49 protein-coding genes and 3 tRNA genes (1 of these 52 only partly in view) are annotated in these 56,355 nt (G+C 67.8%); 23 read left to right on the forward strand and 29 right to left on the reverse strand.

Annotated elements, in window-relative coordinates; genetic code table 11:
- The first annotated feature begins 110 nt into the window (after positions 1–110).
- From SGR02S_RS05610 to SGR02S_RS05620, 3 genes are all read left to right on the forward strand, one after another.
- Positions 111–470, forward strand: a complete 360-nt coding sequence (locus tag SGR02S_RS05610) for a TadE/TadG family type IV pilus assembly protein (protein ID WP_082796979.1) — start codon at positions 111–113, stop codon at positions 468–470.
- Between the two features lie 2 nt (positions 471–472).
- The gene (locus tag SGR02S_RS05615; protein ID WP_067106547.1) at positions 473–2,101 is read left to right on the forward strand and encodes a TadG family pilus assembly protein; all 1,629 of its coding nucleotides are present in this window, start codon (positions 473–475) and stop codon (positions 2,099–2,101) included.
- Positions 2,102–2,216: 115 nt separating this feature from the next.
- The gene (locus SGR02S_RS05620) at positions 2,217–3,101 is read left to right on the forward strand and encodes a period circadian protein (protein WP_067106550.1); all 885 of its coding nucleotides are present in this window, start codon (positions 2,217–2,219) and stop codon (positions 3,099–3,101) included.
- On the opposite strand, the gene SGR02S_RS05625 is transcribed toward SGR02S_RS05620, so the two are convergent.
- Positions 3,098–4,177 (reverse strand): MBL fold metallo-hydrolase, encoded by a 1,080-nt coding sequence (locus SGR02S_RS05625; protein WP_255211398.1) that lies wholly within the window; start codon positions 4,175–4,177, stop codon positions 3,098–3,100. The two genes, SGR02S_RS05620 and SGR02S_RS05625, sit on opposite strands and share 4 nt — an antisense overlap.
- Before the next feature lie 170 nt (positions 4,178–4,347).
- Between SGR02S_RS05625 and SGR02S_RS05630 the strand changes: the two genes are divergently transcribed.
- Together SGR02S_RS05630 and SGR02S_RS05635 are read left to right on the forward strand one after the other, a co-directional pair.
- Positions 4,348–5,541, forward strand: a complete 1,194-nt coding sequence (locus SGR02S_RS05630) for an acyl-CoA dehydrogenase family protein (RefSeq protein ID WP_067106553.1) — start codon at positions 4,348–4,350, stop codon at positions 5,539–5,541.
- Between the two features lie 104 nt (positions 5,542–5,645).
- On the forward strand, positions 5,646–6,785 hold the full coding sequence (locus SGR02S_RS05635; RefSeq protein ID WP_067106555.1) for an acyl-CoA dehydrogenase family protein: 1,140 nt from the start codon (positions 5,646–5,648) through the stop codon (positions 6,783–6,785).
- 403 nt (positions 6,786–7,188) lie between these two features.
- On the opposite strand, the gene SGR02S_RS05640 is transcribed toward SGR02S_RS05635, so the two are convergent.
- The 4 genes from SGR02S_RS05640 to SGR02S_RS05655 form a co-directional block, all read right to left on the reverse strand.
- Complete coding sequence (locus tag SGR02S_RS05640; RefSeq protein ID WP_337180665.1) at positions 7,189–9,627, reverse strand: TonB-dependent receptor; 2,439 nt, start codon at positions 9,625–9,627, stop codon at positions 7,189–7,191.
- 59 nt (positions 9,628–9,686) lie between these two features.
- Complete coding sequence (locus tag SGR02S_RS05645; RefSeq protein WP_067106560.1) at positions 9,687–10,610, reverse strand: FecR family protein; 924 nt, start codon at positions 10,608–10,610, stop codon at positions 9,687–9,689.
- Positions 10,600–11,121, reverse strand: coding sequence for an RNA polymerase sigma factor (locus tag SGR02S_RS05650; RefSeq protein WP_067106638.1), 522 nt, complete (start codon positions 11,119–11,121; stop codon positions 10,600–10,602). Before SGR02S_RS05650 ends, SGR02S_RS05645 begins: the two co-directional genes overlap by 11 nt.
- Positions 11,122–11,391: 270 nt before the next feature.
- Positions 11,392–14,595 carry an autotransporter outer membrane beta-barrel domain-containing protein gene (locus SGR02S_RS05655; protein WP_067106562.1) on the reverse strand — a complete coding sequence of 1,068 codons (3,204 nt, stop codon included), beginning with the start codon at positions 14,593–14,595 and terminating at the stop codon, positions 11,392–11,394.
- Positions 14,596–15,314: 719 nt separating this feature from the next.
- Here SGR02S_RS05655 and SGR02S_RS05665 point away from each other — a divergent pair.
- On the forward strand, positions 15,315–16,382 hold the full coding sequence (locus SGR02S_RS05665) for a tellurite resistance/C4-dicarboxylate transporter family protein (RefSeq protein WP_067106566.1): 1,068 nt from the start codon (positions 15,315–15,317) through the stop codon (positions 16,380–16,382).
- 23 nt (positions 16,383–16,405) lie between these two features.
- On the opposite strand, the gene SGR02S_RS05670 is transcribed toward SGR02S_RS05665, so the two are convergent.
- Positions 16,406–16,495, reverse strand: a tRNA-Ser gene (locus SGR02S_RS05670).
- A 141-nt stretch (positions 16,496–16,636) separates the two neighbouring features.
- Here SGR02S_RS05670 and SGR02S_RS05675 point away from each other — a divergent pair.
- The 10 genes from SGR02S_RS05675 to mazG all read left to right on the forward strand — a co-directional run bounded on the left by SGR02S_RS05675 (position 16,637) and on the right by mazG (position 25,867).
- Entirely contained in the window at positions 16,637–17,704 is a 1,068-nt protein-coding gene (locus SGR02S_RS05675; RefSeq protein ID WP_067106568.1) for a lytic murein transglycosylase, read from the forward strand.
- Positions 17,688–18,632: a septal ring lytic transglycosylase RlpA family protein gene (locus SGR02S_RS05680; protein ID WP_067106570.1), complete on the forward strand. Its 945-nt coding sequence runs from the start codon at positions 17,688–17,690 to the stop codon at positions 18,630–18,632. Before SGR02S_RS05675 ends, SGR02S_RS05680 begins: the two co-directional genes overlap by 17 nt.
- A gap of 10 nt (positions 18,633–18,642) precedes the next feature.
- Positions 18,643–19,869, forward strand: coding sequence for a D-alanyl-D-alanine carboxypeptidase family protein (locus SGR02S_RS05685; protein ID WP_067106572.1), 1,227 nt, complete (start codon positions 18,643–18,645; stop codon positions 19,867–19,869).
- Positions 19,863–20,492 carry a dTMP kinase gene (gene tmk, locus SGR02S_RS05690; RefSeq protein WP_067106639.1) on the forward strand — a complete coding sequence of 210 codons (630 nt, stop codon included), beginning with the start codon at positions 19,863–19,865 and terminating at the stop codon, positions 20,490–20,492. Before SGR02S_RS05685 ends, tmk begins: the two co-directional genes overlap by 7 nt.
- Positions 20,492–21,460, forward strand: coding sequence for a DNA polymerase III subunit delta' (locus SGR02S_RS05695; protein ID WP_067106576.1), 969 nt, complete (start codon positions 20,492–20,494; stop codon positions 21,458–21,460). The genes tmk and SGR02S_RS05695 overlap by 1 nt, the downstream gene beginning before the upstream one ends.
- A gap of 258 nt (positions 21,461–21,718) precedes the next feature.
- Positions 21,719–23,293: a methionine--tRNA ligase gene (gene metG, locus SGR02S_RS05700; RefSeq protein ID WP_067106580.1), complete on the forward strand. Its 1,575-nt coding sequence runs from the start codon at positions 21,719–21,721 to the stop codon at positions 23,291–23,293.
- A complete protein-coding gene (locus tag SGR02S_RS05705) occupies positions 23,293–24,069 on the forward strand; it encodes a TatD family hydrolase (RefSeq protein ID WP_067106582.1) in 777 nt (258 codons plus the stop codon). Before metG ends, SGR02S_RS05705 begins: the two co-directional genes overlap by 1 nt.
- A 13-nt stretch (positions 24,070–24,082) precedes the next feature.
- Positions 24,083–24,847, forward strand: a complete 765-nt coding sequence (locus tag SGR02S_RS05710; protein WP_067106584.1) for an MBL fold metallo-hydrolase — start codon at positions 24,083–24,085, stop codon at positions 24,845–24,847.
- A complete protein-coding gene (locus tag SGR02S_RS19980; protein WP_067106587.1) occupies positions 24,844–25,023 on the forward strand; it encodes a hypothetical protein in 180 nt (59 codons plus the stop codon). The genes SGR02S_RS05710 and SGR02S_RS19980 overlap by 4 nt, the downstream gene beginning before the upstream one ends.
- A 61-nt stretch (positions 25,024–25,084) precedes the next feature.
- A complete protein-coding gene (gene mazG, locus SGR02S_RS05720) occupies positions 25,085–25,867 on the forward strand; it encodes a nucleoside triphosphate pyrophosphohydrolase (protein ID WP_067106589.1) in 783 nt (260 codons plus the stop codon).
- Here the strand turns inward: mazG and SGR02S_RS05725 are convergent.
- The 8 genes from SGR02S_RS05725 to dusB form a co-directional block, all read right to left on the reverse strand.
- Positions 25,845–26,327, reverse strand: a complete 483-nt coding sequence (locus SGR02S_RS05725; RefSeq protein ID WP_156482982.1) for a hypothetical protein — start codon at positions 26,325–26,327, stop codon at positions 25,845–25,847. The two genes, mazG and SGR02S_RS05725, sit on opposite strands and share 23 nt — an antisense overlap.
- Positions 26,324–27,655: a GTPase HflX gene (gene hflX / locus SGR02S_RS05730; RefSeq protein ID WP_067106593.1), complete on the reverse strand. Its 1,332-nt coding sequence runs from the start codon at positions 27,653–27,655 to the stop codon at positions 26,324–26,326. The genes SGR02S_RS05725 and hflX overlap by 4 nt, the downstream gene beginning before the upstream one ends.
- Positions 27,656–27,659: 4 nt before the next feature.
- On the reverse strand, positions 27,660–28,154 hold the full coding sequence (hfq, locus tag SGR02S_RS05735) for an RNA chaperone Hfq (protein WP_067106641.1): 495 nt from the start codon (positions 28,152–28,154) through the stop codon (positions 27,660–27,662).
- A 447-nt stretch (positions 28,155–28,601) separates the two neighbouring features.
- Complete coding sequence (gene ntrX, locus SGR02S_RS05740) at positions 28,602–29,981, reverse strand: nitrogen assimilation response regulator NtrX (RefSeq protein ID WP_067106596.1); 1,380 nt, start codon at positions 29,979–29,981, stop codon at positions 28,602–28,604.
- Positions 29,971–32,262 (reverse strand): sensor histidine kinase, encoded by a 2,292-nt coding sequence (locus SGR02S_RS05745; RefSeq protein ID WP_067106598.1) that lies wholly within the window; start codon positions 32,260–32,262, stop codon positions 29,971–29,973. Before SGR02S_RS05745 ends, ntrX begins: the two co-directional genes overlap by 11 nt.
- Before the next feature lie 116 nt (positions 32,263–32,378).
- Complete coding sequence (locus SGR02S_RS05750) at positions 32,379–33,809, reverse strand: sigma 54-interacting transcriptional regulator (protein WP_067106600.1); 1,431 nt, start codon at positions 33,807–33,809, stop codon at positions 32,379–32,381.
- A complete protein-coding gene (locus tag SGR02S_RS05755; protein WP_067106602.1) occupies positions 33,806–34,897 on the reverse strand; it encodes a two-component system sensor histidine kinase NtrB in 1,092 nt (363 codons plus the stop codon). Before SGR02S_RS05755 ends, SGR02S_RS05750 begins: the two co-directional genes overlap by 4 nt.
- Positions 34,894–35,892, reverse strand: a complete 999-nt coding sequence (dusB, locus tag SGR02S_RS05760) for a tRNA dihydrouridine synthase DusB (protein ID WP_067106604.1) — start codon at positions 35,890–35,892, stop codon at positions 34,894–34,896. The genes SGR02S_RS05755 and dusB overlap by 4 nt, the downstream gene beginning before the upstream one ends.
- A gap of 97 nt (positions 35,893–35,989) precedes the next feature.
- Between dusB and SGR02S_RS05765 the strand changes: the two genes are divergently transcribed.
- Together SGR02S_RS05765 and SGR02S_RS05770 are read left to right on the forward strand one after the other, a co-directional pair.
- Positions 35,990–37,168: a bifunctional 2-C-methyl-D-erythritol 4-phosphate cytidylyltransferase/2-C-methyl-D-erythritol 2,4-cyclodiphosphate synthase gene (locus SGR02S_RS05765; protein WP_067106606.1), complete on the forward strand. Its 1,179-nt coding sequence runs from the start codon at positions 35,990–35,992 to the stop codon at positions 37,166–37,168.
- Between the two features lie 2 nt (positions 37,169–37,170).
- Entirely contained in the window at positions 37,171–37,731 is a 561-nt protein-coding gene (locus tag SGR02S_RS05770) for a CinA family protein (RefSeq protein ID WP_067106607.1), read from the forward strand.
- Here SGR02S_RS05770 and SGR02S_RS05775 read toward each other — a convergent pair.
- Positions 37,671–38,153, reverse strand: coding sequence for a type II toxin-antitoxin system RatA family toxin (locus SGR02S_RS05775; RefSeq protein ID WP_067106609.1), 483 nt, complete (start codon positions 38,151–38,153; stop codon positions 37,671–37,673). The two genes, SGR02S_RS05770 and SGR02S_RS05775, sit on opposite strands and share 61 nt — an antisense overlap.
- Positions 38,154–38,155: 2 nt before the next feature.
- The gene (lipA, locus tag SGR02S_RS05780) at positions 38,156–39,091 is read right to left on the reverse strand and encodes a lipoyl synthase (protein WP_067106643.1); all 936 of its coding nucleotides are present in this window, start codon (positions 39,089–39,091) and stop codon (positions 38,156–38,158) included.
- 63 nt (positions 39,092–39,154) lie between these two features.
- On the opposite strand from lipA, the gene SGR02S_RS05785 reads away from it, so the two are divergent.
- Positions 39,155–39,811 carry a carbonic anhydrase gene (locus tag SGR02S_RS05785; RefSeq protein WP_067106611.1) on the forward strand — a complete coding sequence of 219 codons (657 nt, stop codon included), beginning with the start codon at positions 39,155–39,157 and terminating at the stop codon, positions 39,809–39,811.
- A gap of 205 nt (positions 39,812–40,016) precedes the next feature.
- Here the strand turns inward: SGR02S_RS05785 and SGR02S_RS05790 are convergent, their stop codons facing one another.
- On the reverse strand, positions 40,017–40,475 hold the full coding sequence (locus SGR02S_RS05790) for a PaaI family thioesterase (RefSeq protein ID WP_082796977.1): 459 nt from the start codon (positions 40,473–40,475) through the stop codon (positions 40,017–40,019).
- 22 nt (positions 40,476–40,497) lie between these two features.
- Entirely contained in the window at positions 40,498–42,177 is a 1,680-nt protein-coding gene (gene ettA / locus SGR02S_RS05795) for an energy-dependent translational throttle protein EttA (protein ID WP_067106613.1), read from the reverse strand.
- Positions 42,178–42,312: 135 nt separating this feature from the next.
- Between ettA and SGR02S_RS05800 the strand changes: the two genes are divergently transcribed.
- Together SGR02S_RS05800 and SGR02S_RS19530 are read left to right on the forward strand one after the other, a co-directional pair.
- Positions 42,313–43,716: a M28 family peptidase gene (locus tag SGR02S_RS05800; RefSeq protein WP_067106615.1), complete on the forward strand. Its 1,404-nt coding sequence runs from the start codon at positions 42,313–42,315 to the stop codon at positions 43,714–43,716.
- A gap of 147 nt (positions 43,717–43,863) precedes the next feature.
- Positions 43,864–44,145 carry a hypothetical protein gene (locus SGR02S_RS19530; RefSeq protein WP_076075329.1) on the forward strand — a complete coding sequence of 94 codons (282 nt, stop codon included), beginning with the start codon at positions 43,864–43,866 and terminating at the stop codon, positions 44,143–44,145.
- Positions 44,146–44,234: 89 nt separating this feature from the next.
- Here SGR02S_RS19530 and SGR02S_RS19985 read toward each other — a convergent pair whose 3' ends face one another.
- From SGR02S_RS19985 to SGR02S_RS05835, 7 genes are all read right to left on the reverse strand, one after another.
- Complete coding sequence (locus tag SGR02S_RS19985) at positions 44,235–44,387, reverse strand: peptide ABC transporter permease (protein WP_104959666.1); 153 nt, start codon at positions 44,385–44,387, stop codon at positions 44,235–44,237.
- 2 nt (positions 44,388–44,389) lie between these two features.
- The gene (locus tag SGR02S_RS05810) at positions 44,390–44,761 is read right to left on the reverse strand and encodes a PRC-barrel domain-containing protein (RefSeq protein WP_067106618.1); all 372 of its coding nucleotides are present in this window, start codon (positions 44,759–44,761) and stop codon (positions 44,390–44,392) included.
- A 182-nt stretch (positions 44,762–44,943) separates the two neighbouring features.
- Positions 44,944–45,020 (reverse strand) — tRNA-Pro (locus tag SGR02S_RS05815).
- 37 nt (positions 45,021–45,057) lie between these two features.
- Positions 45,058–46,533, reverse strand: a complete 1,476-nt coding sequence (locus SGR02S_RS05820; RefSeq protein WP_067106619.1) for a M20 family peptidase — start codon at positions 46,531–46,533, stop codon at positions 45,058–45,060.
- A gap of 63 nt (positions 46,534–46,596) precedes the next feature.
- A tRNA-Ile gene (locus SGR02S_RS05825) sits at positions 46,597–46,672 on the reverse strand.
- A 56-nt stretch (positions 46,673–46,728) separates the two neighbouring features.
- Positions 46,729–47,721, reverse strand: coding sequence for a polysaccharide deacetylase family protein (locus SGR02S_RS05830; protein ID WP_255211399.1), 993 nt, complete (start codon positions 47,719–47,721; stop codon positions 46,729–46,731).
- Between the two features lie 60 nt (positions 47,722–47,781).
- On the reverse strand, positions 47,782–49,461 hold the full coding sequence (locus SGR02S_RS05835; RefSeq protein WP_255211400.1) for a histidine kinase dimerization/phospho-acceptor domain-containing protein: 1,680 nt from the start codon (positions 49,459–49,461) through the stop codon (positions 47,782–47,784).
- A gap of 167 nt (positions 49,462–49,628) precedes the next feature.
- On the opposite strand from SGR02S_RS05835, the gene SGR02S_RS05840 reads away from it, so the two are divergent.
- Entirely contained in the window at positions 49,629–50,102 is a 474-nt protein-coding gene (locus SGR02S_RS05840) for an Lrp/AsnC family transcriptional regulator (protein WP_067106621.1), read from the forward strand.
- Positions 50,103–50,186: 84 nt separating this feature from the next.
- Here the strand turns inward: SGR02S_RS05840 and SGR02S_RS05845 are convergent, their stop codons facing one another.
- Both SGR02S_RS05845 and SGR02S_RS05850 read right to left on the reverse strand, forming a co-directional pair.
- Positions 50,187–51,467 (reverse strand): hypothetical protein, encoded by a 1,281-nt coding sequence (locus tag SGR02S_RS05845; protein ID WP_067106622.1) that lies wholly within the window; start codon positions 51,465–51,467, stop codon positions 50,187–50,189.
- Positions 51,468–51,636: 169 nt separating this feature from the next.
- The gene (locus tag SGR02S_RS05850; RefSeq protein WP_067106623.1) at positions 51,637–51,933 is read right to left on the reverse strand and encodes a hypothetical protein; all 297 of its coding nucleotides are present in this window, start codon (positions 51,931–51,933) and stop codon (positions 51,637–51,639) included.
- Between the two features lie 68 nt (positions 51,934–52,001).
- Between SGR02S_RS05850 and SGR02S_RS05855 the strand changes: the two genes are divergently transcribed.
- The gene (locus SGR02S_RS05855) at positions 52,002–54,374 is read left to right on the forward strand and encodes a hypothetical protein (protein ID WP_067106624.1); all 2,373 of its coding nucleotides are present in this window, start codon (positions 52,002–52,004) and stop codon (positions 54,372–54,374) included.
- A gap of 330 nt (positions 54,375–54,704) precedes the next feature.
- Here the strand turns inward: SGR02S_RS05855 and SGR02S_RS05860 are convergent, their stop codons facing one another.
- The gene (locus SGR02S_RS05860; RefSeq protein ID WP_067106626.1) at positions 54,705–54,965 is read right to left on the reverse strand and encodes a DUF1467 family protein; all 261 of its coding nucleotides are present in this window, start codon (positions 54,963–54,965) and stop codon (positions 54,705–54,707) included.
- Between the two features lie 16 nt (positions 54,966–54,981).
- Positions 54,982–56,355, reverse strand: the 3' portion of a protein-coding gene (locus SGR02S_RS05865; RefSeq protein ID WP_067106628.1) for a ribonuclease J. It continues 261 nt past the right edge of the window; only the last 1,374 of its 1,635 coding nucleotides appear in the window; its start codon lies beyond the right edge, outside the window — the gene reads right to left on this strand; the stop codon is at positions 54,982–54,984.

Consider the following 56,355-nt stretch of genomic DNA (forward strand, 5'->3'; position numbering starts at 1 on the left):
TCACCTGTCGAAAAGGGATAATTGCCGACCTGATCCGGGGTCGCAATGACGGGTCCATTCGATGTCATCATGCGCTTGCCCGATGCGACCGGGGCGCGGCGGTGATCGAAATGGCGCTCGTCCTGCCGCTGTTCATCGCGCTGCTGATGGGCGTGCTGGTCTATGGCCAATATTTCCTGCTCGCGCATTCGGTGCAGCAGGCCGCCAACGACGGCGCCCGCGCCGCGATCGTCGGGCTCGACGCGGCGGACCGGCGCGGCATCGCGGAGCGAGCGGTCGACCGCAGCCTTAGCGGCATCGCGGGTTTCTCCGCCCAGGCGCGCACGGTCGCCGTGACCGAAACCGCCGACGCGCTGACCGTCGCCGTCAGTTTCAGCGTGCCCGAAGACAGCTTCCTGCGTTCCTCGCTCGTCCCGTCGCCCGCCGGCCCGATCCGGTCGAGCGCGACCTTCGAACTGCCGGTGGATTGACCATGCTCCAGACATATCGCCTTTCCGCTTTACCTTGCGACCGGCGCGGCGGCGTCAGCGTCCTGACCGCCTTTGCGATGACGATGCTGATCGGCTCCGCCGCCTTCGCGGTCGATATCGGCTCGCTCTATCTCGACCGCCGCCAGCTTCAGGGGATTGCCGACGCCGCGGCGCTCGCCGCCGCCGCGCATCCGGGCACCGAGCGCGCGGCGGCCGAGCGGATCATCGCCGCGAACTGCGATTGCGGCATAGCGATCGCCGCGCTCCAGCCCGGACGTTATACGCCCGACTCCGCCGTCGCGGCGGAACAGCGCTTCGTCGCCGGGGGCGTATCGCCCAACGCCGTCCGCATCCGCCTGACGCGGCCGAGCCCGCTCTATTTCGGCGGTTTCCTGACCGGCCGGAGCCATAGCGTCGTCGCGGTCACCGCCACGGGCGCGCGGCGCGGCTATGCGGCCTTTTCGCTGGGCTCGCGCGTCGAGGCGCTGCGCGGCGGCGTTCCCAACGCGCTGCTCTCCGCGCTGACCGGAAGCCGCGTCGAACTGTCGCTGATGGACTATCAGGCGCTGGCGAGCGCCGATGTCGATCTGCTCGCCTTTTCCGAAGCGTTGCGGACCGAACTGCGCGCCGACGCGCTGACGTTCGGCGAGACGCTGGACATGCAGGCGACGTTGCCGCAGGTGCTGTCGGCGCTGGCGCGCGCGAGCGACGGGCAGGTCGCCGATACGCTGGAGGCGATTGCCGACAAGGCGCTGCCGCGCGCCCTGATCCCGTCGCGCGCGATCGACCTCGGCCCGCGCGCGTCGAGCATCCGCGCCGATGCCGCCGACCGGGTCGACGTGAACCTGATGAGCCTGATGCAGGCGATGCTGGCGCTCGGCAATGCCAACCGCCAACTCGAACTCGCGCTGGCCAGCGACCTGCCGGGCGGCTCGGCGATCGACGTCGCGCTGCTGATCGGCGAGCCGCCGGCGCAATCGCCGCTGATCGCGGTGACCGACGATCAGGACGTGGTCGTCCGCACGGCGCAGGTGCGGCTGAAGATCGTCAGCCGGATCGCGACGCCGCTGCTGACGAGCGTCGAACTGCCGATCGTCGCCGAACTGGGATCGGCGGTGGCGCGGATTTCGGACATGGATTGCGGCGGCAGCGATCAAGGCGTGACGCTGGCCGTCACAACCTCGCCCGCGACGTTCGCGATCGGGACGGTCAGCAACGGCGATTTCGCGAACATGCAGCGCCCGCTCGCGCCCCAGATGGCGCGCGTGCTGCGCCTGCCGCTCGCCAGCGTCGATGCCCGGGCGCAACTGACGCTCGCGGACCAATCCGAAAAATCGCTCGCCTTCTCGCGCGCCGAGATCGCGGCGGGCACGGTCAAGACGGTCGAGAGCAGCGGCGTTGCCGGCGGGGTGGCGCGCTCGCTGGCCCGCGACATGGATCTGCGGGTCAACCTGCTGGGCCTCGGGCTCAATGCCGGCGCGCTGACATCGCTGGTCGGCGAAACCGTGGGCGCCGCGGCGCCGGCGCTCGACGGGGTGATCGAGGGGCTGACGGGCGTGCTGGGCCTCCACCTGGGTGAGGCCGACGCGCGGGTCAACGCGCTGCGTTGCGGACGGACCCGGCTGGTGTGAGGACCGATCCGGCGCCGTTCCGGACGCGAATCCGCGTTTTTGCGTCGGGTTTCGAGCCAAATGCCGCACCGGCATGCCATAATGCGAGGGAAAGGCTCGATCCGGGGAGACGGATATGGAGACGGTCAGGGAACCGCAGCGCGTGCCCGCTGCCGAATTCATTCGCGGTTTCGCGAACTGGCGCCTGCAGGCGTCGCGCAAGCCGGTCATGGTCACGCATCACGGCAAGGATGCGCATGTGCTGATCTCGCTCGCCGACTATCGCCGCCTCGACGGCAAGGGGGAGGCGGAAGGGCGCGACGCGTTGGCGGCATCGCAGGCGGCGCTGATCGAGGCGATCCGCGACGCGGTGATCCTCGTCGACCGCACAGGCCGTGTCGCGGGGGTCAATCCGGCGGCCGCCGATCTGCTCGAACGGGCGGCGGCGGCGCTGATCGGCCGGCCCTTGCCCGACGTCCTGCCGGGGTTCGCGCGCTCGGTGCTGTTCGCGCATTTCCTGCGGATGCTCGACCATCGCGAGCGTTTCTCCGGCGAGGTGCCGGGGCTGATCGAGCCGCAGCGCTGGCTGCGCGTCGACCTCGTCCCGCTGCCGATCGGCGGGGCGATGGTGCTCCGCGACATCAGCGACGCGTGGGGGACGCGCGCCGAACAGGACGCCCGGCGCGCGCTCGCCGACGCGGTCGAGATCGACGGGACGATCGGGGTCGCCCGCGTCTCGGTGCGCGAGGCGATCGAGGCGGCCAACCCGGCGCTCGCCGCCATGATCGGCGCAAAACAGTCCGCAATCCCCCACCTCCGCTTCTCAGCGTTGCTCGCGGCCGGGCAGCGGCACGCTTTCATCGAGGCTTTCGAAGGCCTGTTCCGTAAAGGCGACCCCGTTCGCATCGCGTCGGAACTGGTGACGCGCGGCGGCGGCGTCGTGCCGGTCACGCTCGCCATGGTCGAGCGGCGATCGGCCTATGCGAGCGACGGCGCGATGATCCTGGCGGTGCGCCGCTAGAACCAGCTTCCCCAGTCGATCGCCCGGCTGCCGGCGGGCAGGGAGAAATATTGCCCGTCCTCGCCGACGATGATCGGGCCGTCGAAGCGACTGTCGGCGCCGTCGAGCAGCGCCGCGTTGAAATAGCGCGATGGCAGGGGCGGGACGATGTGGCTGAGGACGAGCATCCGGACGCCAGCGCGGCGTGCACTGTCGGCCGCCTGCGCGGGGCTGGCATGATAGTCGAGGATGTCGTGCATGATCCGGCCCGTCTGCGGCCGTCTCGCGGCCGTCAGGCGATCGGAGAGCGTCTGCACCATGGCCGGCTGGAGCGCCTCGTGGATCAGCAGGTCGGCACCCTTCGCCGCGGCTTCGAGCGAAGGCGACGGCGCGGTGTCGCCACTGATCACGACGCTGCGTCCCTTGTAGTCGAAGCGATAGCCGACCGCGGGCCGCACCGGGCGATGGTCGACGGGAAAGGCCGTGACCCGCAGCCCGTCCACCTGATGGACGACGGTCGGCGCGTCCGGCATCGCGAAGGGCATCGCGACGGCGCCCGCCGCCGCCGGCGGCGTGATCGTGGCGCCGTGGTGCGCGGTGCGATAGCCATTGTCGGCGGCATAAGCGGCGTTGAAGCCGGCGATCACCGCCTCGACGCCTTCGGGGCCGTGGACGGGGAGGGGGCTTTCGTTGCCGCTCGCGGTCCAGCGCAGCAGCATCATCGGCCCCATGCCGTCGATATGGTCGGAGTGAAAATGGGTGAGGAACAGGCCGCGAAGCCGGGGATTGGGCAGCCCCATCAACGAGATGTTGCGCGCGCCTCCTTCGCCCGCGTCGACCACGAACATCGCCTTGCCGGCGATCACAACGGTGCATGATCCGGCGCGGCGGCGATCGGGTAAGGGCGATCCAGTGCCGCATAAAGCGACATGCAGGCCGTCGGGCAGACCCGCCAGCCGATCGCGTCCGGCCGCCTGCTCGACCCCGCGCGCGAATAGCCACCGTCCGATCGGCCGCTGGAACAGAAAAGCCGCCGCTGCGGTCACACCTACGATCAGCAGCGCCCAAAGCGCCGCACGCCTGCCTCTTGTCATCATATCCCCACTTGTTTCCCCCTTCATGCGGCACGGAGGGCCGCTGGACAAGCCACGCCGTTTGGCGCAACCTGCGCCCTGTTCACAGCGGTGAAGGTTGCGAGCCGCAACTTGCCGTTTACGTAAAGGTGAGCACCCGTTAAAAGGGCCACTGCCCAAGGGAGAATCAGAAGATGGACATGGAGTTCAGCCCCGAAGACCTCGCCTTCCAGAAGGAAGTGCGCGACTTCATCGCCGAAAACTATCCCGCCGATCTGCGCGGCAAGCAGGACGAGGGCGATGAACTCACCAAGGAGGATTTCCTCGCCTGGCATCGGATTCTCTACAAGAAAGGCTGGGTGGCGCCCGCGTGGCCGGTCGAATATGGCGGCACCGGCTGGACGCCGACGCAGCGCTTCATCTTTTCCGAGGAAACCGCCCGTGCCGACTGCATCCGTCTGATGCCGTTTGGCCTCGCGATGGTCGGCCCGGTCATCTACACCTTCGGCACGCCGGAGCAGAAAGCGCGCTTCCTGCCGCGTATCCTATCGGGCGAGGACTGGTGGTGTCAGGGTTATTCGGAGCCGGGGTCGGGGTCCGACCTCGCTAGCCTGCGCACCGTGGCGGTGCGCGATGGCAACCAATATGTCGTCAACGGCCAGAAGACCTGGACGACGATGGCACAATATGCAGACTGGGGTTTCTTCCTCGTCCGCACCGACAAGGACGCCAAGCAGCAGGAGGGCATTTCCTTCCTGCTCATCGACATGAAGTCGCCCGGCATTACCGTGCGCCCAATCATCACGCTCGGCGGCGAGCATGAGGTGAACGAGGTGTTCCTCGAGGACGTCCGTGTTCCCGTCGACCAGCGCGTCTATGAAGAGAACAAGGGCTGGACCTGCGCCAAGTTTCTGCTCGCGCACGAGCGTACTGGCATCGCCGGGGTCGCATCGTCGAAGCGCGGCGTCGAGCGCGTCAAGGCCATCGCGCGTACCGAACTCGACGGCGATCAGCCGCTGCTTGCCAACCCATTCTTCAAACGCAAACTCGCCGAACTGGAGATCGACCTGACCGCGCTCGAATTCACCGAGTTGCGCGGACTTGCCGGTCCGAACGCCGGCAAGGGGCCGGGACCGGAGTCGAGCCTGCTCAAGATCAAGGGTTCGGAAATCCAGCAGCGCCTGACCGAACTGACGCTCGAAGCGGTCGGCCATTACGGCGCGCCCTATTTCCGAGGCTTCGGAGAAGGCGACAACGAGCATCCGATCGGGCCGGACTATGCGCATCGCGCTGCGCCGACCTATTTCAACATGCGCAAGACGACGATCTATGGCGGGTCGAACGAGATTCAGCGCAACATCATCGCGAAGATGGTTCTGGGATTGTGACCGCGGCGCCCTCGCTAGAGCGGGGGCAGCATTCGCCCCGTTTGGGCGCCGCAATGTGAACCTACAGCGGCCCCCGCCTTCGCGGGGGCGACGGGGATAAAAAAATGGATTTCACTTACACTGAAACGCAGGACATGATCCGCGACACGCTGTCGCGTTTTCTGGCCGACACCTACGGTTTCGAGACGCGCCAGAAGTTCATTGCCAGCGACGCGGGCCGCGACCCGGCGATCTGGACTGCGCTCGCTCAGGAACTCGGCATGCTCGGCGCCTCCTTTGCCGAGGAGCATGGCGGCCTGGGGGGCGGCGCGCTGGAAAATGCGATCATCATGGAAGAACTGGGCAAAGTCATCGCGATCGAGCCCTATCTTCCGACCGTCGTCATCGCGGGCGGCGCCCTGAAGGCGGTGGGCGGAGCACAGGCCAACGCGCTGATCCCCGAGATCATCGCGGGCAACGCCATCGTTGCCTTCGCCTATGCCGAGCCGCAGAGCCGCTATGACCTTGCGAACCTGAAGACCAGCGCCAAGAAGGATGGCGTAGGCTGGGTGTTGAACGGGCACAAGGGCGTCGTTTATGCTGCGCCGTGGGCCACGCACCTGCTCGTCACCGTGCGCACCGGCGGCGGCCAGCGCGGCCACGACGGCGTATCGCTGTTCCTGATCGACGCGAAGCTGCCCGGCATTGTCCGCCGCGACTATCCCACGGTCGACGGCAACCGTGCGTCCGAAATCTATTTCGAGAATGTCGCGATTCCCGGCGACGCGCTGCTCGGACAGGAAGGGGACGGCCTGCCGCTGATCGAGCAGATCATCGACGAAGCCACGGTCGCGGTATGCGCCGAGGCGACCGGCGTGATGCAGAAGTTGCACGAAGGCACGCTCGAATATACCCAGCAGCGCAAGCAGTTCGGCGTGCCGATCGCCAAGTTCCAGGTGCTCCAGCATCGCATGGTCGACATGTTCATGGAGGTCGAACAAGCCCGTTCGATGACGATCATGGGGACGCTGAAGCTCGATATGCCCGCGGCGGCGCGCATGGCGGCGGTGTCAGCGGCGAAGAACAAGGTTAGCCGCGGCGCGAAGTTTGTCGGGCAGAACGCAATCCAGACCCACGGCGGCATCGGTATCACGCAGGAACTGGCGATCGGCCATTATTTCAAGCGCGCGACGATGATCGAAGGCCAGTTCGGCAGCGCCGACTATCATATGGAGCGCTACGAGCGGCTCGTGCTGGCGGAGTAAGCAGCCAGGCCTGCTCTTCGGGCTTTTTATTTGGAATCGAATCGCTTCTCCTTCTTTGGGGGAGAGGCGATGCGGGCCGCCCGCCACGGGCCACGCTACGTATCCCCTGTTTGATCCCCCGCGCACGAAACGCCCGGCATGTTGCCACCGAGAAAGTCTTCCCGTTGACAGGAAGCCGGCCGTATTCACGCAGCGAAGGAGTCATACGCAGGGGCTGGCAGGCGGCGATACTGTAGGAAAGCGCTTGTCGGCTCGAACCGGAACGATAGGGCGAAGGTGCCGCTAGATTCCCGATAATTTTGGGCTGATCCGTTCCGTCATTATGTAACCCAGCGCAGTTGCCCGCGCTCTGGATAGTGCGGCTTCGCCGCCCGCAATGGGGAATTCGCCCAATGCATCAGTTCTAATAGGCGACATCCACCGCGATCCGCAGCGTGCGGGGGCGAAGCGGGGTCGCGTAGCCGGGCCCGTCCTCGACGAACGGCGTGCCGAGCGAAAAGCGATTGCCGCGGGCGTCGAAAAGGTTGGTGAGGGTCAGCGACAGCCCGCGCCTGGCGTTGCCGAACCGCATCGCGAGACCGGTGTCGACATAGTCGCCCTGACCCTCGCCCAGCACCGGACCGATACCGAGGCGCGACGGACCGACATAGTTGGCCCAGCCGCCAACGCGCAATTCCTCGTCGCCGACCGGCGCGACATAATGGACCGCGCCGCGCACCGCGTGGCTGGCGACATTGGGGATGCGGCCGAGTCGCGCCGGCGCCGCCATCGCGATCGGCGCGATCAGCGACGACAGTTCGTCGACCCGGCTGTGGTTGTAGACGGCGCCGAGTTCGAATGACAGCGCCGGACCCGGCTGCCAGGCGAGCGCGCCTGAAACGCTGGTAATCCGGCCGTTGCCGATATTGGCGGTGGTCGGAAAGCCGCTTGCGTCGATGAAATCAGCCTGGATGTCGCGCCAGCGGCTGTAGGATAGCGAGATATTGGCGTCGAAGGGGCTGGTCCCCCGTTCGCCGAAGCGCACGCCGGCTTCCCATGTCCGCACCTGGTCGTTGCGGAAGCGGCGGACGAAATGGCTGTCGATCGCGAGCCCGCCGGGGCGGAATCCCTCCTGATAGCGCGCATAGAGTGTCAGATTGGCGAAGGGCGAAGCGAGCAGAGAGGCAGAGGGCAGGAGATCGGTTTCGGTCCGTTGCGCGGTGATCGCGCGGCCCGCCATCGCGATGACGAAGGGCACGTCCTCGCCGCTGCCGCCCAGCCGGGCGTGCGACAAGCGCAGCCCGGCGGTCGCAACGAGGCGCGGAAGCAGTTCGAGCGTCGCTTCGCCATAGCCGGTGAACTCGGTGATCCGGTTGGTGACTCCGGTCAGCGGCGCGCGCAGCACCGTAGCGCCATATTCGCGGCGCTGCCGGGTCCGATTGTCGATGACACTCGCGCCGACGACCCAGCCGAGCCCGGCGTGAAAGGGGCGCGACAACCGGCTCTCGCTGACGAGCATGCGCGTTGCACTATATTGGTCGAGCACCTGCGAGGCGTTCTGCTCGCCGGTTGCGTCGAAGCGTTCGTAGAGGCGATGACGGATGAAGGCGTTATATTGGTCGAGCACCTGCGAGGGGTTCTGCTCGCTGGTCGCGTCGAAGCGCTCGTAGAGGCGATGACGGATGAAGGCGTTCGACGACTGGAAATGCAGCCCGTCCCAATCCTTGGCAATGACGATCGTGCCGAGCCCGTAGCGGGCCTTAGCATTTTGTTCGACGAGCGAATTGCGGGTGAGCGGTGGCGCGTCGCGGTCGGCATATTGCGCATCGTCGGAGACGATCGCCTGATAGACGCCGCCGAGGTTGATCGTCCACGCGTCGCCCGCATCGAAGCGGAAGGTCGCACGGCCGCCGCGCACATGGACGCGGTTGATGTCCTTCTGCCCGCGCAGCGGATTGTCGATATAGCCGCCGTCGGTGAGCATGTAGCCGACGAGGCGCAGCGCGTGGCCATCGTCCCCGACCGGCAGGTTGGCGATGGCGGCGATGTCGCCGCCCGGATCGCCATGCTGGGTGATCGAGGCGCCCGCGATCGCCTGCAGCTCCATGGCGCCTGGATTCGGCGCCTTCGGCACGACGCGGATGATGCCGCCGAGCGACCCCGCGCCATAGAGGGTGCCCTGAGGCCCCTCGAGCACCTCCACCGCGTCAACGTCGTACAGGCGCAGGTCGGGATCGGGCGCGTTGTAGCTGAGACGGATGTCGCCCAGATATTGCCCCACGGTCGCCTGCGTCGGCCCGGTAAAGCTCGAATCGGCGATGCCGCGGATGAACAGCTTGTTGCGCCCCGAGCCAAGGTGGGTCGAGGACACCGTCGCTACGCGCGAGAGGATCGAATCCATCCCGCGCTCGCCCCCGAACGCCAGATCGCCGCCATCGAGGATCGTGGCGACGCCCGCGAAACGCGAATAGGGGGTGTCGGCCTTGCTCGCCGTGACGATGATCTCGTCCTCGGGCCGGGCGACGAGATGATCGGGCACCTGCGCCCGCGGCGGCGGCGTTGTGCGCGGTGGCGAGGTTGACCGCCGTGCGATCCGCTGAACCAGCCGGCGCTCGATCCGCCAGCTCGTGTCGCTGACGCGCACGGCGCGCGCCTGCGTTCCGTCGAGCATCCGCCGGATCGCCGCATCGACGCTCATCCGCCCGCGCACCGGGCGGACGCGGCTTTTCCACAGTTCGGCGTCGGCGACGCTGATGCTGACCCCGGCCTGCCGGCTGAGCAGCGGAAGGGCCGCCGACAGATTGCCCTTCGGGACATCGAACATGCACTCCTCGGCCGCCTGCGCCGGCGCGACCAGCGCCAAGGCTGCGCCAGTGACAAGAAGGGGGTTAAACAGGAGGGGGGAGAGCCGGAACCGCATCGTCAGCGCGACAGCACCCAGCCATCGCCCTGCCGCTCGGCGCGCGTCCCCGACAGCGCAGCGAGGTCTGTTACGGTGCGGGCGGGGTGTTTTGCGAGGATCAATGCGCCGCGGAAGCGGGTGTCGGCGGCGTTGGGGGCGATCCGCAGGTCGATGCCCGCGGTGCGCCGCAGGTCTTCCGCCACGTCGGTCAGCGGCGTGTCGTTGTAGACGAGCAGCCCGGTGCGCCAGCCGCCGACGTTGGCGACGTCGATCGCGTGCGGCGCCGGTGCCGCGCGGTCGCCGTCGCGGGCCTCCAGCCCCTGTCCGGCGACGACGCGGACGTTCTCGCGCCGGGGGTTGTAGGCGACCGCACCCTCCGACACCGCCACCGCGGTGCGGCCGTTCGCGCGTACGACGTTGAAGGCGGTGCCGAGGTCGACGAGTTCGGCACCGCCCGCTTCGACGACGAAGGGTTCGTCCGCACGGTGGACGACATGGAACATCGCTTCGCCGCGTTCGAGCCGCGCGAACCGGGGGCGATCGTCGTCGAGGATGAGGAGGGAGGCGCCGTTGACCTCGATCCGCGATCCGTCGGTCAGCGCAAGGGTGCGATGCTCGCCCGCCGCGGTCTCGATACGGCTGGCGCCGTCGAACAGGCCGAGGCTCGAGAGGCTGATGGCCCCGACCAGCGCCGCTGCGACCGCGCCGCCGAACCACGCCCGCCGCGACGGGCCGCGCCGCACGGACGGCTCGGATCGCCGGGTGGGGGGCAGGGCGTCGAGATCGGCATCGAGGCCGGCAATGGCGTCATAGGCCGCGCCGTGCCCCGGATCGGCCGCGAGCCAGTCGGCAAACGCATCCCATTCGGCAAAGCCGGGATCGCGCTGGCGCACGACCCAGTCGATCGCCTGCGCCTCGATGGCGGTATCGCGATCAGGGCGCATCGAATTGCCTCCTTGCCGCCGCGAGCGCGGCATAGACCTTGCGCAGGTCGGCTTCGACCGTGCTGAGGCTCACCCCCATCTCGGCGGCTATATCGCGCTGCTGGACGCCGTCGACCCGGAAACGGCGAAAGATGTGCGCGGAGCGCTCGCCGGTCGCCGCGATCGTGCGTTCGACGATCGCAAGTTGCTCGCGCGAGATCAGCGCGCGCTCGGCCGACGGAGGCTCGGCCGCCGCCGTCTCGCTCCACGCCCGGTCGCGCAGCGCGCGTTGGCGCGCGGCGCGATAGCGGTCGAGCATCAGATTGTTGGCCGATCGCATCACATAGGACAACGGGTTCGCGATCGGCCCGGTCGGCCGTTCGGTCAACCGCATCCACAGGTCCTGAAACAGATCCTCCGCCTGGTCGCCCGCGCCGCGCAGTTCGAGGAAACGGACGACCTGCGCCCGGTGAGCGAGCAATACGCCCTCGATGCCGTGCGCGGCCTCGTCTCGATCGGTCGCCTGGGTCATGAAATACCTGGTTCGGAACGTCGCCTGCAGTGAGCCGGCGCCCACGCCGCCGGCCCGGTCCTCCGGTCCCCTGATGGCGCCGTGATATAGCGCCGCCCGCGACATCCGCAACCGTGACGCGGCGATGCCGGGCGGCATCGAGGTCGGGCGGGGAAGGGTGAGGGCGGTCATGGCTATTGTCCGATGGGCGTCTGGCGGTGGCCGGTTGGCAAGGGGGAAGCATGGGTGAGGAGGGGCGCTTCCCCCTTGCCGCGAGGCCGCCTCGGGGGGTTAGAGGCCGACCCGCAAGCTCGCGCGGAATGCCCAGCCGAAGTGGCTCTGCTGCTCCTCCGCCGACAGTTCGGCGCCAACCTGGAAGACCGAATTGCCGCCGATGCCGCGGATGCGGCCGATCCAGCCGCTGGTGCGCGCATCGGGGGTCAGGGTAAAGGGCGTGCCGTCCTTGAACGAAGCGACCGTCGTGCCGAGCGTCCCGCTGACGATCTCGCGCCGCCCGCCCTCGATCTCGAAACGCGTCCAGCCGTCATATTGGTCGGAACCGCCGAAATCGAGACCGAGCGCCACGGTGCCCGACACCGCCAGTTCGTCGCTGTCGCGGCCGCGGACGTTGAGGTCGAGCGCGTCGCCGCCGCCCGTTTCCTGATAGCCGTCCTCCTTCAGCTTGTAATAGTCGACCGCGACCGTCGGGCGGAAGGACAGGCCGCCGAGGCGCCCGTCGTGCGCGACCGAACCCGAAGCCGACCACAGCGTCGCGTCCCATTTGCCGCGCATCGTCTTTTCGATCGCCTTGCCGTCCACCTCGGTGCGGAAGACGCGCGTGCCCTTCAGGCTGACCGGGGCGCCCGACACGCGGGCGTTGGCCAGCCAGCCGTTCGAGCGCAGCCGCCAGTGGAGCGCGCCCTCCCATTGGCTGGAGCTGACCTCGTTGTCGTTGCTGCCGTTGCTGTCCTTGCCGCTGAGGAAGGCGACCGACCCGCCGAAATTGCCGACGCCGGTCTCGATCTCCGCCCCGAGCGAAATGCCCCAGCCCGAGACGTCGTAGCTCGCGGTGTTGCCGAGCCCCTTGGACGTGCCCCAGACTGCCTGGTTGACCCAATAGCCCCATTTCCCCTCGTCCTGATAGGGTGCGTTGGGGTCCTGAAGGTGGCGCGCCAGCGCGCGCGAGCCCGAAGTGAGCGTTTCGAACACCCCGCCTTCATGTTCGGGGAGCATCTGCTGCATCTGGCCGCGGAACTGTTCGCCATCGGTGATCCCGAGAAAGGCGCCCTCGATCGCCTCGTCGGCGGTGAGCGCCTCGAACACCGCGTCGAAGGCGCCCGCTTCGGAGCGGTTGAGGCCGAGTTCGGCCACGCTCTTGCGCGAGACATCGACGATGATCTGGGTCGCGGTCGAACTCAGCACGCCCTTGTAGAGGAAGGGAAGCAGCGTCGTTTCGGTGGTCAGCTTGTCGGCGCCGGTCAGCGACCCGGCGGTGACGACGATATGTTCGCCCTCGGCATTTTCGATGCTCGACAGCTTGAGCGCGAGCTTCGATCCTTCGCCGAAGCCGGCATTGCCCTGCACCGTCAGCGCGGTTCCGGCAGCGCCGTCGTCGAGCGTCACGCCGAGGACGCCGTTCCCCGCGACCGAAAGCGACGCAATGGTCGCGGCGCCGGTCACGTCGAACGTGCCGCCGTCGACGCTCACCGCCAGCCCCTGCGCATTGGAGAGACGGCCCGAGAACAGGGCTTTGCCGGCGATCGACAGCGTATCCGCGCCGCCGCCGAAATCGACGTCGCCCCGGAAACTCGATGTGCCCGCGAGCGTCATGCTGTCGTTGCCGCCGCCGAAGCTGGCGTTGCCGGTATAGGCCGCGTCGCCCGAGAGCTTGAGCTGGTTGTCGCCGGCGCCGAAAGAGGCGTTGCCCTTCACCGTGCCGTCGGCGACATCGAAGATGTCGCTGCCGGCGCCGAAGCGCAGGTCGCCGACGATGGAGGGCGCGGCGACGCCCGCCGCGACCTCGGTCTGCTTCACGGTCGCGCCGGCGCCGTTCGCCGACAGGTCGATCGCGACATTGCGACCCGAGCCCGCCGCGGCGCCGGTGGCGCTGATCGTGCCGCTGTTTTCGATCAGGTCGACGGCTCCCGACGCGTCGAAGATCGCGCGCGCGGTGCCGTCCTCGCCGCTCGCCTTCGCGCTGATCGTGCCGCTGTTGCGGACCAGCGCCACATCGGCGCCGCTGTCGATGCGCAGCGCGGTGGAGATGGCCGTCGCCGTGCCGCCGCCCGCGGCCTCGACCTTGCCGGCGACGCGGACCTCCGGAACCGTCGCGCCGGCACCGATCAGGATCGCGGTCGCCGAACTGTCCTTCGACAGCGCGCTGACCGTCCCGGCGACGCCCATGCCACCCGCGATGTCAACCGCGCCGCCCATGCCGCCGATCTGCAGGCCGAGCCCGTCGATACCTGCGTAGAGCCCGTTGCCCGTGACGGTGCCGTCGATGATCAGCCCGAAGCCGGTTCCGGTGCCCGCAACCGCGCCGATCGCGATATCCCGGCCCGTCGCGCCGATCCGCATCGCGGGCGCCGATCCATAGGAGCGGACCGCGGCGGAGCCTTCCTTCGCGTCCTCGATGCCGTCATTATCCTTGTCGGTGCCCGTTCCGCTGCCGTCCTTCGGCGGCACGGCGAGGATGATGCCGCCGGTCACATCGCCCTCAATCGACAGCGCCGGACCGCCAATCAGCAGATCGTCGGCATCGAGCTTCGACGGGTCGGCCGGCGGGGTCGTGGTGCGATAGCCGGTCGCCGTCAGGCTTCCCTGCACGACGAGCGCGCCGTCGATGTCGCCCGCCAATCGCGCCGCGGTGGCGTTCTGGCCCGTCGCGGCAATGGTCCCGGCCAGCCGGACATTGCCCGTCACATCCTGCAACCCGACGCCCAGCGCATTGTCGCCGAGCACGGTGACGGTACCGTCGTTGGTGAACTTGCCGGTCAGGGGGCCGCCGAGCCGGATGCCCGCCGAATCATTGCCCTCGATCGTGATCGCGCCCGAATTGACGATATCGCCCGTGAAGGCGCCGCCGGTCGCGATTCCCGTGCGGTTGCGGCCGACGGCGAAGGGTCCGTCGATGTCGCCATCATTGTCGATGTCGGTCGGTGCGTAGGATTCGTCGATGATGATCTTGCCCGTCGCCGCGTTGGTGATCGAACCCGTCGTTCCCGCGCCGGCGAAGATTCCGGTGGCGTCGTCGGCGTCGCCGATCGCGATCGTGCCTTCGTTCGCGACCTTGTGGTTGCTGTCGATGGTCACGGCGGTGCCGCCGGTCGGCTTGATCGAACCGTCCTTGCCGATCCGGATGTCGTCGGCTGCGCCGGCGTTGACCGTGGAGGTCCGCACCGGGGTCGTCGTGGCGGTGCCGATCGTCGTTTCGGCATGAACGGGCACCGCCGTCATGGCGGCAAGGCAGGTCGATGCCAGCAGGGTCTTGCGCATGGAAATCCTCTTTTGATCGCAGGGAATGTCCTCCCGGGACAATCGCAAGACGGAGCCGCCACGCCGCGGCCTTGAAACATATTTTCCGGACAGGCGTTTTCCGGGTGAAAGCCGGGGGAGGGCCGATCACGCGGAACAGTTCATCGCGTAATTCCAAGCATCTATCCCGACGACATGCCGAAGCCGGCAACCTTCCGGAACGATTCCGGAATGGCGCACGTTGCGCTCCTCGATCTGCATGGAACGGCAGATTGAGCGCGGGGAGGACCATTTTTTCTCTCCGCCGCGCAGTCAATTCAAGGAGAGATCATGCGTAAGAATGCGATTATGTCCGTCGTGGCGGCGAGTTTCCTCATTTCGCCGGTCGCCGTGTTCGCCCAGTCGACAGACACTCCGGCTCCGACGGAAGAACCCGCGCCGGCGCCGACCGAAGAACCGGCCCCCGCGCCGGCACCGCAGCCCACCGAAGAGCCGGCGCCCGCCCCGACGGACGAGCCCGCGCCCACTCCGACCGAAGAGCCGGCACCGGCTCCGGGCCCGCAGGCCTGATCCAACCGGATCGGAAAAGAAGAAGGGCGGCCGGCGCGATCCGGCCGCCCTTTTTCTGTCCCATACCCCCTCTATAGGCTGTCCGGGGGGCGGGCCGAGCGAACGGCGGACGACCTCGACCTTGAGCGGCCCCACATATTTGTCGGGGACATTTCCGAGGGGGAAGGGGCATGACGGGGGGAAGCGACAGATCCGATCCCATGGCGTCGCGAACGAGCCTCGCCGATCTGTCGCCGGCCTATTTCGGACTGGTCATGGCCACCGGCATCGTCTCTCTCGCGGCCTCGATGATGGCGCATCCGAACATCGCCCGCGCGCTGTTCTATCTCAATATCGTGCAATATGCCGTGCTGTGCCTGCTGTATGCGGCGCGGGCGTGGCGCTATCCGCGCCGGTTCTTCGGCGATATGGTCGAACATCTGACCGGGCCGGGCTATTTCACGGCGGTCGCCGGCACCTGCATTCTGGCGAGCCAGTTCCTCATTCTCGACGGCAATGTCGCGGCGGGCAAGGCGCTGTGGCTGTTCGCCGCCATCCTCTGGCTTTGCCTGACCTACACGATCTTCACCGCCCTGACGGTGCGGCACAACAAGCCGACGCTCGACAAGGGGATCAGCGGAAGCTGGCTTCTGGCGGTGGTGGCGACGCAGGCGATCTCCGTTTCCAGCGCGCTGCTCGCCGCGCGCATCGGCCAGCCCTACCGGCTCGAGTTCAACCTGCTGGCGCTGTCGATGTGGCTGTGGGGCGGCATGCTCTATATCTGGATGATGTCGCTGATCTTCTATCGCTATGTCTTCTTTCATTTTTCGCCGGGCGACCTCGCGCCGCCCTATTGGATCAACATGGGCGCGATGGCGATCTCGACGCTGGCCGGCTCGCTGCTCATCCTGAACGCGCCCCACGCGCCGTTTCTGACATCGCTGCTGCCGTTCCTGAAGGGGTTCACGGTGTTCTACTGGGCGACGGGAACCTGGTGGATCCCGATGCTGGTCCTGCTCAGCATCTGGCGCCACGGTTACGAGCGTTTCCCGCTGCGCTACGACCCGCTTTACTGGGGCGCGGTGTTTCCGCTCGGCATGTACGCGGCCAGCACATGGCAGATGAACCGCGCAATGGAGCTCGATTTCCTGTTCGCGCTGCCCCGCGCCTTCTTCTGGATCGCCCTGACCGCGTGGACGATCACATTCTACGGCATGCTGCGCGCGCTGATACGCGGGGCGCGGCCGAGCCGGGGCTGATCCTTCCGAGCGGGGTGCCATATTGGCGGACAGGGTGGGATTCGAACCCACGGTGAGCTTGCACCCACGGCGGTTTTCAAGACCGCTGCCTTAAACCACTCGGCCACCTGTCCTTTGCGGACGCCATAGCGTGCGGATGACGCGCGGCAAGCGAAACATCCCGCCACGGCCCGGCGCGGCTTTGACTCGGGTCGTCGCAGCATCGCGCGTTCAAGGCTGGTGCATCGGCGTCATTCCTTGCCTATGGGTAAGCGATGACACGCAGCAAGCAATTCGGATTCGGGCGCCTTTTCCGTTCTTCGGCCACGATATTGTCGGCTTGGCTGCTGGCCGCTTCGGCGCCGGTGCAGGCCCAGGCGAGCGGCGACGCGGGGTTCGATACCTATGTCCAGTCGCTGTGGCCCAAGGCGCAGGCGCGCGGCGTATCGCGAACGACCTTCGACAGCGTGACGGCGGGGCTGCGCTACAATGCGCGGGTGGTGGCGCTCGACCGCGACAATCTGGGCAGTCCGCCGACGCCCGATACGCCGATTCCGGCCTTCGCACCGTACAAGGCCAAGCATGTCGACGCCGCGCGGATCAACGGCGGGCGGCGCGTCCACGACCGGCTGCTGCCGCTGCTGTCGCGCATCGAGCAGCGCACGGGTGTTCCGACGAGCATCATGATCGCGATCTTCGGCCACGAAACCGCCTATGGCGCGGTGACGGGCAATTTCGACCTGCCCGAAGCGCTCGCGACGCTCGCCTATGAGGGGCGGCGGCGCAGCCTGTTCGAGCCCGAGTTCCTCGCGACGCTGGAAATGGTCGAGAAGGGCGTGCCGCGCAGCGTGCTGAAAGGAAGCTGGGCCGGCGCCTTCGGCTATCCGCAATTCCTGCCGTCGGTCTATCTGCAGGTCGCCGAGGACGGCGATGGCGACGGCGTCGCGCGCATCTGGTCGAGCGAAGCCGACGCGGTCGAATCGATCGGCGCCTATCTGCGCCGCGCCGGCTGGCGGCAGGGCGAGCCGTGGGGCGTCGCGGTGCGCGTTCCGGACGGCTTCGACCGCGTCCGCTTCGCGACGCGCCTCCAGCCGACGCGCTGTCCGCGAGTGTTCGCGCGCTACAGCCGCTGGCGCAGCATGGCCGAATGGCGCGCCGACGGGTTCCAGCCGATCGGCGGCCGCTGGCCCGACGGCGCGATCCAGGCGACGCTGCTCGAGCCCGACGGCCCGGGCAAGACCGCCTATTTGCTGACCGGCAATTATCGTGCGATACTCGACTATAATTGCTCCAACTTTTATGCGCTGTCTGTGGGGTTGCTGGCCGATGAGATCGATCGTTAGGGGCGGGGTACTGGCCGGAGCGGCGTTGCTGCTGTCGGCCTGTGGAGGTTTCGGCGGCGCGCGCGGCGGGTCCGCTCCGGTGCCCGCGACCGCCGACGGCCCGGCGATGCTGGGCGAACCCTATGCGATCGGCGGCGTCACCTACACCCCCGCCGATATCCCCGATTATGACGAGGTCGGCTACGCGGGCCTGTATGGCGATGAACGCGCCGGAAACCCCACCGCGAACGGCGAGACCTTCGAGCCCGCCGCGATCAGCGCGGCGCACAAGACGCTGCCGCTGCCGAGCTATGTCGAGGTCACCGCGCTCGATACCGGACGCACGATCCTGGTGCGCGTCAACGATCGCGGGCCGATGGCGAACGACCGGCTGATCGACCTGTCGCGCGGCGCGGCGCAGCAGCTCGGCCTGACCGACGGCGTGGCGGCGGTGCGCGTGCGGCGCACCAATCCGCCCGCCGCCGAAAGGGCGCAGCTTCGCGCGGGCCGGGCGGTGCCCGAGCGGCTGGCCACTCCCGATTCGCTGCTCGCCATCCTGCGCACCAAGCTGAAGGAGGTGCCGAAACCCAAGCCCGCCATAGTCGCGGCGCCGCAGCCGGCCGCCCCGATCGCGTCGGGCCACGCGAAGCCGGGCGACGACCGCTTCATCGTCGAGGGGCCCGCTGCAACGCCCGCGCCCAAGGCACCGGAAAAGCCCGCGGCGGCGCCGGCAGCGACCGGCGGCGGCTATGTCGTGCAGGTCGCGGCGTTCAGCACCGAAGCGCGCGCCGCCGCCGCGGCGAAGACTGTCGGCGGCACGGTAAGCCGGGCCGGCAAACTGTGGCGCGTGCGGATCGGCCCCTTCGCCAGCGACGGCGAGGCGCAGGGCGCGCTGGGCAAGGCGAAGGCCAAGGGGTTCCGCGACGCCGTCGTTATACGCGACCGCTGAGGCGCCTCGCATGATGTCGCAACGCTTCCCGATCGCCAAGGGCGGTGGCGCCGCGCTGGCCGCGACGCTGGCGCTGCTGCTGGCGCCGGCCGCGGCGCCCGCCGACGGCGGTCCGCCCGCGGCGCCGGTCAGCCGCCCGCTCTATGTGACGCAGGCGCCGATCGTGATGCTGAAGGACATGGATTCGGGCGCCATCCTGTTCGAGCGCGGCGCCGACAAGCGCTTTGCGCCGGCGTCGATGGCCAAGGTGATGACCGCCTATGTCGTGCTCGACCTGATCGAGAGCGGCAAACTGTCGCGCGACGCCGTCTTCACCGTCAGCGAGGCGACGTGGCGGAAATGGAACGGCGGCAACGGCGGATCGACGATGTTCCTGCGCGCGGGAGAGAAGGTTTCGGTCGACGAACTGCTGAAGGGGCTGATCACCGTTTCGGGCAATGACGCCGCGGCGGCGCTGGCGGTCGGCATCGACGGCAGCGAGGGAGCTTTCGTCAAGCGAATGAATGTAGTGGCGGCCAGGATTGGCATGACGTCGAGCCGATTCGGAACCCCGAGCGGCTGGCCCGACGGCGGTATCACCAAGGTCAGCGCGGCCGACCTGATCACGCTGGCCGACCGGCTGATCCGCGACCATCCCAAGGGCTATGCGCGCTATTTCGCGATCCCCAAACTCCAGCATGGCAAGGCGCCCGACGGCACGCCGATCGTCCAGCCGAACCGCAACCCGATCCTCGGACGCTTTGCCGGTGCCGACGGGCTCAAGACCGGACACACGGCCGAGGCGGGCTATTGCTTTCTCGGCTCCGCGAAACGGGACGGCCGGCGGCTGATCATGGTCGTCGCCGGCATGACCAGCGAAAAAGCACGCCGCGACGAGGCCGAACGGCTGATGAACTGGGGCTTCGGCGCGTGGGAAGGGCGCGAGATCGCCTCCGCCGGCGCTGCCGTCGGCCGTCTCGCCGTCGAGCGGGGGAGAGCCCCGGCGGTCGCCGCCGAAGCGGCGATCCCGGTGCGCATGACGGTGCCCAGGGGCTATCAGGGCGGATTTCGCGCGACGATGCGCGCCACGGCGCCGCTGACCGCGCCGGTCGCGCGCGGCGACCGGATCGCCGAGCTGGTCGTCGCGCCCGACGGCCTGCCGCCGCAAACCACCCCGCTGCTGGCCGCCGCCGACGTCGGCCGGGGCGGTTGGTGGGCGCGCATGCGCACCGGCCTCTATCGGCTGACCGGCTGGTGAGCGGGCGCTTCGTCACGCTGGAGGGCGGGGAGGGGGTCGGCAAGTCGACCCAGATCTGCGCACTTGCCGCCGCGCTCGCCGCGCGGGGACTCGAGACGCTCGTCACGCGCGAGCCGGGGGGCAGCCCCGGCGCCGAGGCGATCCGCGCGCTGCTGATGGAGGGTGCCGACGACCGCTGGGACGCGCGCAGCGAGGCACTGCTGTTCGCCGCCGCGCGCGCCGACCATGTCGCGCGCACGATCCGCCCGGCGCTCGCGCGCGGGGCGTGGGTGCTGTGCGACCGCTTCGTCGATTCGTCGCGCGCCTATCAGGGCGGCGGCGGCGGGATCACCGACGCCGATATCCTGATGCTCCACGGTTTCGGATCGCTGGGGCTATTGCCCGACCGGACCTTCCTGCTGACCGCGCGCGCCGAGGAGGTCAGGCGCCGCCTGGCGGTGCGCGATGCCGACGGCGCCGACCGCATGGGAAGCAAGCCGGACGATTATCAGGCGCGGCTCGTCCGCCGCTTCGCCGAAATGGCGGCCGCCGAGCCCGACCGCTGGCGCGTTATCGACGCCGAGGCACCAGCGGAGGCGGTCACCGCCGCGATCCTGGCCAGCCTTGCGGACTGGCTGCCGTGATGATCGGGCATCAGGAGGCCGAGAAGGCCATCATCGACGCGTGGAGCGCCGGGTGCCTGCATCATGCGTGGCTGCTCGCCGGGCCGCAGGGCATCGGCAAGGCGGCCTTCGCGTCGCGCGTCGCGCGCTTCCTTGCCACCCACGATGCCGGTGGAGAGGGTGGGGCGATCGCGCTCGACGACCCCGGCGACGGCGCGGCGGGGCGGCTGGTCGAGGCGGGCAATCATCCCGAGATCGTCCGGCTGGAACGCCAGCCCAAGGAGAAGGGCAAGGAGCTCGCGCGCAACATCACCATCGATCAGGTGCGCACGATGATCCGGCGCCTGTATCTGTCGCTGTCGCTCGGCCACTGGCGCGTGGTGATCATCGACGCGGTCGACGATCTCGAGACCGACGGCGCCAATGCGCTGCTCAAGACGTTGGAAGAGCCGCCGGCGCGGACGGTGTTTCTGCTGGTCAGCCATTCACCGGGCCGCTTGCTGCCGACGATCCGGTCGCGGTGCCGGACCCTGCGTTTTCAACCGCTTGACCCTGACGTCATGACGGCGTGGCTGCACGAATTGCGCCCGATGCTCGACCGCGCAGAGGCGCGCGCGATCGTCGCGGCGTCGGGCGGGGTGCCGGGCAAGGCGCTGGCGCTGATCGACAGCGACGTCGCCGCGATGGAGAAGAAGCTGCTCGCGATCGCGGCGGGCGGCGATCCCGACAACCGGCTGCGCGAGGCGCTGGCGCGCGAGGTCGGGGGGGCGAGCAATCGGGCGCGGCTGGAACTGGTGATCGACATCGTACCGGGTCTGCTCGCGCGGCTCGCCCGCGAACGCCCGGTGAGCGAGATCGCGCCGGTGCTCGCCGGTTGGGACCGCGTGCAGCGCACCGTCCGCGACGCGGTGCGCGGATCCTACGACGGGGCGATGGTCGGGTTCGAGATCGGCAATTGCCTGGCGGAACTGGCGCCGCGCGAGGGGTGAGGGGCCGGATTTGGATGCTGTCCGGCTAGAAACCGTTCCGCGGCGAAAGCCGGGGTCCACGCGGGACAGCGCTATACCATCTGGACCCCGACTTTCGTCGGGGAACGAACCTTAGGGTCAGGACCCTAATTTGCCTGAAGACAGATATGCCGGTTTGTTTCAGCACGACGATGATGAAAGGAGAGCTATCGATCCGCTTCCAGCCTTTGTGAAGGCCCGGCCCTTTCCCAACGGCGCCGCAGCCGCTAAGGCGCGCGCATGTCCGCAGAGAAAATCCCCTTCTACATCACCACCGCGATCAGCTATCCCAACGGTCGCCCGCATATCGGCCATGCCTATGAGGCGATCGCGACCGACGTCATGGCGCGGTTCCAGCGCGCACAGGGGCGCGACGTGCGGATGGTCACCGGCACCGACGAGCATGGGCTGAAGATGTTCCAGACGGCGCGCGATCAGGGCCGCGCGACGATCGATCTCGCCGATGAAATGTCCGGTTATTTCCGCGAGATGTACGCCAAACTGAATATCGGCTACGATCATTTCATGCGCACGTCGGACCCTGCGCACCACCGGGCGTCGCAAGCGATTTGGCGCGCGATGGAGGCGAACGGCGACCTTTATCTCGACCGCTACGAGGGCTGGTATTCGGTTCGCGACGAGGCCTTCTACGACGAGGATGAACTGACCGAAGGGGAAGGGGGCGTCCGCCTTTCGCCGCAGGGCACGCCGGTCGAGTGGACGGTCGAGGAAAGCTGGTTCTTCCGCCTGTCGGCCTATCAGGACCGGCTGCTCGCGCTGTATCGCGATCATCCCGATTTCATCCGTCCCGAAAGCCGGCGCAACGAGGTGCTGCGCTTCGTCGAGGGTGGGCTCAAGGATCTGTCGATCTCGCGCACCAGCTTCGACTGGGGGGTGCCGGTGCCGGATTCGCCGGGGCACGTCATGTATGTGTGGGTCGACGCGCTGACGACCTATCTGTCGGGGATCGGCTATCCCGACCGCGACGGCGAATTCGATCGCTTCTGGCCCGCCGACATTCACATGATCGGCAAGGATATCGTGCGTTTTCATACGGTTTACTGGCCGGCTTTCCTGATGAGCGCCGGTCTGCCGCTGCCGAAGCAGGTGTTCGGGCACGGCTTTCTGCTCAATCGCGGCGAGAAGATGTCGAAATCGCTCGGCAATGTCGTCGATCCGATGGACCTCGCCGAACGCTTCGGGGTCGATACGCTGCGCTATTATCTGCTGCGCGAGGTGAGCTTCGGCCACGACGGCAGCTATTCGGCCGAGGCGATCGTGCGCACCGCCAATGCCGACCTGGCGAACAGCTTCGGTAATCTGGCGCAACGCAGCTTGTCGATGATTTTCAAGAATCTGGACGGCGACGTTTCGTCGGATTATCAGGAGGCGCCCGAGGATGCGGCGCTGCTGGCCGACGTGCTGGCGATGGCGCGCGACCGGCTGCCGCGTGCGTTCGGCGATCTCGCTTTCTCGGTGGGCATCGAGGACTGGCTGCGCGCGGTCTTCGCGTGCAATCAATATGTCGACACGCAGGCGCCGTGGGCGCTGCGCAAGACCGATCCCGAGCGGATGCGCGCGGTGCTGATGACGCTGTTCCAGGCGGTGCGCGCGCTGGCGATCGCGATCCGTCCCGTGGTGCCTGCCTCGGCCGACCGGCTGCTCGACCAGATGGGCGTCGCCGCGCGCGACAGCGCGGCGCTCGCCGACGACGGCTGGTTCGCGGCGCTGGCGGCGAGCGGCTTCGCGGTCGGCCAGCCGGTGCCGATCTTCCCGCGCCTCGACCTGCCCGACGGGGAGGAGGCGGCCGCCTGATGCTCGTCGATTCGCATTGCCACCTCAATTACAAGGGACTTGCCGAACGGCAGGGCGAGGCGCTTGCCCGCGCGCGCGCGGGCGGCGTGACCGCGATGCTCAACATCGCGACGCGCGAGAGCGAATGGGACGCGGTGCTCGCGGTGGCCGAGGCGAACGCCGACGTCTGGGCGAGCGTCGGAATCCATCCGCACGATGCCGACGGCCATCCCGACGTCGACACCGCGAAGCTGGTCAAGCGCGCCGCGCATCCGCGCGTGATCGGCATCGGCGAGACGGGGCTCGACTATTATTACGACAAGAGCGACCGGGGGCGGCAGCGCGACAGTTTCCGCCGGCATATCCATGCCGCGCAGCAGAGCGGGCTGCCGATCATCGTCCATACGCGCGAGGCCGAGGCCGACACGCTGGCGCTGCTGGGCGAGGAGATGGGCAGGGCGCCCTATGCCGGCGTGATCCACTGCTTCACCGCGAGCGACGATTTTGCGCGCGGGGCGCTCGACCTCGGCCTCTATATCTCGATCTCGGGCATCGTGACCTTCCGCAACGCCGCCGACCTGCAGGCAACGGCGCGCTGGCTGCCGCAGGAGCGGCTGCTCGTCGAGACTGACGCCCCCTTCCTCGCCCCGGTCCCGCACCGCGGCAAGCCCGGCGAACCCGCTTTCGTCGCCGACACGCTGGCCTTTCTCGCCGAACTGCGCGGCGAGGACCGCGACGCGCTCGCGGCCGCGACCAGCGAAAATTTCTATCGCCTTTTCAACAAGGCGCAGCCATGACGTCGCACCGCATATGAAACTGCGGATTCTGGGTTGCGGAACGTCCTCGGGGGTACCGCGCATCGGCGGCGACTGGGGACGCTGCGACCCCGACAATGCGCGCAACTTGCGCAGCCGTGCCTCGATCCTCGTTTCGCTCGGTGGGTTCCGGCTGCTCGTCGACACCAGCCCCGACATGCGGCTCCAGCTGCTCGACGCGGGGGTGGGCGAGGTCGATGCGGTGATCTGGACGCACGAACATGCTGACCATTGCCACGGGCTCGACGATCTGCGGCAGATCATGCATCTGCGCGGCTCGGCGGTGCCGGCCTATGCGCGCGGCAATGTGCTCGACATATTGAAATGGCGCTTCACCTATGCCTTTGCCGGCAACGCCGGCTATCCGGCGTCGGTCGATCCGATCGATCTGGCCGATCATCAGGCGATCGGGCCGATCGAAGTGTCGGCAATCGACATGCCGCACGGGCCAATCAAGGCGACCGGGCTCATCTTCAGCGACGGTGCGCACAGGATCGGCTACGCCACTGATTTTTCGAGATTTACCGACGATATGGTCGATTTCTTCCAGGGCGTCGACCTGTTCGTCATCGATGCGCTGCGCCGCTATCCGCACCCGACGCATCCGCATCTGGCGATGACGCTCGAAGGACTGAGCAAGGTCGGCGATCCGCGCGCGATCATCACGCACATGGACAACACCATGGATTATGACGAACTGGCGGACGAATTGCCGCCGGGCGTCGAACCGGGCTATGACGGGTTGGAGGTGCAGCTATGACGATGGAAACCGGCGCCAACATCCTGTGGTTCGCGATGGCCTTCACGTTGGTGCTGAGCGCGCTGGTCGTGCGGCGGCTGCCGGCGGCCGACTGGATCAAGATGGGGCTCGCCTGGGTGGCGATCTTCGCGCTCGTGTTCCTGGCGATCCGAACCTATCAGCTCGCCGCGGGGTGAGGTCCACCTCCCTTCCCGTATCGAATGATATTTAACATAATATATATTATCGGATAAATATATGCCCCAGGATGCGACCGACTCCCTTCCATCCCCCATCGGCCGGCTGCTCGCGGTCATGCGGCGGTTGCGCGATCCCGACAGCGGATGCGAATGGGATCTGGCGCAGGATTTCGCGACGATCGCGCCCTATACGATCGAGGAAGCCTATGAGGTCGCCGACGCGATCGCCGGCGGCGATCCTGCCGCAATATGCGACGAACTCGGCGACCTGCTGCTTCAGGTCGTCTTTCACAGCCAGATCGCGGCCGACAAGGGCCTGTTTGATTTCGACGACGTCGCCACCGCGATCGCCGACAAGATGGAACGGCGCCATCCGCATATCTTCGGCGACGCCCGCACCGGCGAAGTCCGCCAGCAATGGGAGCAGATCAAGGCCGCCGAACGCGCCGCCGATGGACCCAAGGGCGCGCTCGACGGCGTCGCGCTGTCGCTGCCCGCGCTGCTGCGTGCGCAGAAATTGCAGGCGCGCGCCGCGCGCGTCGGCTTCGACTGGCCCGACGCCGAAGGGCCGCGCGCCAAGATCGCCGAGGAACTGGCCGAAGTCATGGCGGCCGACAGCGATGCCGCGCGCTTCGAGGAGGTCGGCGACCTGCTGTTCGCGGCAGTCAACTATGCCCGCCACCTGGGCATCGACGCCGAAGAGGCGCTGCGCGCTGCGAACGACAAGTTCGCCCGGCGCTTTGCAGCCGTCGAGGCGCGCGCCGGGCCGGACATGGGCGACCTGCCGCTCGACACGCTCGAGGCGCATTGGCAGGCGGTCAAGAAGGCTGAGCGGAGCTAAAGGCGGCGAGTTCGCTTTCAACCACCTTCCGCATATCTCCCCCGAGCTTGGGAAGCAGCGCGCGCAGGCGGCCCGCCACCATTCGCCTGCGATCAGGGGTGCTGTTCGGCAAAGAATCCCATATCGCCGCCCTCAGAAGGAGTTCCACTCTGGTTTCTCCCATCGGCAGGGCGTCGGCCGCCATTATGACCGCTTCAAACGAGCATGGCGGCAGGTAAACGGGCTGCGGCGGCGCACCGATGAGAAAATAGTCGCGAATAACGCGTTCCCGCATCGAGCCGGATGGTCCCGAGATCAAGTCATGAACAGCCTCCACGCAGGCAGGCTTCTCCTCGACGCTCTCATTCATGTTGCGAGTCGCGGCGTCGCCGTCGTGGACGGTCCGATCGTCACCGCAGCCTTGCAGGGTCAAGGCCGCGAGGCACAGCCCCGCACGGCGCAATCGGCGCGACGACTTCATGCCCCCCACAGCCGTTCGAAGCGCGCGCGGTCGGCGGGGTCGAGCCGCACGGTCAGCAGATGGCCGTCGCCCTGCGGTTCGTCGGCCAGCACTTCGCCGCGCGCGTGCAGCCATGCCATCGCCTCGCCCTGATCGAAGCGCAGGCGCACACGCAGCAGTTCGTGCCGCGCGGTCAGTTCGGCGGCCATCAGGACGCGCGCTGCCTCGACCCCCTCGCCCGTCGCCGCGGAGATCGGCGCGACGTCGGGGCGACGCGCTGCCATCGCCTCGATCTCGGCGCGACGCTCGGGATCGGCGGTGTCTATCTTGTTCCATATCTCGATCTGCGCGATCGGTCGGGCGCGGTCTTCGCCATCCCCTTCACCGCCGCCTGCTTCATTGACGCCCAGCGAATCGAGAATCGCGCGCACATCGGCATATTGCGCGTCGGTGTCGGGATGAACGATGTCGCGGACGTGGACGATCAGGTCGGCGGTCGTGACCTCCTCCAGCGTCGCGCGGAAGGCCGCGACGAGTTCGGTCGGGAGGTCGGAGACGAATCCCACCGTGTCGGACAGGATCGCCTTGTCGATTCCAGGCAGGCGGATTTCGCGCATCGTCGGGTCGAGCGTCGCGAAGAGCATGTCTTCCGCCATGACGTCACTGCCGGTCAGCCGGTTGAAAAAGGTCGACTTTCCGGCATTGGTGTAGCCGACCAGCGCGATCACCGGCCACGGCGCGCGCTGCCGCTTGGCGCGCTGGAGCTGGCGCGTGCGGCGCGCATCGTCGAGCTGGCGGCGGATGCGCGCCATCCGGTTGCGGATCATTCGGCGGTCGGCCTCGATCTGCGTTTCGCCGGGACCGCCGAGAAAGCCGAAACCGCCGCGCTGGCGTTCGAGGTGGGTCCAGCTGCGCACCAGCCGCCCGGCCTGATAGTCGAGGTGGGCGAGTTCGACCTGAAGCCGCCCCTCCGCCGTCGCGGCGCGTTCGCCGAAGATTTCGAGGATCAGCCCGGTACGATCGATCACCTTGGCGCCGAACTCGGTTTCGAGATTGCGTTGCTGGATCGCGGTCAGGGCCGCGTCGACGATGACGAGCTGCGCCGCGTTTTCGGCGATGCCGGGCTTGATCGCCTCGATCTGGCCGGCGCCGATCAGCGTCGCGGCGCGCGTCTGGCGCAGACGTAGCGGATGCACGGCCACCACATCGAGACCGATGGCCAGCGCGAGCCCTTTCGCTTCGGCAACGCGCGCGTCGAGGTCGCGCGAAAGCCCCTGCCCGTGCCATTCGGGCACGACCAGCACCGCCGCGGCACCGCGCGTCACCTCGCCCTGTGCGGCGTCGTCCATTGGATCAGTCGCCGGAGTCGCCTTCCCCGCTGTCGGCCAGATTGATCGGACCGTTCGGCTGCACCGTCGAGATCGCATGCTTGTAGACGAGCTGAACCTGCCGTTCGCGCTCGAGCAGCATGCAGAACAGGTCGAACGCAACGATATCGCCCTGCAGCATCACACCGTTGACGAGGAACATCGTCACCGATTCCTCGGACCGGCGCACCGCGTTCAGGAACACGTCCTGCAACGCCTTCCCCTTGCTGGGCGGCGCGTCGCGGACATTGTCGCCGAGCAGCGCCAGGTCGAAATCGTGCGACGGCATGATCGTCGAGATCGCATGCTTGTAGACAAGCTGCGACTGCCCGTCGCGGCGGAGCAGCAGCGAGAAATTGTCGAACCAGGTGATGATCCCCTGAAGCTTGACGCCCTTGACGAGGAACATCGTCACCGGGGTCTTGCTGCGGCGCAGGGCGTTTAGGAAAAGATCTTGAAGATTCTGGGTTTTATCGGACACATTGGCCTCCTGTTCTTGGCGGCAAAAGCCGCAGCGCGACACCGGCGGCGCCGGCAGCCTGCATCTTCGCAGGCGCAATATGGGGCAAAGCGCGGCACAGGTCCAGTGGACTCTATACTATGGAAAAGGCGGGATGTTCCCGCGAAGCGGGTCCGAAGCGCACGCTTGTCGCCGGAGCCCGCTCCGACCGGTGTCATTTCGAACCGGTCGGCGACGGTTCTCGGCGCGCGTTCGCCCACCCAGGGCGGCGTGCCATAAACCTGCACCGCCCCTTTTTCCATTCGTGTCGAGCGAAGTCGAGACGCCATCGGCCTTGCGCCATGCTGATGGGTGTCTCGACTTCGCTCGACACGAACGGGACGAGGGGTCAGATTTAAGGCTCGATGCTTTAGAAAGACTCGTCATTGCGAGCGGCAAAGCCGCGCGGCAATCCAAAGTCATCAGGGTCTAGCCGTCGCCGTCGGGATGCTCGGTGAGGCCCAGCAGCTTGAGTTTGCGGTGCAGCGCGGAGCGTTCCATGCCGATGAAGGTCGCGGTGCGCGAGATATTGCCCGAGAACCGGTTGATCTGGATGCGCAGATATTCGCGCTCGAAATTCTCGCGCGCTTCCTTGAGCGGGATCGCGGTGATCGATTCGGCGTGCGGCAGGATATCGGTGCCGCCCCGCATCAGCTCGGCCGGCAGCATGTCGGCGTCGATCCGCGCCAGCCGGTCGCTGGGCGCGAGGATCATCACGCGTTCGATCACGTTGCGCAGTTCGCGCACATTGCCCGGCCAGTCGTGCGCCTGGAGCGCCGCCATCGCCTCTGCGCTGATCTCCGGCGGCGGGACGCGGCGGTCGGCGGCGTAGCGCCGCACGAAATGATCGGACAGGCTGGCGATGTCGTCGCGCCGTTCCCGCAGCGGCGGGATATGCACCGGCACGACGTTGAGCCGATAATAGAGGTCCTCGCGAAACCGTCCCTCGGCGATCTCGATCTTCAGGTCGCGCGCCGACCCCGAAATGATGCGGACATCGACGCGGATCATCGTGCGTCCGCCGACGCGGTTGAAGCTCTGGTCGGTCAGCACGCGCAGGATCTTGCCCTGCGTGGTCAGCGGCATGTCGGCGACCTCGTCGAGGAACAGAGTGCCACCGTGCGCCTGTTCGAGCAGGCCGACACGGATCGAGCCATCGTCCGATTCGGTCCCGAAAAGCTCTGCCTCCACCGTCTCGGGGTCCATGCGTGCCGACGAAATCACGCGGAAGGGCGCGGTCTGCCGCCCGCTCCAGCCGTGCAGGACGCGCGCGGCAACCTCCTTCCCCACTCCCGGCGCGCCGGTGATGAGGACGCGGCTGCCGGTCCCCGCCACGCGCTTCAGCGTCGCACGGACATTGTTGATCGCGGCGCTGGTGCCGGTCAGTTCGTCGGCCGGGCCAGCCTTTTCGCGAAGCTGCTCATATTCGAACTTCAGCCGCTCGCTTTCGGTGGCGCGCGCGACAAGATGCAGCAGGCGCTCGGCCTCGAACGGCTTTTCGATGAAATCGAAGGCACCGCGGCGGATCGCCGCCACCGCGGTATCGAGCCCGCCATGGCCCGAAATCACGATGATCGGCAGCGTCGGGTCGAACGCCTTGATCGCCTCGACCAGCCCGAGCCCGTCGAGCCGTGATCCCTGGAGCCAGACGTCGATCAGCGCGAGCGACGGGCGGCGCTGGCGGACGGCTTCGAGCGCGGCGTCGCTGTCCGACGCGGTGCGCGCCTCATAGCCCTCGTCCTCCATGACCCCGGCCACCAGCTCGCAGATGTCGCGTTCGTCGTCGACGATCAAAATATCAAGCGCCATGATCTTCTCTATCCTGTCGGGTGCGGATGCGGCCCGGAACCGATTCCGCCTGTCCTGTCGATCCCCCTCCCCCTTTTCCGGCCAGCGGGCGCAGCCGGTCGGGATGCAGCGTCAGCGTGACGCAAGTCCCCTGTCCCGCCGGATTGTCGGTGAATTCCAGCTCGCCATAATGTTGTTCGACGATCTTCTTGACGATCGCGAGCCCCAGCCCGGTGCCGCCCCGCCGCGTCGTCATATAGGGTTCGGCGATGGCGTCGCGCGCCTCCGGCAGGCCGATGCCGTCATCGGCGACGGTAATGCGCACCGCTCCGTCGTCGGTCGTCTCAAGGCTCGCCTCGACCCGGCCCACCGCCGGTTCGGTCGAATCCTTGTATTTCTCTTCAATAGCTTCGACCGCGTTCTTGACGATATTCGTCAAGGCTTGCGACAGCAGGCGCCGGTCGCACACCAGCGGGTCTATCTCGCCCGGCGTACGGATGCGAAAGGCGATGTCGGGCTTGGCGACCTCGAACAGGAAGACGGCCTGGCGCAGGATGTCGCGGGGGTCCTCGACCCCAAATGTCGGCTTGGGCATGCGCGCGAAGCTGGAGAATTCGTCGACCATCCGGCGCATGTCGTGCACCTGCCGGATCACCGTGTCGGTCAGCTTGCGGAAGGTCGCGGTGTCGCCCTCGACCTTGTCGCCGAAACGGCGCTGGAGGCGTTCGGCGGCGAGCTGGATCGGGGTCAGCGGATTCTTGATCTCGTGCGCGATGCGCCGCGCGACGTCGGACCAGGCAGCGCGGCGCTGGTCGAGAAGCTGCTGGGTGATGTCTTCGAAGCTGAGGACGAAGCCATCGCCCTGCGCAACCGCCTTGGCGGCGAGCGTCGCGGGCTCGGCATCCTTGCGCGCAAGCTGGACGATCGCCTCATGCTCCTCGCTGTCGAGCAGGCGCGCGAGTTCGGGGGCCACCTCGGCGAGCGGGCGGCCGGTCAGCCCGTCGCCATCGGGTTCGATCAGCCGCTCCGCGGCCGCGTTGGCGAGCAGGATGCGGTGATCGGTATCGACCGAAATCACAGCCGACGACACGCCGCTCAGCACCGCTTCGATGAAGCTCCGCCGTGCCTCGAGCTGTTCGTTGACGTTGACAAGGGCGCTCGTCTGGCCTTCGAGCTGCTCGGTCATGCGGTTGAAGGCGCGGGTCAGCACCGCGATCTCGTCGTCGCGGCGCGGCGGCGAGACGCGGACCGACAGATCGCCGCCCGCCGCGGTGCGAGTGGCGCCGATCAGCGTGCCGAGCGGCCGGACGATGCGGTCGGCGACGACGATCGCCGCGATCACCGCCAGCGCGAGCAGCAGCAGCGATCCGAGATAGAGCGCGCCGTTGAACTGCAACTGCAACTGCTGCGATCGTTCGAACAGGTCGTTATAGTCGGCGAGGACGTTGCTGGCGCGGAGCGATTGCTGGAACCCGGGCACGTTGAAGTCGCGCGATGCGTAGAGATAGGCGCGCCGCGTCCCCGGCAATCGCGTCGCCGCCTCGATCCGGTCGGGCTGGCGGACGACGACGACGTCCTCGCCGGCGTCGAGCCGGGCAAGGATCGCCGGTGAAAGCCGGTTCTCCGCCTCGCGGTCGTCGGGATTGATCGCCGCCGCGGTGCGCGCGACATTGTCGACCCCGATCTCGATGATCGCCGATTCATTCAGGTTTCGGACGACGACCTGCTGGAAATAATAGTTGGAGAAACCGGGATCGTCGGTCGAAGCGCGCTGGAGAAAGGCGCCGAGGTCCTTCGCCATCGCGCCGGTGTTCGCCGCGACTTCGCGCTGGTTCTCCTGATAATAGCCTTCGGCAAGGCTGGCGGCATTTTCGAACATGCCGCGCGAGCGGTCGGAGAACCAGAAATCGACGCCATATTGGAACAGCAAAGAGGCGAAGATCACGACAAGCAGCGTCGGGACCGCCGCGATCAGGGAGAACAGCGCGACGAGGCGGACGTGGAGGCGACCGTTGCCGCCACCCATCGACCGCGTCGCGCGCGCCCGGGCGATGCGGCTGCCGACCAGCACGATCAGCGCCATCGCCGGCACAAGGTTGGCGACCATGATCGCCGCGACCAGCGCCGGGGTCAGCAGCCGCTCGCTCTGCGCGTCGCCGGTGACGAAGATATAGGTCGCGATCGCAACGCTGGCGATCACCGCCAGCGTGTAATATTCGGGCGCGGCAAAGCGCCAGATCCCCGAGCGAGCGGCCGCATCGTCCGAATCGATATCGAGGGCGAGGCGGGCCGGCTGCACCATATGTTGCGTCGATACGACAAAGCTGTTGCATAGAGAACACACAAACTGCGTTATTTTTGCCGACCGGCGCGCCCGCCGCCCGGTCCGGCGCGGGATTTTGTGGCTGCGGCGCCCGCTCAGGGATGCGTGGGGTCGATCGCGAGCTGGCCGAGCCGCTTGCGCAGCGTGTTGCGGTTGATGCCGAGGCGGCGCGCCGCCTCGAGCTGGTTGCCGCGTGCCGCGCGCAGCGTGCGGCGGAGCAGCGCGGCCTCGACGATCGCCAGCAGCCGCGCGTGCAGATCGCCCTCCGCGCCCGCATCGGCGAGCTGTTCGCGCGCCCAGTCGTCGACCGCGCGTGCGATCGATTCCGCCGTGCCCGCGTCCGCTTCCTCCCCGTCGTCGCGGAGCACCGACGTGACGTCGTGCGCGGTGACGACCGTGTCGCGCGACAGCACCGCGAGGCGCTGCACGACATTGCCGAGCTCGCGGACATTGCCCGGCCAGTCGTGGCGTTCGAGCAACTGCATCGCGGCGGGCGCGAACTGGCGGTCGGGCAGTCCGGCATGACGCCCCGCCTCGACGAAATGGCGGACGAGCGCGGCGATGTCGCTGCGCCGTTCGCGCAGCGGCGGCAGGGTCACCGGGATGACATTGAGCCGGTAGAACAAATCCTCGCGGAACCGTCCGTCGGCGACGAGCGCGCGCATGTCGCGGTGGGTCGCGGCGACGACGCGCACATCGGCCCGAAGCGCCTGGCTGCCGCCGACAGTTGAATATTCGCTCGTCTGGAGGACGCGCAACAGCCGCGTCTGCGCCTCGATCGGCATGTCGCCGATCTCGTCGAGGAACAACGTGCCGCCCGCCGCTTGCTCGAACCGCCCGGCGCTGCGGCTGGTCGCGCCGGTGAAGGCGCCCTTTTCGTGGCCGAACAGATCGGCCTCGATCAGCTCGCGCGGGATCGCCGCCATGTTGATCGCGACGAACGGGCCCTTGCGCCGCAGCCCGGTGGCATGGATCGCGCGCGCGACGACCTCCTTGCCGGTCCCGGATTCGCCGAGGATCAGCACGGCGAGGTCGTTGGTCGCGAGCCGCGCGATGGTGCGATAGACCGCCTGCATCGCCGGGGCGCGGCCGACGAGGCCGTGGCTGTCGTCGGTCGCCGGCTCGACGCGCTCGCTGGGCAGCACGCGCCGCTGGAGCGCGGCGCGCACGCTGGCGGTCAGTTCGTCGAGATCGAAAGGCTTGGGCAGATAGTCGTAGCTGCCGATCCCCGTCGCGCGCACCGCAGTGTCGAGCGTGTTGCGCGCCGACAGCACGATCACCGGCGTCAGCGGGTCGACCCCGGCGCCGGGCAGCGAATCGATGCCGTCGCCATCGGGCAGCACCACGTCGGTGATGATGAGGTCGGGGCGGTTCTCGGCCAGCCATGCGTTGCGCTCGGCGATGCCGGTCACCGATGCGAAATGGGCGCACTCCCCGGCCAGCGTCTCGCGCACGATCAACGCGATCGCCGGATCGTCCTCGACCAGCAGGATCGTCTTGCCGCCCGCCGTGCGTGCCTGCGTCATGGCGTCCCTTTCCGCCCGGCCGCCGGCAGATGGACGCGGAAGCGCGTCCAGTCGCCGTCGCGGACATGCTGCACCGTCCCGCCCATGTCGCGCGCCAGCTTGGCAACAAGCGCGAGGCCGAGGCCGCGCCCATCGCGCTTGGTGGTCACGAAGGGCGCGAACAGGTCGCCGCGCATGTCCATCGGCACGCCGGGGCCATTGTCGCTGACGCTGAGTTCGATCGGCAGCGCGATGCGCCCGCGCCCGTCGCCATTGTCGATCGACAGGCCGTGGCGATAGGCGGTGGCGATGCGCACCACCCCGTCGTCGCGCCCCGCCAGCGCCTCGCACGCGTTGGTGACGAGGTTGAGCAATATCTGAACCATGGCGTCATGATTACCGAGCACCAGCGGCAGCGACGGGTCGAAATCCTCGGTGAAGCGAACGCCGGGGAATTGCCGGGCGCGCGCGGTTTCCATCGCCTGATGGATCGGCGGATAGAGGTTGATCGCCGAACAGGCGAGCGGTCCGCCGCGCGAGATATGTTCCATCTGGTCGATCAATGTCGCGATCCGGTCGACCTCGGCGCAGATCAGCGTCGTGAAACGTTCGCCGCCCGCATCGACCTGCCGCGCGAGAAGCTGCGCCGCGCCCTTGATGCCGGCGAGCGGGTTCTTGACCTCGTGCGCGAGCATCGCGGCAGCGGCGCCCGCGGCGCGGCCCGAACGGCCGATCGCGCCGCCCATCAGTTCGGCCTCGCTGTCCGAAGGAATGAGCGCCAGGATGCGGTGCCCCGCTGTGCCATAGGGCACCATCTGCATGTCGACGACGATCGTCCGGCGCCCACCGACCGCGATCTCGGCCCGGTGCGCGAACAGCGCCGCGGTCGCGGGGTCGTTCATCCGCTGCCGATAGCCGCGGTCGAGGGCGATGACGTCATGGATGCGGCGCCCGACCATCGCCGACCGCCCAGTATTGCAAAGCTGTTCGGCGGCGGCGTTGACGAACAGCACCACACCGCCGCGGTCGATCAGCAGGGTCGCGACCGGGTGCGACTGGATGAATTCGTCATGATCGAAGCTGGGGATGCTCGACGTGAGCGCGGTCACGCCGCCGCCTTGCTGAGGAAGGGGCCATAGAAGGCGGCGAGCGCGTCGAGGACGCCGCGGCTGTCGGGAATCTGATTGACCTTGTTGCGGAACTCGGCCGAACCGGGCAGCCCCTTGACATACCAGCCGAGGTGCTTGCGCGCGATATTGACACCCGTCGTCTCGCCATAATGGTCGAGCATCGCGCGATAGTGCGATGTAATGACGGCATATTGTTCGTCGATGCCGGGATCAGAGCGCTCGCCCTCGCCGCGCAGCGCCGTCATCACCTGGCCGAGCAGCCACGGGCGGCCATAGGCGCCGCGGCCGATCATCACCCCGTCGGCGCCGCTCTGCGCTAGCGCCGCGCGCGCGTCGGCGACCGAACAGATGTCGCCGTTGACGATAACGGGGACCGACACCGCATCCTTGACCTTGCGGACGAAGCTCCAGTCGGCGGTGCCCTTGTACATCTGGTTGCGCGTGCGGCCGTGGACGGTGATCATCTGCGCGCCAATATCCTCCGCGATATGCGCAAGTTCGGGCGCGTTCAGGCTGTCATGGCACCAGCCCATGCGCATCTTGACGGTAACCGGAACCTTCACCGCCCGCACGCAGGATTCGATCAGCGCGGCGGCGAGTTTCGGTTCGCGCATCAGCGCCGATCCTGCGTCGCCGTTGGTGACTTTGCGCACCGGGCAGCCCATATTGATGTCGATGATCGCCGCGCCGCGATCCTCGGCCAGCTTTGCCGCCTCGCCCATCTCATAAGGCGTGCAGCCGACGAGTTGCATCGACACCGGCTCTTCGACCGGGTCCCAAGCGGCTTTCTGGATCGACTGGCGCGTCTCGCGGATCGCCGCCTGGCTCGCGATCATCTCGGTGACGTTGAGCCCCGAGCCGTAACGGCGCACCAGCGTGCGGAACGGCCGGTCGGTGACGCCGGTCATCGGCGCGAGGATCACGGGGTCCTCGATGCGGATCGGGCCGATCTGGATGGGCCGCAACGGCGCCATGGCGGATGCTTTCGTCGAATTGCCTAAAAAATGAGCACGCCACCTACACGCTTAGCGGCTTTCCCGCAAGCGGCGGCTGCGCTAACCGGCGCGCGTCATGACCGAGTCGGCTCCCCTTCCCGCGCCGCGCGCCGTCGCGATCCTGCTGGCCGGCGGCCAGGGCGCCCGCGCCGGATTCGACCAGCCGAAGCAGATGCAGACGCTGGGCGGCAAGCCGGTGCTACGCTGGAGCCTCGACGCCTTCGCCGCACATCCGGCCATAGCGGAGGGCGTGCTGGTGGCGAGCGGTGCCGTCGCCGCAGCGGCGGGCGACCTGCCCCGCGGCTGGACGATCGCCGCGCCGGGCGCCGAACGGCAGGATTCGGTCGCGAACGCGCTGGCGGCGCTGGCGGACGAGCCCGACGAGACGCCGCTGCTGGTCCATGACGCGGCGCGGCCGGGGGTCGAGGCCGGCGTGATCGACCGGCTGCTGACCGCGCTCGATACGGCCGAAGCCGCGATCCCGACGCTGCCGGTCCCCGACACGCTGGTCGAACATGGCGGGAGCGAAGCGGGCGCGACCGTCGACCGCAGCGCGCTCGCCCGGGTCCAGACACCGCAGGCCTTTCGGCTCGGCACCCTGCGCCGCGCGCATGTCGCCGCGGCGGCGAACGACGCGACCGACGATGCGCAACTCGTACGGCGGCTCGGGCTCCGCGTTGCAACGGTCGAGGGCGATGCGCGGCTGCACAAGCTGACCTATGCCGCCGATCTGACGATCCTGTCGGGGCTGCTGGAAACGGAGGGGCGTATGCGGACCGCGGTCGGAATGGGGTATGACGTGCACCGGCTGACGGCGGGCAAGCCACTGTGGATCGGCGGCATCGAAATCGCGCACAGCCACGGGCTCGAAGGGCACAGCGATGCCGACGTCGCGCTCCACGCGCTCACCGATGCCATCTTCGGCGCGCTGGGCGAAGGCGACATCGGCGATCATTTCCCGCCGAGCGACCCGCAATGGCGCGGAGCCGCCTCGTCGCGCTTCCTGGCCTTTGCCGCCGAGCGCGTCGCGGCGCGCGGCGGCCGGGTGTCGCACGCCGACCTGACGATCATCGCCGAGGCGCCGCGGATCGGCCCGCACCGCGCCGCGATGCGCGAACGGATCGCGGAAATCCTTGCGGTTTCGCCCGATCGCGTTAGTGTGAAGGCGACAACGACCGAGCGGCTGGGTTTTGCGGGCCGCCGAGAGGGGATCGCCGCGCAGGCCGTCGCTACGTTACAACTTCCGGAGAATTGATCTTGCAGCCTGTCGATGAAACGCGCCGAGTCGCGCGTGAAGAGGTCGCCGCGTCGGTTCTGGCCGCCAATCGCGCGGCGGAGCGCCGGGTCGCGGTCGCCGAAAGCTGCACCGGCGGCATGGTGTGCGCGGCGCTGACCGATATCGCGGGGAGCAGCGACGTGTTCTCCGCGGGCTTCATCACCTATTCGGGCGATGCCAAGCAGCGCCAGCTCGACGTCAGCAGCGAAATCCTCGAAACCTTCGGCGAGGTGTCGCTCGCGACCGCGTGGGCGATGGCGGCGGGCGCGCTCGCCAATAGCGACGCTGACGTCGCGGTGGCAATCACCGGCATCGCGGGCCCCGGCGGCGGGTCGGAGAAGAAGCCGGTCGGACAGGTCGTGTTCGCGCGCGCGCTGCGCGGGCAGGACCCCGACGACTATTTCTCGCAGGTCGTGCGTTTCCAGTCGACCGAACGCGCCGCGATCCGCCACGCGGCGACGCTGTTCGCGCTCGACCTGCTTCAGCCCGAGAAGGACTCGCTGCGACCGTCGTCCGACGACATCGAGCTTCCCGCGCCGTAAAGGACCGCCGCGCGGTCCTCGAACGCCGCGATCATGCGGCGCAGCGCCTTGTCGAACATCTGTCCCGCCAGCGTTTCGAAGACGCGGTTGCGGAACGAGAAATCGACGAGGAAATCGACGCGACAGCCGCCGCCGTCGAGCGGCGCGAAATGCCATTCATTGTCGAGATGGCGCATCGGTCCGTCGATATAATGGACCGCGACATGGGTCGGCCGATGCTTTTCGACCCGGCACGAAAAACTCTCGCGCAGCCCCTTGAAGCCGACGATCATGTCGGCGAGCGCCGCGTGCTCGTCCTGACTGCGTACGCGCAGGGCGACGACCCATGGCAGAAATTCGGGGTAACGCGCGATATCGGTGACGAGCGCGAACATCTGTTCGGCGCTGTAGGGCAGTTCGCGGGTTTCGTGGTGCCGGGGCAAGGTCAGTCGGCGGCCGCACGCGCCAGTTGCGCCTCGCGCGCCGCACGCATGCGCTCGAAATCGTCGCCGGCGTGATAGCTCGACCTGGTGAGCGGCGACGAGGCGACCTGGAGGAACCCCTTGGCGCGGGCGATCTGGGCATAGGCGTCGAACGCCTGCGGCGTCACGAAGTCGATCACCTTCGTATGGCGCGGGGTCGGCTGAAGATACTGGCCCATCGTCATGAAGTCGATATCGGCGCTGCGCATGTCGTCCATCACCTGATGAACCTCCATCCTTTCCTCGCCGAGGCCGAGCATGACGCCCGACTTGGTGAAGATCGACGGGTCGCGGCGCTTGACGCTTTCGAGCAGGCGCAGCGAGGCGTAATAGCGCGCGCCGGGGCGGATCGTCGGGTAAAGCCGCGGGACGGTTTCGAGATTGTGGTTGTAGACGTCAGGACGCGCGTCGACGATCGCCGCGACCGCGCTGTCGGGCTTGTTGCGGAAATCGGGGGTGAGAATCTCGATCGTCGTCGTCGGCGTTTCGCGGCGCAGCGCCTCGATCACCTTGACGAACTGGCTCGCGCCGCCATCGGGCAGGTCGTCGCGGTCGACCGAGGTGATGACGATGTGCGTCAGCCCCATCTTCGCCGCGGCGATCGCGACATGTTCGGGCTCGAACGGATCGACCGCGCGCGGCATGCCGGTCTTGACGTTGCAGAAGGCGCAGGCGCGCGTGCAGGTGTCGCCGAGGATCATCACCGTCGCATGGCGCTTGGTCCAACATTCGCCGATGTTCGGGCAGGCCGCTTCCTCGCATACCGTGTTGAGGTTGAGGTCGCGCATCAGGCGCCGCGTCTCGGCATAGCCGGGGCTGGTCGGCGCCTTGACACGAATCCAGTCGGGCTTGCGCGGGCGCAGGGTCGAGGGGCGAGCGGGCTGTGCGGGTGCGGTCATCGCGCTCACATAATCGCGTGGCGCGCTCTTCTCAACTCCGCATCTTCGGTTTAAGGCGCGCCCATGACTCACTTTGCCGATTTGCTCGATGGCTATGCCCGGTTCCGCGCTACAGGGTGGAAAGAGCAACGAGAGCGATGGGAGCAGCTGGCCGAGGGGCAATCGCCCAAGGTGATGGTCATCGCCTGTTCGGACAGCCGGGTCGAACCCGCGCAGATCTTCGACACCCACCCCGGCGAGATTTTCGTCGTCCGCAACGTCGGCGCGCTGGTGCCGCCCTTCGAAACCACGCCGGGCCGCCACGGCGTGTCCTCCGCACTCGAATTCGCCGTCCAGATATTGCATGTCGAGGAGATCGTCGTTCTCGGCCACGGGCTTTGCGGCGGCTGCCATGCCGCGCTGCACCGGACGATGGAAGGCACCGAGCCCGGGCATGGCGGCTTCATCGCCGACTGGATCTCGATGCTCGACGAGGCGAGCGCGGCGGTGCGCGCGCGCCACGACGACCTGCACAGCAACGGCGCGCGGCGCGACATGGAATTTTCGGCGGTGAAGGTCAGCCTCGACAATCTGCGCACCTTCCCCTGCATCAGCCAGAAGGAGGAGCGCGGCACGCTGAAGCTGCGCGGCGCGCTGTTCGCGGTCAGCGACGGCATCCTCCACCTGCTCGACGAGACGACCGGAGAATTCAGCCCGGTGCCGGTTGCGGCGGCGGATTAGAGAGCTCGAGGACATCGGATCGATCCGCCCCGTCATTGCGAGGAGCGTAGCGACGAAGCAATCTCCAGCTATCGGGATCGCAGGACGATAGCTGGAGATTGCTTCGCTTCGCTCGCAACGACGCAAGGGGGTCGATGTAAAGTCATCATCATGCTGGCATGGCGGAGCAATGTAGGAAAGCCGTTTGTCGCGGCGTTCCCGCTGCTCACGGAATCGCGTAGGTCACGTTCGCCTGCCCGATCGGCCGTTCGGGGTCTTCGGTCCACAATCGCACGTCCATGACCGCCAGCCGCTTGCCGAGCCGCAGCATGTGCGCGTCGGCCATCACCGGGCCGGGGCGGCACGGGCGCAGGAACTGATAGTTGAGCGCGCTCGTCACCGCCATCGCGACGGGGCCGATATGCGCGAGGACGAGTGCATAGGCGGCCATGTCGGCGAGCCCCATCTGGGTCGGGCCGGACACCAGCCCGCCCGGACGCAGCGCCTGTTCATTGGGGTCGAGCCGCGCCTGCACATGCCCCGGCGCGGCGGACACGACATGCCCGCGCGAACCGGGGCGCGAATGCGGGAAAGCCTCCGCCATGAAGGCGTTGAGCGCCGCCGCGTCCATGCGGATCGCGTGCGATGAAATCGGCGCTGCGGCGGGCGCCGCTTCCCCCTTCATGCCGGTTCCCCCATCATGCCGGTCAGCGCGTCAGCTTCTTGTAGGCGACGCGCGTCGGCCGCGTCGCCTCGTCGCCGAGGCGGCGGATCTTGTCCTCCTCATAGGCCTCGAAATTGCCTTCGAACCATTCGACGTGGCTGTCGCCCTCAAAGGCCAGGATATGCGTCGCGAGACGGTCGAGGAAGAAGCGGTCGTGGCTGATGACCACTGCGCAGCCGGCGAAATTCTCCAGCGCCTCTTCGAGCGCCGCGAGCGTTTCGGTGTCGAGGTCGTTGGTCGGTTCGTCGAGCAGCAAGACGTTTCCGCCCTCCTTCAGCATCTTGGCCAGGTGGACGCGGTTGCGCTCGCCGCCCGACAGCATGCCGACCTTCTTCTGCTGGTCGGTGCCCTTGAAGTTGAAGGCGCCGACATAGGCGCGCGTCTGCATCTGGTGCTTGCCGATCGTCATCAGCTCGTGCCCGCCCGAGATTTCCTCCCAGACATTCTTGTTCGGGTCGAGCGCGTCGCGGCTCTGGTCGACATAGCCGAGGCGCACGGTATCGCCGATCGTGATGCGGCCGTCGTCGGGCGTTTCCTGCCCGGTGATCAGCTTGAACAGCGTCGACTTGCCGGCGCCGTTCGGACCGATGACGCCAACGATGCCGCCGGGGGGCAGCGTGAAGGACAGATCCTCGAACAGCAGCTTGTCGCCGAAGGCCTTCGAGATGCCTTCGACCTCGATCACCTTGCCGCCGAGACGTTCGGGCACCTGGATGACGATCTGGGCCTTGCCGGGGGCGCGATTTTCCTGCGCCTCGACGAGCTGGTCGAAGCTTTTAATACGCGCCTTCGACTTGGCCTGGCGCGCCTTCGGCGACTGCCGGATCCATTCGAGTTCGTCGCGGATCGCCTTCTGGCGGCCGGCTTCCTCGCGCGATTCCTGTTCGAGGCGCTTCGCCTTCTTCTCGAGATAGGTCGAATAATTGCCCTCGTAGGGGAAATAGCGGCCGCGATCGAGTTCGAGAATCCAGTTCACGACATTGTCGAGGAAATAGCGGTCGTGGGTGACGAGGATGACGTTGCCCGGATAGTCGACGAGATGCTTTTCGAGCCAGGCGACGCTTTCGGCGTCGAGGTGGTTGGTCGGCTCGTCGAGCAGCAGGATCGACGGTTTTTCGAGCAGCAGGCGGGTCAGCGCGATCCGGCGCTTTTCACCACCCGACAGATTTGCGACGCTCGAATCGCCCGGCGGGCAGCGCAGGGCCTCCATCGCGATTTCGAGCTGGTTGTCGAGCGTCCAGCCGTCGACCGCGTCGATCTTTTCCTGAAGCTCGCCCATCTCGGTCATCAGCGCGTCGAAATCGGCATCCTCGGGCGGGTCGGCCATCAGCGTGCTGATCTCGTTGAAGCGGTCCATCATGTCGGCGACCGGGCGGACGCCGTCCATGACGTTTTCCTTCACCGTCTTCGCCGGATCGAGCTCGGGCTCCTGCGCCAGATAGCCGAGGGTGATCCCCTCGCCCGGCCACGCCTCGCCGGTGAAATCGGTGTCGATGCCCGCCATGATCTTCATCAGCGTCGACTTGCCGGTGCCGTTGGGCCCGACGATGCCGATCTTCGCATCCGAATAGAATTGCAGGTGGATGCCGTTGAGCACCGGCTTTTGCGCGCCGGGATAGGTCTTGGTCAGACCCTTCATCACGAAACTATATTGGGCGGCCATCGAAACGCTCCGAAACTGGCTGGGCCGCTGGGTGCGGCCGGGAGAGGAAAGGAAGTCGGGGGCCGGTTAGCGAATGGGCGGCGGATTGGCAATCGGCGCTTGCTCCCGCCCCGAGGCGGCGGTTAGGACGGCGCCATGCAGAAACACCCCGTCCCTGCCCGCGCCGCGGGCCTCGCCGCCCTTGCCTTCACTCTGGTCGCCGCCCCGGCGCTCGCCCTCCAGACCGCGGCGCCGAGCGCGCTCGATCTCGCGCTGCACGGCGAGGACCCGGCCTGGTCGATCACCGCCGACCTGACGACCGAAATCGGTCCGCGCCCCGCCGGCACCGAACGCGAGGCCGCAGCGCGGCGCTGGGCGGTCGCGCGGCTGAAGGCGATGGGCTTCGCCAATGTGCGCGAAGAGACCTATGACATGCGGACCTGGGTGCGCGGTGAGGAGAAGGCCTGGCTGACCGCCCCCTTCCTGCCGCAAAGCCTCGCGATCACCGCGCTCGGCAACAGCGGTTCGACCGGCGCCGCCGGTTTCGAGGGGGATGTCGTTTACTTCGCCGGCTTCGACGCGTTGCAGGCGGCGCCCGACGCCGCGGTGAAGGGCAAGATCGTCTTCATCGACAATCAGATGAAGCCGACGCAGGACGGCAGCGGCTATGGCTATTATGGCCGCGGGCGCTTTCAGGGGCCGAATGTCGCGGCGAAGAAAGGCGCGCGCGCGATCGTCATCCGCTCGATCGGGACCGACAACCATCGCAATCCGCATGCCGGCGTCACCAATTTCGACGACGGGGTGAAGCCGATCCCCGCCGGTGCGATCTCGAACCCCGACGCCGACCTGCTCGTCGGCCAGCTCCGGCGCATCGAGGCCGGTGCCGCGGCGCCGGCGGCGCTGCGCATGAAGCTGCTCCTCACGCCGCGCGACCTGGGGCGGCAGAAATCGGGCAACGTCATCGCCGAGGTGCCGGGCAGCGACCCGCACGCCAGCCCGGTGATCCTCGCCTGCCACCTCGACAGCTGGGACCTCGCGACCGGCGCGATCGACGACGCGGCGGGATGCGGCATCATCACCGCTGCGGCGCGCCACGTGATGGCGGCAGGCCAGCCGCGGCGGTCGATCCGTCTGCTGTGGGCGGGGGCCGAGGAAGTCGGCGCCTTCGGCGGCCAGGCCTATTTCGATGCGCACGGCAAAGAGCGCCATGCGGTCGCGCTGGAATCCGACTTCGGCGCCGACCGCATCTGGCGCGTCGATTTCGGCCTGCCCGACAGCGCGAAGCCGCTCGCCGATCGCATCGCCGCCGCGCTCGCGCCGCTGGGGGTGACGCGCGGCCGCGATCGGGCCGGCGGCGGCGCCGACATCGGCGCGCTGGTCGCGGCGGGCGTTCCGGCGATCGACCTGCAGCAGGACGGCACCCGCTATTTCGACTGGCACCACACGCCAGACGACACGCTCGACAAGGTCGATCCGGTCCAGCTTCGCCAGAATGTCGCCGTCTGGACCGCAACCGTCGCGAGTCTCGCCGAAAGCAGCGATACCGAGCTGCCATGATTGTTACGGTAAAGTGAACCTTTTCTGCCGCTTCGCCCCATCTCAATTATTTTTGTTGACGATTGGTACGGAAAGACTAAATCCCGCGGCTCGCGGGAAGGGAAAGTTTCCCCAGCGCGGAAAGGCATTTTAGGGAGCCCACACATCATGAAGAAGTTTGCTGCTATCGCCGTTGCTGCCAGCATGTTCGCCCTCGCCGCTTGCGGTGAGAAGGCCGCTGACGACGCCGCCACCACCGAAGCTCCGGCCGCTGACGCGGTTGCCGAAGACGGCGCTGCCGCGACCGCCGAAGGCGCCGACGCTGCCGCCGCCGGTGCGGAAGCCGCCGCTGCCGGTGCCGACGCTGCTGCCGCTGGCGCCGACGCTGCGACCGCCGCTGCTGCTCCGGCCGCCGACGCCGCTGCTGCTCCGGCCGAAGAGAAGAAGTAAGTCGCAGCCCTTCGGGGCATCGACCGAAAGAAAAGAGGCGGTCTTCCCGATGGGAAGGCCGCCTTTTTCTTTGGCACAAAGCGGGCCGGTCAATGCGGAGCGAGGATCGCGGCGACCAGCGCGACCAGCACGAAGGCCGCCAGCCCCGCCGCGAAGATCAGGCGGCGGCGCCGGGTCCGCAGGATAATCTCGCCGCCGCGCACATCCCGCGCCCGATGCAGGGGTTCGGTCGGATGCGCCATCGTCAGAGCATCGGATAGCCGAGGCCGTAATATTCATAGACGGTACGGCCGTAGGTATCGTTGTATTCCGGCGTTTCCTCGCTGCGATAGCGCGGCGCCCCTTCGACCTGGTCCTTGGTCAGGTTGACGACATAACCGCCCTTGTCGGTGTCATAGGTCAGCATCTCCCACGGAATGGGGTAATGATCGCTGCCGAGGCCGAAGAGGCCGCCGAATTCGAGAACGGCATATTCGCTCTTGCCCGAGCGCTTGTCGATCATCACATTCCGGATCGTCCCGAGCCGCTCGTCCTGCGGGTTGTAGACCGTCGTGCCCTCGACCTTGTCGGACGCGATCAGGCGGTCGGTTTCGTTTCTTTCGATAGTGTCGGCCATGGTTCCTTCTCCTTTTCGGGGGGAGGAAGCGGCGACGCATGGCTGGCGGCACCGCCACCTTTCCAAGCAACGGATGCGGGGCGCCGATGTTCCGCACCCCGTCGCAAGCACGCCACGGCTGCGCGCCGGGACGGCGAAAACAGGAAGGCGTCCAGAAGGACAGGCAGCATCTGGGAGAGAATTGGTCGGGGAGACAGGATTCGAACCTGCGACATCCTGCTCCCAAAGCAGGCGCGCTACCGGGCTGCGCTACTCCCCGACCGGCCCCGCGCCTTAGCCGCGCCGGGCGCGCGAGTCTATCCCGCCGCGGTCGCGACCAGCCGCGCGTAGAAGTCGATCATCCGCTTGAAGCTGTCGACGCGCATATGTTCGTTGGTGCCGTGGATCATCGCCGATTCCTTCAGTGAGAAATGCATCGGCATGAAGCGGTAGACGTCCTCCGACACCGGCTCCATGCTGCGGCTGTCGGTGCCCGCGACGACAAGGATCGGCGAGAGCACGGCGCCCGGTGCGTCGGCACGCGCGGCGGCGGCGATCCATTTCCATCCCTGCGAACTGGTCGACGACACGCGCGACGGTTCGCGCGGCGGCTTGACCCAGCTCAGTTCGACCTTCGCGTCGCCCACCGCTGATTTGGCGCGCGCCATGATGTCGGCCGAGCGGTTCCACGGCGCGATGCGATAGTTGATCAGCGCGGAGGCGGTCTGCGGCAGAACATTCTCCTTCGGGCTGCCCTCCAGCATCGTCGGGGCAATGGTGGTGTGGAAGGCAGCAGCGGTCGACGGGACGGCCGCGATCTGGCGCTTGAGCAGCGGGCCAAAAAGCCATTGATTGGCGACCGCCATCCGGGTCGTACCGCCCTTTGCCGCAGCCAGCGCCTCGAGCATCGACGCGCCCGGACCCCGGACTTCGTAGGGGAATGGATCGCCGCTGATGTCGAGGATCGCCTGGGCAAGCGTCTGGACCCCGGTTTCGGTCGGGGGCATCGAGCTGTGCCCGCCCGGCGCGTTCGCCGTGACCTTGAGCGTCGCATAGCCCTTTTCGGCGATGCCGATCATGATCGCCGGGCCATTGATGACGGGCGTATCGGTGAGGACGAGGCTGCCCTCGTCAATCGTGAAGATCGCCTTCACCCCGTCGGCCTTGAGCTTCGCGGCCGCGGCGATCGCGCCAGATCCGCCTGCTTCCTCGTCATGGCCCGAAACGAGATAGATGCCGCGCTTTGGTTGGAAGCCCGCGTTCGCCAGCGCTTCGAGCGCCTCGAACAGCCCGATCAGCGATCCCTTGTCGTCGACCGTCCCACGGCCCCAGACCGCCTGTTCGGCGATCTGGCCCGAAAAGGGCGGGTATTTCCACTCGCCCTCGGTTCCGGGGGTCACCGGCACCACGTCCTGATGCGCCATGACGATGATCGGCGCGAGCGCCGCGTCGCTGCCCGGCCAGTGATAGATGAGCGTCCGGTTGGGCAGCACCGTGCGCGTCATCGCACCATGAACCGCGGGATAGGTGGCGGCGAGCCACGTATGCAGCCGATCCCATTGCGCGACGTCGTTATCGGCCGGATCCTGATACGAAATCGTCGGAATCTGCGCCGCGGCGCTCAGATGCGCGACCGCCGCGTCGAGATCGTAGGATGGAACCGCGGCGAGCCGGACGTCGCTGCCGTCGGCGATATCCTTTGGCGCGAAGGTCGCGGTGCGGACCGCCACGGCGCCTGCCACGACCGCGACGACGGCAAGGCCGCCCAGAAAAATCGTGCGGCGTTGCGCCATGATCCCCTCCCCATGTTGTCGAGGCTTCTATGGAGCGCCATGAGTTGCAATTTGCAAGGGAAATGGTGGGCCCGGCAGGACTCGAACCCGCAACCTAGCCGTTATGAGCGGCCAGCTCTAACCATTGAGCTACAGGCCCCCGAGGGGATCAGCGCGCGATAGCGGAGCCGCCGCGCGCTTGGCAAGCGGCATCGCTCATCGCGCGCACCGCGCCAATATGTCGGCGGTGCCAGCGGGGCGCACGCCGCGGCGGTCGAGATGCGTGAGGACGACGTCCCACCAGCGATAGAAATCCGCCAGATCGCGATCGGTGCGGACATAGGGCGTGTTGCCCGGCTGGAGCGACGGCGAATGGAAGGAGAAGGTCAGGATGGGCAATCGCCGCCCGATCGCGACGTCGATCGCCCGGCACGCGCGGTCGGCGGGAATGCCTTCGGGCGTCAGGGCGATCCGCTCGACGAGGCCGAGCCGGGCCAGCCCCGCCCCGGCGCGACGCCCCACGCGGGCGGCGCCGCGATAGAGCGCCGGTCCCGCACGGCCCAGCAGCCCGGCGAACACCGTCGTCACCGGCACCTCGACGAGCGGGCCTGCCGGCGTCTCCAGCCGCCAGGGGTGGAGCGGCGCCTTGCGATAATCAGGCCCCTGCCCCGCCCGATAGTCGAAGGCGGATCGCACCGACGTGTCGCACCGGAAGCCCAGTTCGGCCAGCATGGTCGCGGTCTCGCCCCCCAGGCCGTAGCGCCCGGCGCGATAGACCGTCGGCGCGGTGCCGAAGCGATCGCGGATCGCGTCGCGCAGCGCCGTCATCTTGGCGCGCTGGAGCGCGAGCGGCAGATTGCCGGTGTAGCTGTTGCGCTCGTTCACCTCTTCGTCGTGCGGCGGCGTCACCCATGGGTGAAGCTGGGCGCCGATGTCGCAGTGCCCCGCGGCCTGCGCCGGGCCGAGGATCGCGAGCGCGCGGTCGTCGGCGACGATCGGCCAATCGACCAGATAGATGGGACAGACGCCGGCGCGCTCGAAATAATGCTGACAATCGGCGAGCGCCGGCACCGAATCGAGGCGATAACCGGTTCGCGCGAAGGGCGCGCCCCAGTCGAAATCCTCCTCGGTATCTATCGTGACCCAGAAGACGGGATGGTCGCCTTCCGCCAGGTCGATGCGATCCTTTGCGGCCGGATAGGCCAGCAAATCCGCCGTCCGCTGCAAACGCCCCTCTCCCCCTTCAACGCGCGTCGATCGAAGGCCCGATCACTCTCCCCCCGGAGCGGCGCGATCGGCTTCGTGCAACGGGTTGGCCGACGGCAGGTGCAAGGTCAAGGCATTGTCTCCGATCTCGAGACGTCCGCCCGCGCCGTGTGCGAGACTGTCGACTAGCCGCAGCGAGAAGCCGAGGCTGAGGATCGCCGCGCCCGGCGCCTCGCCTTCGGGGCTGAAGCCGGGATCGAGAAGCTCGGCCGCGGAGGCGAACCGGATCGCGGCGGGGCGCACGACACGCAACTGCACCATGTCGCCGGGCGCCGCTTCCGCAACGAGCTGACCGACGAGCGCGGCCCCTGGACCCGATATATCGACCAGCGCGGTCAGCAGCCGCCCGATCATCCGGCGCGCATTCGCATCGACGGCGCGCGCGGCGAACGAGCGCCCGACGCGCGACAGGCTGAGTTCGACCCGCTGCTGCGCGAGCAAAGCGGCCAGATCGCTTTCGACCTGAACCAGAATGCTGTTGAGGTCGGCGATGTCGCCCGGTGCGGGCAGCGCCGGCGCCTGCCCGGCGCGCGCCGCGGCTTCGAGATCGTCGATGATCGCCTGCACCGCCGCGGAGTCGGCGACGATCTGGTCGGCCATCGCGCGATAGGATTGGCTGACCGGGCCGAACATCTGCCCCGAGATGATCTGAGCAAAGCCCGAGATCGCATTGAGCGGGCTGCGCAATTCGTGGATGAGCTGACGGATCGAGTCGCCCGCGCCATCCGATTCCGGCGCACCATAGGGCGTCTCGTTGCGGTGTGGGCGGCGGGCGGTGCCGCGATAGCCGCGGAACTGGCCGGTCGCCGGATCGAACCAGGGCAAGGCCGAAAAGCGCCACTCGCCGGCCTCTTCGCGCGTCCCTTCCAGCATCATGCGCGCATTGACGATCTCGGCACGCTGGCGAAAGGCCCCGGCGGCGAGGCCGTCGGTCCCGGGTTCGCCGCCAAAGGCCGCCTCGGCGATCGAAAGCCCGACCACCGCGCCGCGCGTGACTCCGTCGACCCAATGGATCAGCCCGTCGGGTCCGGTCTCGAACAGGAAGCGCGTGCGCGGAGGCTTCGGCGCCGCCTGATGGCGCGCCGCCTGAAAGCGGTCGATCCGGCGCACCAACTCGCTGATCTGGCTGGGTGCGACGTTGACGACGGGTTCTTCGCGGGATTCGGGCTGCGATTCGGACGACGGCGCATTATCAGACACCGTTTCGGGCATTGCGGCAATGGACTCGGCGACGCCCCCCTCGGGCCGCGGCAGGGCGATCGATGCGCTGCCGAGAGCGGCGAGCGCCCGCCGCGCCGCCTGCGGCAGGTCGGTGCGCCCCGCCAGGATCGAACGCGCGGTCGCGTCGGTCGCCGGCAAAAGCGCCAGCCAGTCGGCTTCGGTCAGCCGCGCACCGCGCAGCATCGCGGCGGACACGGCGGGAACGTCGTGCGCGTAGAGCGCAACGAGGGGCGCGAAGCGGCCGTGGCGCGCGATCGCCTTCGCGCAGTCGCGGCGAATCTTTTCCGGCACCTGCGGCCGCAGTACCGCGAGCGCGTGGAGCGCGCGGCGCACATCGGATTCGGGGAGTTGATTGCCGCGCTGCGCGAGAATATCGGAGAGCTGACGCCAGGCCGCGATGCCGGCCCGACGGCTCGATGGCGCCTGACGCAATATGGTCGCGATCATCGAGTCAGCCGTCACGTCGAACCCGCCCCACACTCATTTCGTTGGTTAGCATTTTCTTAGCGGCTAGCGTGAATCCACCGGCCATGAAAGAGGCTTGGAACCCCGCGTCGCATTGTGGGACAATTGCATTCGGCTGAAATAATATTATGGTCGCCGCAAGCTTGGAAAGCGGAAGTTACAAGATGGCGATCCAGAAGTTCGATCAAATCGATCTGCAAATTCTCGGTGAACTGCAGAAAAATGGGCGGATGACGAATGTCGAGTTGGCGCAGATGGTGGGGCTCACGGCCCCGCCCTGCCTGCGCCGCGTCCGTGCGCTCGAGGAAGCGGGGGTCATCCGATCCTATCACGCCGACCTCGATCCCGCGAAGCTCGGCTATGGCATCACCGTCTTTGCGATGGTCAGCCTGCGCAGTCAGGCCGAGGCCGATTTGAAGGCGTTCGAGGACTATGTCGGCCAGCTCGCCGAGGTCCGCGAATGCTATATGCTCAACGGTGAGATCGACTTCCTGCTCAAGGTCGTCGCACGCGACCTTCAGAGCTTCCAGTCGTTCCTCACCGCGCACCTGACGTCGGCGCCAAACGTGACGAGCGTCAAGACGTCGCTGACGATTCGCACCGCGAAGCAGCTGGCGGGCATTCCCGTCGACTCCTGATTGCGGGACAAATCGACTCGGACATGAAAAAGGGCGCCAGCCGCGAGGTGGCGCCCTTCTTCGTTCGTTCGCGAACCGCGTAGCTCAGTCGCCGGTGGCGGGAGCCGCGGCCGGGGCCGCGCCGTTGCCCAGCTTGATCAGCCACAGGTTGGCGAGCGGCTTGCGCGAGCCGGCAACCTGCGTGAAGCTTGCCTGCGCGCCCGCCGTGTCGCCCGACAGGGCCTGCGCGACGCCCAGGCGATAGGTCCACAGATCCTTGTCGCCGCCGTTGAGCGCCGCCTTGTAGAGCGGGATCGCCTCGGCATAGCGGCCGTAGCCGACCATCGCATCGCCGGTGGCGCCCGCCACCTTCGGGTTGGACAGCGTCGACGGCTTCTGCGCATAGGCCGCGAGGGTCGATTCCTCGTCGCCGATCCGGTCCTTCTGGGCCTTGAAAGCCTCGTCGAAATTGGCGTCGGGGGTCGGGATCACCTTGCTCGCCCGGCCCTCCTTGATCAGCGAAACGACCTCGCCCGGAAGCGCCGCTTCGGTCGCCAGCGCCGTATATTCGAGATATTCGGCGCGCTGGAGCATCGCCTTGCTGGCGCGCATCAGGCGCAGCGTGTCGAGCGTCACATCCTTGGTCATGCCCTGCTGCTGCAACAGCACGAACAGCGTCTGCCGCCACACTTCGGGTGCGCTATAGTCGCGGAGGCGGAGCGCCAGCATCTCGTTGGCCTCGGCGTCGCGCTTCGCGGCCTGGAGCGCCTTGATCGGCCGCACATAAAGCTCGTCCGACGGCTGCTGTCCGGCGGCACGGGCGGCCTCGATCGTCGCCTTGGCGGTCGCGACGCCCTGATCGACCTGTCCGGCGTTCAGATAGCTGTCCATCAGCAGCAGGCCGAGCTGCGGCTCGGTCGAACCCGCGGCGCGGGCAGCCTCGAGCCGCTGGACGGCCTTCGGATAATCCTTTGCGCCATAGGCGAAGTTGCCGGCGAAGAAATTATAGGCGGCAAGGCTCTCGGGCGGGGTGATGCCCGAATCGAGCATCGCGTCGAGCCCCTGCCGCTGGAGCGACTGGTCCTTGTTCAGGATGCCGAGCTGCAATTGATAATAGGCCAGCCAATAGCGGTCCTCGTTTGTCGAAGCGGTGCCCTGTCCCTCGGTCAGCGCCGCCTGCAGCGCGGCGGCATCCTTGGCGGCGGCGGCATCCATCATCTTCTTGACCGAGGGCGTGAAGCCCTTGCTCGCGGAAATGCTGGTCCCCTTCGTCTCCTTCTTCGGCTTTTCCTTGGCCGCGGCAGGAAGGGGGGCGGTCGTCATCAGCGCGCAGCCCAGGACAGCGGCGATCGCCGTTGCGGGCATCGAGCGGAAACGGTTGAACATCAAGATCTCTCCTCTGAATCGGCTGCCTGGCCGATGATCCCGGGCGTAGCGGGGGCAGGCCGCGGTTCGATAACGCGGCTAAACCCCCTGCGTTGCCAAGGCAAGACGCCAGCATCGATATTTGCAGTGGAGGACGGCGGCTGAACGGGGTTTGAACCCGGTCCACCGATCAGCCGATGCCGTCGATCGCGCCGTGGATGCGCCGCAGCACGGCGGGGTCGCCGGGCACGCCGGCCATCGCCTCTTCGGCGAGCTCGATCAGGGGAACGATGCCGAAGGTCGCCGCCAGCCCCTTGAGCCGCAACGCCGCGACGTGCCAGTTGGCGTCGCAGCGGGCGCGGCGCATCAGGTCGGCAAGGTCGCGCGCGCTGCCGGTGAAGGCCTGGCGCAGATCCATCATCATCGCCGCGTCGTCGCCGACTGCGGCCATCAGGTACCGATCGAGGGGGCCGCTATCGAACGACATTCCACAGCCCTGTCACGCCATGGTTAAGTTTCCGTTTCATGGTCGCCATTTGCTGCTAAGATGGAGGGATGGCAGGGGAAAAGAAGATCGTAGGGCTTTGGCGGGATTCCGCGGAAAATCCGGCAGGCGGCACCGAAAAGCCGGCCGCGCCGGACGCCGCCGCCGCGCCCGATGCGGCGCCGCCGCAGGACGAAATGCCGGCCGAGCGCGACTGGCTCGACCGGTCGGCGCTGATCGACAGCGAGACGATGGACGAAACCTCCGATCATGAATCCGGCGCGCGCCGGCGCGACCGCTTCGTCCCCGCGCTGCTGTGGGCGACGGGCCTCGGCTGGGCGATCTTCGCCGCGGCCGCCGCGACCGATGGTTTCGCGCGCGCGCCGGCCTTTGCCGAATGGCCCGCGCTGATCGCCACCATCGCGATGCCGCTGGCGCTGCTCGGCATCTTGTGGATGGCCTGGCTTCGCTCGGGACGCTCCGAACAGGCGCGCTTCGCGCGTGTCGCGGCCGCGCTGCGCGAGGAAAACCGGGCGCTCAACGATTCGATGCAGGCGCTGGCCCGGCATCTTGCCGACGCCCAGCAACAGCTTTCGGATCAGGCGCGCACCGTGCAGCAGCTCGGACTCGATACCGTCGCGCGGCTGCACGAAAGCAGCGACCGGCTGGCGAGCAACGCCTCGGTGATCGCCAACGCGCACGACCAGCTTGCCCGCTCGGGCGACGTCGCGATGCAGCGCATGGACGGACTGCTCGCGGGCCTGCCGCGAATCGATGATGTGGCGCAGCGGCTCGCGGTGAATTTCCGCGAAGCCGGCCTCGTCGCGCACCAGCAGGGCGCCAACCTCGAAGCGCGGCTTGCCGCGCTGAGCGAGGAAAGCGCCCATGCGGCGCAGGTCGGCGAAGCGGCCGCCGCCAGCTTCCACGAAACGATCGGCGCCTTGCAGGCACAAACGAAAGAGACCGAGGCGAAGCTGCTGTCGGCGTCGGTGCGGGTCACCGAAGCGCAGGACGCTGCCCTGGCCCGGATGACCGACGGAAGCGCGGCGGCGCAGACGGCGCTGGAGACGGCGGTCGGCACGATGGGCGCGCGGATGGCCGAGACGTGGGACGGGTTCCGCGACAGACTCGCCGCCGCCGGGCAGCAGATGGACGAGCGCCTTTCGGCAGCCCGCGATGCCGGCGATGCGATGGGCGCGCAGCTCGCCGCGCATGGCGAGGCCAGCGAGGCGCTGGCCGCGCGGGTCAAGGCGCATGTGACCGAGATCGGTCAGCAGCTCGAGGTGCTCGATATCAGCGTCTCGGCCAGCACGGGCGTGATCGGCCGCGCGATCGACGACACGAAGGGGCAGCTCGCGACCTTCATGGCCACGGTCGAAAGCGGCAACGGATCGGCGCACCAGCTTATCGCGCATGCCGAATCGCTGCTGCTCGCGCTCGATGCCGTCACGCGCGAACTCGACGAGACTCTGCCGCACGCCCTCGACCGCCTGGGGTCGCACGGCAAGACGACGCAGGCGACGCTGGCGCAGATGCGCCCGATGCTCGAAGCCTCCGAAATGGTGGCGCAGTCGACGCTGTCGCACGTCAACGCCGTCCAGTCGGCGCTCGCGACGACCGAGGAGCGGATGGCGGGCCAGGCCGAAAGCCAGGAAGCGCTCGCCGGGCGGATCAACGCCGCGCTGGCGGAAGCCGACGATGCGCTCGCGCGGCTGCGCGCCGGCGCTGACGCATTCGCCGAACAGGGTGGCGCCCGGATGACCGCAACGCTCGACGAGGTGCGGACCACTGCCGAAGCCGCGGCCGCCGATGCACGCCGGACGCTCGACGCGCTCGTCGCCGGCGCCCGCGAAACGATGGCGGCGACCGCGACGGGCGCAATCGATGCCGCGTTCAAGACCGAGGTGTTGCAACAGCTCTCCGCGATCGAGGAGGCTTCGGCCCGCGCGGTATCGGCGGCGAACGGCGCCGCCGACCGGCTGATGCGACAGCTCATCACGATCATGGACACCAGCGCCAGCGTCGAGCAGCGCGCCGTCGAGGCCGAACAGGCGATTGCCGCCTCCGACCGCGATTCGCTCGCCAAACAGGTCGGCGTGCTGACCGAGGCGCTGAAATCGACCGCGATCGACGTCACCAAGATCTTGTCGACCGAAGTCAGCGACACGGCCTGGGACGCCTATCTGAAGGGCGACCGCGGCGTCTTCGCCCGGCGCGCGGTCAAGCTGGTCGAGAATAGCGAAGCGAAGGAAATCCTTCGCCTTTACCAGAACGACGACGGGTTCCACGCAGCGGTGAACCAGTTCATCCACGATTTCGAGGCGATGCTCCGCCTGCTGCTCGGCGCGCGCGACGGATCGGCGATCAGCGTTACCTTGCTCTCGTCCGACATCGGCAAGCTCTATGTCGCGCTTGCGCAGGCGATCGACCGGCTGCGGGGCTGAACTCGCGTCGTTTGGGTAATGGCGCGGCTCGAAGAGAGCGTGTGCTCCCGCGTAGGCGGGAGCCCAGAGCGGCTATAGCATCGAGCCTTAAATCTGACCGATCGTCCCGTTCGTGTCGAGACACCCATCTGTGTGGCGCAAGGCCGATGGATGTCTCGACTTCGCTCGACACGAACGGATAAGGGGCGTTGCAGGTTTATGGCACGCCGCTCTAAAGCCAAGTTTGGCGTTTTGCCGCTCTGGGTCCCCGCCTTCGCGGGGACACGGCATATTCACTTTATTTATTGAAAAGCGGTCTGCCGATCGCTGGAGCGCCTCGCGGGCGGCGCGTCAGGCGCGGCCTGCGATCACGTCGGGATCGACCCAGCCCTGCTTGTACGCGATGTAGAAGGCGAGGAAGATGGCGGCGCTCAGCATCGTCATCTGGGCCAGCACGCGCAGCGGCCGGAAATGCGCCGGCGCACCCGGTTCCTGTCCCCTGACCAGCGGCACGGCGTCGTCATCGGCCCGCCGCCCGTGAAACGGCAGCACGAAGAAAGCGCTGAAGATCCACAGCAGAAAATAGATGGCGAGGGCCGAAGTCCACTTCATCGCGTCGTCTTCCCCATCACAGATCGATGACCAGCACGTCGACGATCGGCTTCTTTCCGGTCCAGTCGGTCGCGACGCGGCGCACGGCGAGGCGGATCGCTTCCCTGAGCGCATCCGGGCTCCGTGCCGGACCGGTCGCGGCCTGCTCAGCCGCGTCGTTCATTTCGTCGAGGAAGGCGTCACGCTCGTCCTCGACCGGCACGCCGCGATAGTGGATGCGGCTGTCGGCGAAGCGCCCGCCGTTGAACACGACCGCGACCGAAATCTGGCCGTTGATCGCGAGCTTGCGCCGTTCGTTGATCGTCTCGCCATCGGCGGGCAGGATCACGTCGCCGTCGAGGATCAGCCGCCCCGCGCGCACGCGCTCGACGATCCGCGCCGGCCCCGGCGCCAGCCGCACGAGGTCGCCATTTTCCTGCACCAGCGCGTCGGGAACGCCGCGCTCGCGCGCGAAACGCGCCTGTTCGTGCATATGGCGGATTTCGCCGTGCACCGGCACGATCAGCTTCGGGCGCAGCCAGCCATAAAGCGCCGCGAGTTCGGGCTGGCCGGGGTGGCCGCTGACATGGATATGCGCCTGTTTCTCGGTGACGGTCAGCACGTCCTTTGCCGCGAGCTGGTTCATGATCCGCCCGATGGCGATTTCGTTGCCCGGAATCTGCTTCGAGGAGAAGACGACCGTGTCGCCCACTTCGAGCTTGATCTGGTGACCGTCGCCCGCCATGCGCGCGAGCGCCGCGCGCGGCTCGCCCTGCCCGCCGGTCGCGATCACCATCAGCTTGTCGCGCGGCAGCCGCATCGCCTCGTCGAAATCGACAGTCGGCGGGAAATCCTTGAGATAGCCGACCGCCCGGGCGACGCCGAGGATGCGGTCGAGCGAGCGCCCTGCGACGCACAGGCTGCGCCCCGTTGCCCGCGCGACATCGCCCAGCGTCTTGAGCCGCGCGGCGTTGGACGCGAAGGTCGTGACGACCACGCGGCCGCGCGCCGAACCCACCGCTTCGAGCAGGCCGTCGTGCAACGCCCCTTCGCTTCCCGATGCTTGCGCATTGAAGACGTTGGTCGAATCGCAGACGAGCACGTCGACGCCCTCGTCGCCGACCGCGGTCAGCGCGGCGGCGCTCGACGGCGTGCCGAGCACCGGATCGTCGTCGAGCTTCCAGTCGCCGGTGTGAAAGATGCGGCCGTAGGGCGTGTCGATCACCGCCGCGCTCATCTCGAGGATCGAATGCGCGAGGGGCATCAGGCGGATGCCGAAGGGGCCGAGCCGGAATTGCGCGTCGAGGTCGACGGTACGAATCTCGACCTCCTTTTCCAACCCTTCCTCGGCCAGCTTGTGCGCGATCAGTCCGGCGGTGAAGCGATTGGCATAGAGCGGCACGCCGAGGTC

The organism is Sphingopyxis granuli NBRC 100800, assembly GCF_001591045.1.
In the GTDB taxonomy this organism is placed as follows: Bacteria; Pseudomonadota; Alphaproteobacteria; order Sphingomonadales; family Sphingomonadaceae; genus Sphingopyxis; species Sphingopyxis granuli.

Bases quoted from the DNA above. Each gene is read 5' to 3' on its own strand.
- SGR02S_RS05610 (WP_082796979.1), top strand. From the start codon at position 111: ATGGCGCTCGTCCTGCCGCTGTTCATCGCGCTGCTGATGGGCGTGCTG.
- SGR02S_RS05615 (WP_067106547.1), top strand. From the start codon at position 473: ATGCTCCAGACATATCGCCTTTCCGCTTTACCTTGCGACCGGCGCGGC.
- SGR02S_RS05620 (WP_067106550.1), top strand. From the start codon at position 2,217: ATGGAGACGGTCAGGGAACCGCAGCGCGTGCCCGCTGCCGAATTCATT.
- SGR02S_RS05625 (WP_255211398.1), bottom strand. From the start codon at position 4,177: ATGATGACAAGAGGCAGGCGTGCGGCGCTTTGGGCGCTGCTGATCGTA.
- SGR02S_RS05630 (WP_067106553.1), top strand. From the start codon at position 4,348: ATGGACATGGAGTTCAGCCCCGAAGACCTCGCCTTCCAGAAGGAAGTG.
- SGR02S_RS05635 (WP_067106555.1), top strand. From the start codon at position 5,646: ATGGATTTCACTTACACTGAAACGCAGGACATGATCCGCGACACGCTG.
- SGR02S_RS05645 (WP_067106560.1), bottom strand. From the start codon at position 10,610: ATGCGCCCTGATCGCGATACCGCCATCGAGGCGCAGGCGATCGACTGG.
- SGR02S_RS05650 (WP_067106638.1), bottom strand. From the start codon at position 11,121: ATGACCCAGGCGACCGATCGAGACGAGGCCGCGCACGGCATCGAGGGC.
- SGR02S_RS05655 (WP_067106562.1), bottom strand. From the start codon at position 14,595: ATGCGCAAGACCCTGCTGGCATCGACCTGCCTTGCCGCCATGACGGCG.
- SGR02S_RS05665 (WP_067106566.1), top strand. From the start codon at position 15,315: ATGACGGGGGGAAGCGACAGATCCGATCCCATGGCGTCGCGAACGAGC.
- SGR02S_RS05675 (WP_067106568.1), top strand. From the start codon at position 16,637: ATGACACGCAGCAAGCAATTCGGATTCGGGCGCCTTTTCCGTTCTTCG.
- SGR02S_RS05680 (WP_067106570.1), top strand. From the start codon at position 17,688: ATGAGATCGATCGTTAGGGGCGGGGTACTGGCCGGAGCGGCGTTGCTG.
- SGR02S_RS05685 (WP_067106572.1), top strand. From the start codon at position 18,643: ATGATGTCGCAACGCTTCCCGATCGCCAAGGGCGGTGGCGCCGCGCTG.
- SGR02S_RS05695 (WP_067106576.1), top strand. From the start codon at position 20,492: ATGATCGGGCATCAGGAGGCCGAGAAGGCCATCATCGACGCGTGGAGC.
- metG (WP_067106580.1), top strand. From the start codon at position 21,719: ATGTCCGCAGAGAAAATCCCCTTCTACATCACCACCGCGATCAGCTAT.
- SGR02S_RS05705 (WP_067106582.1), top strand. From the start codon at position 23,293: ATGCTCGTCGATTCGCATTGCCACCTCAATTACAAGGGACTTGCCGAA.
- SGR02S_RS05710 (WP_067106584.1), top strand. From the start codon at position 24,083: ATGAAACTGCGGATTCTGGGTTGCGGAACGTCCTCGGGGGTACCGCGC.
- SGR02S_RS19980 (WP_067106587.1), top strand. From the start codon at position 24,844: ATGACGATGGAAACCGGCGCCAACATCCTGTGGTTCGCGATGGCCTTC.
- mazG (WP_067106589.1), top strand. From the start codon at position 25,085: ATGCCCCAGGATGCGACCGACTCCCTTCCATCCCCCATCGGCCGGCTG.
- SGR02S_RS05725 (WP_156482982.1), bottom strand. From the start codon at position 26,327: ATGAAGTCGTCGCGCCGATTGCGCCGTGCGGGGCTGTGCCTCGCGGCC.
- hflX (WP_067106593.1), bottom strand. From the start codon at position 27,655: ATGGACGACGCCGCACAGGGCGAGGTGACGCGCGGTGCCGCGGCGGTG.
- ntrX (WP_067106596.1), bottom strand. From the start codon at position 29,981: ATGGCGCTTGATATTTTGATCGTCGACGACGAACGCGACATCTGCGAG.
- SGR02S_RS05745 (WP_067106598.1), bottom strand. From the start codon at position 32,262: ATGGTGCAGCCGGCCCGCCTCGCCCTCGATATCGATTCGGACGATGCG.
- SGR02S_RS05750 (WP_067106600.1), bottom strand. From the start codon at position 33,809: ATGACGCAGGCACGCACGGCGGGCGGCAAGACGATCCTGCTGGTCGAG.
- dusB (WP_067106604.1), bottom strand. From the start codon at position 35,892: ATGGCGCCGTTGCGGCCCATCCAGATCGGCCCGATCCGCATCGAGGAC.
- SGR02S_RS05765 (WP_067106606.1), top strand. From the start codon at position 35,990: ATGACCGAGTCGGCTCCCCTTCCCGCGCCGCGCGCCGTCGCGATCCTG.
- lipA (WP_067106643.1), bottom strand. From the start codon at position 39,091: ATGACCGCACCCGCACAGCCCGCTCGCCCCTCGACCCTGCGCCCGCGC.
- SGR02S_RS05785 (WP_067106611.1), top strand. From the start codon at position 39,155: ATGACTCACTTTGCCGATTTGCTCGATGGCTATGCCCGGTTCCGCGCT.
- SGR02S_RS05790 (WP_082796977.1), bottom strand. From the start codon at position 40,475: ATGAAGGGGGAAGCGGCGCCCGCCGCAGCGCCGATTTCATCGCACGCG.
- ettA (WP_067106613.1), bottom strand. From the start codon at position 42,177: ATGGCCGCCCAATATAGTTTCGTGATGAAGGGTCTGACCAAGACCTAT.
- SGR02S_RS05800 (WP_067106615.1), top strand. From the start codon at position 42,313: ATGCAGAAACACCCCGTCCCTGCCCGCGCCGCGGGCCTCGCCGCCCTT.
- SGR02S_RS19530 (WP_076075329.1), top strand. From the start codon at position 43,864: ATGAAGAAGTTTGCTGCTATCGCCGTTGCTGCCAGCATGTTCGCCCTC.
- SGR02S_RS19985 (WP_104959666.1), bottom strand. From the start codon at position 44,387: ATGGCGCATCCGACCGAACCCCTGCATCGGGCGCGGGATGTGCGCGGC.
- SGR02S_RS05810 (WP_067106618.1), bottom strand. From the start codon at position 44,761: ATGGCCGACACTATCGAAAGAAACGAAACCGACCGCCTGATCGCGTCC.
- SGR02S_RS05820 (WP_067106619.1), bottom strand. From the start codon at position 46,533: ATGGCGCAACGCCGCACGATTTTTCTGGGCGGCCTTGCCGTCGTCGCG.
- SGR02S_RS05840 (WP_067106621.1), top strand. From the start codon at position 49,629: ATGGCGATCCAGAAGTTCGATCAAATCGATCTGCAAATTCTCGGTGAA.
- SGR02S_RS05845 (WP_067106622.1), bottom strand. From the start codon at position 51,467: ATGTTCAACCGTTTCCGCTCGATGCCCGCAACGGCGATCGCCGCTGTC.
- SGR02S_RS05850 (WP_067106623.1), bottom strand. From the start codon at position 51,933: ATGTCGTTCGATAGCGGCCCCCTCGATCGGTACCTGATGGCCGCAGTC.
- SGR02S_RS05855 (WP_067106624.1), top strand. From the start codon at position 52,002: ATGGCAGGGGAAAAGAAGATCGTAGGGCTTTGGCGGGATTCCGCGGAA.
- SGR02S_RS05860 (WP_067106626.1), bottom strand. From the start codon at position 54,965: ATGAAGTGGACTTCGGCCCTCGCCATCTATTTTCTGCTGTGGATCTTC.